At 67.6% G+C, this 51,068-nt stretch carries 66 protein-coding genes (2 of these 66 cut by a window edge); 20 read left to right on the top strand and 46 right to left on the bottom strand.

The features are described 5' to 3' along the window. The 5 genes in view from ACSQ3Y_RS14595 to ACSQ3Y_RS14575 are tightly spaced (at most 29 nt apart) and all read right to left on the bottom strand, a layout consistent with a single transcriptional unit that may run on beyond the window. Nucleotides 1–598, bottom strand: the 5' portion of a protein-coding gene (locus ACSQ3Y_RS14595) for an acyl-CoA dehydrogenase family protein (RefSeq protein WP_057200868.1). Its footprint begins 560 nt before the window's first position; the window shows 598 of its 1,158 coding nt (coding positions 1–598); its start codon is at nt 596–598; its stop codon lies beyond the left edge, outside the window. Next, the gene (locus ACSQ3Y_RS14590) at nt 598–1,755 is read right to left on the bottom strand and encodes an acyl-CoA dehydrogenase family protein (RefSeq protein WP_436177808.1); all 1,158 of its coding nucleotides are present in this window, start codon (nt 1,753–1,755) and stop codon (nt 598–600) included. Before ACSQ3Y_RS14590 ends, ACSQ3Y_RS14595 begins: the two co-directional genes overlap by 1 nt. Before the next feature lie 4 nt (nt 1,756–1,759). Beyond that, nucleotides 1,760–2,740: a tripartite tricarboxylate transporter substrate binding protein gene (locus ACSQ3Y_RS14585; RefSeq protein WP_057200870.1), complete on the bottom strand. Its 981-nt coding sequence runs from the start codon at nt 2,738–2,740 to the stop codon at nt 1,760–1,762. A gap of 29 nt (nt 2,741–2,769) precedes the next feature. Then, entirely contained in the window at nt 2,770–4,890 is a 2,121-nt protein-coding gene (locus tag ACSQ3Y_RS14580; RefSeq protein ID WP_436177807.1) for an acetate--CoA ligase family protein, read from the bottom strand. Continuing rightward, nucleotides 4,887–5,687 carry an enoyl-CoA hydratase gene (locus tag ACSQ3Y_RS14575; RefSeq protein WP_057200872.1) on the bottom strand — a complete coding sequence of 267 codons (801 nt, stop codon included), beginning with the start codon at nt 5,685–5,687 and terminating at the stop codon, nt 4,887–4,889. Before ACSQ3Y_RS14575 ends, ACSQ3Y_RS14580 begins: the two co-directional genes overlap by 4 nt. Before the next feature lie 55 nt (nt 5,688–5,742). Between ACSQ3Y_RS14575 and ACSQ3Y_RS14570 the strand changes: the two genes are divergently transcribed. The 3 genes from ACSQ3Y_RS14570 (at nt 5,743) to ACSQ3Y_RS14560 (ending at nt 7,985) form a co-directional block, all read left to right on the top strand. Then, nucleotides 5,743–6,552 (top strand): IclR family transcriptional regulator, encoded by an 810-nt coding sequence (locus ACSQ3Y_RS14570; protein WP_436177806.1) that lies wholly within the window; start codon nt 5,743–5,745, stop codon nt 6,550–6,552. 124 nt (nt 6,553–6,676) lie between these two features. Further along, complete coding sequence (locus tag ACSQ3Y_RS14565; protein WP_436177805.1) at nt 6,677–7,288, top strand: hypothetical protein; 612 nt, start codon at nt 6,677–6,679, stop codon at nt 7,286–7,288. A 43-nt stretch (nt 7,289–7,331) separates the two neighbouring features. Further along, nucleotides 7,332–7,985 carry a hypothetical protein gene (locus ACSQ3Y_RS14560; RefSeq protein WP_436177804.1) on the top strand — a complete coding sequence of 218 codons (654 nt, stop codon included), beginning with the start codon at nt 7,332–7,334 and terminating at the stop codon, nt 7,983–7,985. 25 nt (nt 7,986–8,010) lie between these two features. Here ACSQ3Y_RS14560 and ACSQ3Y_RS14555 read toward each other — a convergent pair whose 3' ends face one another. Next, complete coding sequence (locus tag ACSQ3Y_RS14555) at nt 8,011–8,451, bottom strand: hypothetical protein (protein WP_436177803.1); 441 nt, start codon at nt 8,449–8,451, stop codon at nt 8,011–8,013. 35 nt (nt 8,452–8,486) lie between these two features. Beyond that, nucleotides 8,487–8,879, bottom strand: a complete 393-nt coding sequence (locus ACSQ3Y_RS14550; protein WP_436177802.1) for an Imm10 family immunity protein — start codon at nt 8,877–8,879, stop codon at nt 8,487–8,489. Between the two features lie 381 nt (nt 8,880–9,260). Here ACSQ3Y_RS14550 and ACSQ3Y_RS14545 point away from each other — a divergent pair, with 381 nt between their 5' ends. Both ACSQ3Y_RS14545 and ACSQ3Y_RS14540 read left to right on the top strand, forming a co-directional pair. Continuing rightward, the gene (locus tag ACSQ3Y_RS14545) at nt 9,261–9,659 is read left to right on the top strand and encodes a hypothetical protein (protein WP_436177801.1); all 399 of its coding nucleotides are present in this window, start codon (nt 9,261–9,263) and stop codon (nt 9,657–9,659) included. Nucleotides 9,660–9,673: 14 nt separating this feature from the next. Continuing rightward, nucleotides 9,674–9,973 (top strand): hypothetical protein, encoded by a 300-nt coding sequence (locus tag ACSQ3Y_RS14540; protein ID WP_436177800.1) that lies wholly within the window; start codon nt 9,674–9,676, stop codon nt 9,971–9,973. A gap of 60 nt (nt 9,974–10,033) precedes the next feature. On the opposite strand, the gene ACSQ3Y_RS14535 is transcribed toward ACSQ3Y_RS14540, so the two are convergent. Further along, on the bottom strand, nt 10,034–10,498 hold the full coding sequence (locus tag ACSQ3Y_RS14535) for a hypothetical protein (protein ID WP_436177799.1): 465 nt from the start codon (nt 10,496–10,498) through the stop codon (nt 10,034–10,036). A 299-nt stretch (nt 10,499–10,797) separates the two neighbouring features. On the opposite strand from ACSQ3Y_RS14535, the gene ACSQ3Y_RS14530 reads away from it, so the two are divergent. Both ACSQ3Y_RS14530 and ACSQ3Y_RS14525 read left to right on the top strand, forming a co-directional pair. After that, nucleotides 10,798–11,007, top strand: a complete 210-nt coding sequence (locus ACSQ3Y_RS14530) for a DUF3606 domain-containing protein (protein ID WP_057200881.1) — start codon at nt 10,798–10,800, stop codon at nt 11,005–11,007. 101 nt (nt 11,008–11,108) lie between these two features. Beyond that, nucleotides 11,109–11,468, top strand: a complete 360-nt coding sequence (locus tag ACSQ3Y_RS14525) for a hypothetical protein (RefSeq protein ID WP_436177798.1) — start codon at nt 11,109–11,111, stop codon at nt 11,466–11,468. A gap of 157 nt (nt 11,469–11,625) precedes the next feature. On the opposite strand, the gene ACSQ3Y_RS14520 is transcribed toward ACSQ3Y_RS14525, so the two are convergent. After that, nucleotides 11,626–11,973 (bottom strand): hypothetical protein, encoded by a 348-nt coding sequence (locus tag ACSQ3Y_RS14520; RefSeq protein WP_436177797.1) that lies wholly within the window; start codon nt 11,971–11,973, stop codon nt 11,626–11,628. Between the two features lie 266 nt (nt 11,974–12,239). On the opposite strand from ACSQ3Y_RS14520, the gene ACSQ3Y_RS14515 reads away from it, so the two are divergent. Continuing rightward, nucleotides 12,240–12,650: a GFA family protein gene (locus ACSQ3Y_RS14515; protein WP_057200884.1), complete on the top strand. Its 411-nt coding sequence runs from the start codon at nt 12,240–12,242 to the stop codon at nt 12,648–12,650. Here the strand turns inward: ACSQ3Y_RS14515 and ACSQ3Y_RS14510 are convergent. The 5 genes from ACSQ3Y_RS14510 to ACSQ3Y_RS14490 all read right to left on the bottom strand — a co-directional run bounded on the left by ACSQ3Y_RS14510 (nt 12,647) and on the right by ACSQ3Y_RS14490 (nt 18,918). Then, entirely contained in the window at nt 12,647–14,065 is a 1,419-nt protein-coding gene (locus ACSQ3Y_RS14510) for an efflux transporter outer membrane subunit (RefSeq protein ID WP_436177796.1), read from the bottom strand. The two genes, ACSQ3Y_RS14515 and ACSQ3Y_RS14510, sit on opposite strands and share 4 nt — an antisense overlap. Nucleotides 14,066–14,088: 23 nt before the next feature. Continuing rightward, entirely contained in the window at nt 14,089–16,107 is a 2,019-nt protein-coding gene (locus ACSQ3Y_RS14505; protein WP_436180120.1) for a MacB family efflux pump subunit, read from the bottom strand. A 17-nt stretch (nt 16,108–16,124) separates the two neighbouring features. Beyond that, nucleotides 16,125–17,336: an efflux RND transporter periplasmic adaptor subunit gene (locus ACSQ3Y_RS14500; RefSeq protein ID WP_057200885.1), complete on the bottom strand. Its 1,212-nt coding sequence runs from the start codon at nt 17,334–17,336 to the stop codon at nt 16,125–16,127. 102 nt (nt 17,337–17,438) lie between these two features. After that, nucleotides 17,439–18,152 carry a TetR/AcrR family transcriptional regulator gene (locus tag ACSQ3Y_RS14495; protein ID WP_436177795.1) on the bottom strand — a complete coding sequence of 238 codons (714 nt, stop codon included), beginning with the start codon at nt 18,150–18,152 and terminating at the stop codon, nt 17,439–17,441. Nucleotides 18,153–18,306: 154 nt separating this feature from the next. Next, entirely contained in the window at nt 18,307–18,918 is a 612-nt protein-coding gene (locus ACSQ3Y_RS14490) for a DUF2939 domain-containing protein (protein WP_436177794.1), read from the bottom strand. Between the two features lie 1,038 nt (nt 18,919–19,956). Between ACSQ3Y_RS14490 and ACSQ3Y_RS14485 the strand changes: the two genes are divergently transcribed. Then, nucleotides 19,957–20,349, top strand: a complete 393-nt coding sequence (locus ACSQ3Y_RS14485) for a hypothetical protein (RefSeq protein WP_436177793.1) — start codon at nt 19,957–19,959, stop codon at nt 20,347–20,349. 58 nt (nt 20,350–20,407) lie between these two features. Here the strand turns inward: ACSQ3Y_RS14485 and ACSQ3Y_RS14480 are convergent, their stop codons facing one another. Next, entirely contained in the window at nt 20,408–21,484 is a 1,077-nt protein-coding gene (locus ACSQ3Y_RS14480) for a metallophosphoesterase (RefSeq protein WP_436177792.1), read from the bottom strand. A gap of 348 nt (nt 21,485–21,832) precedes the next feature. Between ACSQ3Y_RS14480 and ACSQ3Y_RS14475 the strand changes: the two genes are divergently transcribed. Then, nucleotides 21,833–23,221: a hypothetical protein gene (locus tag ACSQ3Y_RS14475; RefSeq protein ID WP_436177791.1), complete on the top strand. Its 1,389-nt coding sequence runs from the start codon at nt 21,833–21,835 to the stop codon at nt 23,219–23,221. A gap of 219 nt (nt 23,222–23,440) precedes the next feature. Here ACSQ3Y_RS14475 and ACSQ3Y_RS14470 read toward each other — a convergent pair whose 3' ends face one another. Then, the gene (locus ACSQ3Y_RS14470) at nt 23,441–23,686 is read right to left on the bottom strand and encodes a hypothetical protein (RefSeq protein WP_057200891.1); all 246 of its coding nucleotides are present in this window, start codon (nt 23,684–23,686) and stop codon (nt 23,441–23,443) included. Between the two features lie 198 nt (nt 23,687–23,884). After that, nucleotides 23,885–24,751, bottom strand: a complete 867-nt coding sequence (locus tag ACSQ3Y_RS14465) for an AraC family transcriptional regulator (RefSeq protein ID WP_436177790.1) — start codon at nt 24,749–24,751, stop codon at nt 23,885–23,887. A gap of 160 nt (nt 24,752–24,911) precedes the next feature. Here ACSQ3Y_RS14465 and ACSQ3Y_RS14460 point away from each other — a divergent pair, with 160 nt between their 5' ends. Both ACSQ3Y_RS14460 and ACSQ3Y_RS14455 read left to right on the top strand, forming a co-directional pair. After that, the gene (locus tag ACSQ3Y_RS14460; RefSeq protein ID WP_057269246.1) at nt 24,912–25,454 is read left to right on the top strand and encodes a carboxymuconolactone decarboxylase family protein; all 543 of its coding nucleotides are present in this window, start codon (nt 24,912–24,914) and stop codon (nt 25,452–25,454) included. A 10-nt stretch (nt 25,455–25,464) separates the two neighbouring features. Then, nucleotides 25,465–26,046, top strand: coding sequence for a peroxiredoxin family protein (locus tag ACSQ3Y_RS14455; protein WP_057269245.1), 582 nt, complete (start codon nt 25,465–25,467; stop codon nt 26,044–26,046). Between the two features lie 694 nt (nt 26,047–26,740). Here ACSQ3Y_RS14455 and ACSQ3Y_RS14450 read toward each other — a convergent pair. Further along, nucleotides 26,741–26,956, bottom strand: a complete 216-nt coding sequence (locus ACSQ3Y_RS14450) for a hypothetical protein (RefSeq protein ID WP_436177789.1) — start codon at nt 26,954–26,956, stop codon at nt 26,741–26,743. 68 nt (nt 26,957–27,024) lie between these two features. On the opposite strand from ACSQ3Y_RS14450, the gene ACSQ3Y_RS14445 reads away from it, so the two are divergent. Both ACSQ3Y_RS14445 and ACSQ3Y_RS14440 read left to right on the top strand, forming a co-directional pair. Continuing rightward, nucleotides 27,025–28,533, top strand: coding sequence for an MATE family efflux transporter (locus ACSQ3Y_RS14445; protein ID WP_057200896.1), 1,509 nt, complete (start codon nt 27,025–27,027; stop codon nt 28,531–28,533). A 286-nt stretch (nt 28,534–28,819) separates the two neighbouring features. Beyond that, entirely contained in the window at nt 28,820–29,746 is a 927-nt protein-coding gene (locus ACSQ3Y_RS14440; protein ID WP_436177788.1) for a hypothetical protein, read from the top strand. 51 nt (nt 29,747–29,797) lie between these two features. Here ACSQ3Y_RS14440 and ACSQ3Y_RS14435 read toward each other — a convergent pair whose 3' ends face one another. Both ACSQ3Y_RS14435 and ACSQ3Y_RS14430 read right to left on the bottom strand, forming a co-directional pair. Further along, entirely contained in the window at nt 29,798–30,379 is a 582-nt protein-coding gene (locus ACSQ3Y_RS14435; protein WP_436177787.1) for a YcxB family protein, read from the bottom strand. Between the two features lie 362 nt (nt 30,380–30,741). After that, complete coding sequence (locus tag ACSQ3Y_RS14430; protein WP_436177786.1) at nt 30,742–31,332, bottom strand: hypothetical protein; 591 nt, start codon at nt 31,330–31,332, stop codon at nt 30,742–30,744. A gap of 158 nt (nt 31,333–31,490) precedes the next feature. On the opposite strand from ACSQ3Y_RS14430, the gene ACSQ3Y_RS14425 reads away from it, so the two are divergent. Next, nucleotides 31,491–31,835 carry a hypothetical protein gene (locus ACSQ3Y_RS14425; RefSeq protein WP_436177785.1) on the top strand — a complete coding sequence of 115 codons (345 nt, stop codon included), beginning with the start codon at nt 31,491–31,493 and terminating at the stop codon, nt 31,833–31,835. Nucleotides 31,836–31,934: 99 nt separating this feature from the next. Here the strand turns inward: ACSQ3Y_RS14425 and ACSQ3Y_RS14420 are convergent, their stop codons facing one another. The 8 genes from ACSQ3Y_RS14420 to ACSQ3Y_RS14385 form a co-directional block, all read right to left on the bottom strand. Then, complete coding sequence (locus ACSQ3Y_RS14420; protein ID WP_436177784.1) at nt 31,935–32,696, bottom strand: hypothetical protein; 762 nt, start codon at nt 32,694–32,696, stop codon at nt 31,935–31,937. A 167-nt stretch (nt 32,697–32,863) separates the two neighbouring features. After that, nucleotides 32,864–33,460 (bottom strand): pentapeptide repeat-containing protein, encoded by a 597-nt coding sequence (locus ACSQ3Y_RS14415; protein WP_436177783.1) that lies wholly within the window; start codon nt 33,458–33,460, stop codon nt 32,864–32,866. 556 nt (nt 33,461–34,016) lie between these two features. Next, nucleotides 34,017–34,568: a hypothetical protein gene (locus ACSQ3Y_RS14410; RefSeq protein ID WP_436177782.1), complete on the bottom strand. Its 552-nt coding sequence runs from the start codon at nt 34,566–34,568 to the stop codon at nt 34,017–34,019. Nucleotides 34,569–34,572: 4 nt separating this feature from the next. Further along, complete coding sequence (locus tag ACSQ3Y_RS14405; RefSeq protein WP_436177781.1) at nt 34,573–35,568, bottom strand: aldo/keto reductase; 996 nt, start codon at nt 35,566–35,568, stop codon at nt 34,573–34,575. A 72-nt stretch (nt 35,569–35,640) separates the two neighbouring features. Continuing rightward, nucleotides 35,641–36,621, bottom strand: a complete 981-nt coding sequence (locus tag ACSQ3Y_RS14400; protein ID WP_057269240.1) for an aldo/keto reductase — start codon at nt 36,619–36,621, stop codon at nt 35,641–35,643. Nucleotides 36,622–36,752: 131 nt separating this feature from the next. Then, on the bottom strand, nt 36,753–37,727 hold the full coding sequence (locus ACSQ3Y_RS14395; protein WP_436177780.1) for a PDR/VanB family oxidoreductase: 975 nt from the start codon (nt 37,725–37,727) through the stop codon (nt 36,753–36,755). Further along, on the bottom strand, nt 37,724–38,932 hold the full coding sequence (locus ACSQ3Y_RS14390; RefSeq protein ID WP_428001421.1) for a Rieske 2Fe-2S domain-containing protein: 1,209 nt from the start codon (nt 38,930–38,932) through the stop codon (nt 37,724–37,726). The genes ACSQ3Y_RS14395 and ACSQ3Y_RS14390 overlap by 4 nt, the downstream gene beginning before the upstream one ends. A 41-nt stretch (nt 38,933–38,973) precedes the next feature. Then, nucleotides 38,974–39,996: a Bug family tripartite tricarboxylate transporter substrate binding protein gene (locus tag ACSQ3Y_RS14385; protein ID WP_057269238.1), complete on the bottom strand. Its 1,023-nt coding sequence runs from the start codon at nt 39,994–39,996 to the stop codon at nt 38,974–38,976. A gap of 84 nt (nt 39,997–40,080) precedes the next feature. On the opposite strand from ACSQ3Y_RS14385, the gene ACSQ3Y_RS14380 reads away from it, so the two are divergent. Beyond that, nucleotides 40,081–41,001, top strand: coding sequence for a LysR family transcriptional regulator (locus tag ACSQ3Y_RS14380; protein ID WP_436177779.1), 921 nt, complete (start codon nt 40,081–40,083; stop codon nt 40,999–41,001). A gap of 59 nt (nt 41,002–41,060) precedes the next feature. Here the strand turns inward: ACSQ3Y_RS14380 and ACSQ3Y_RS14375 are convergent, their stop codons facing one another. Together ACSQ3Y_RS14375 and ACSQ3Y_RS14370 are read right to left on the bottom strand one after the other, a co-directional pair. Next, nucleotides 41,061–41,687, bottom strand: a complete 627-nt coding sequence (locus ACSQ3Y_RS14375) for a TetR/AcrR family transcriptional regulator (RefSeq protein ID WP_436177778.1) — start codon at nt 41,685–41,687, stop codon at nt 41,061–41,063. A gap of 30 nt (nt 41,688–41,717) precedes the next feature. Beyond that, nucleotides 41,718–42,323, bottom strand: a complete 606-nt coding sequence (locus ACSQ3Y_RS14370; protein ID WP_436177777.1) for an NAD(P)H-dependent oxidoreductase — start codon at nt 42,321–42,323, stop codon at nt 41,718–41,720. A gap of 245 nt (nt 42,324–42,568) precedes the next feature. Between ACSQ3Y_RS14370 and ACSQ3Y_RS14365 the strand changes: the two genes are divergently transcribed. Next, entirely contained in the window at nt 42,569–42,913 is a 345-nt protein-coding gene (locus ACSQ3Y_RS14365) for a hypothetical protein (protein ID WP_057200906.1), read from the top strand. 73 nt (nt 42,914–42,986) lie between these two features. Then, nucleotides 42,987–43,301 (top strand): hypothetical protein, encoded by a 315-nt coding sequence (locus tag ACSQ3Y_RS14360; RefSeq protein WP_436177776.1) that lies wholly within the window; start codon nt 42,987–42,989, stop codon nt 43,299–43,301. Between the two features lie 43 nt (nt 43,302–43,344). Here the strand turns inward: ACSQ3Y_RS14360 and ACSQ3Y_RS14355 are convergent, their stop codons facing one another. The 3 genes from ACSQ3Y_RS14355 to ACSQ3Y_RS14345 form a co-directional block, all read right to left on the bottom strand. Further along, nucleotides 43,345–43,788, bottom strand: coding sequence for a DNA-binding protein (locus tag ACSQ3Y_RS14355; RefSeq protein ID WP_428001424.1), 444 nt, complete (start codon nt 43,786–43,788; stop codon nt 43,345–43,347). Further along, a complete protein-coding gene (locus ACSQ3Y_RS14350) occupies nt 43,736–44,365 on the bottom strand; it encodes a nucleotidyltransferase domain-containing protein (RefSeq protein ID WP_436177775.1) in 630 nt (209 codons plus the stop codon). The genes ACSQ3Y_RS14355 and ACSQ3Y_RS14350 overlap by 53 nt, the downstream gene beginning before the upstream one ends. A 344-nt stretch (nt 44,366–44,709) precedes the next feature. Beyond that, nucleotides 44,710–45,066 (bottom strand): hypothetical protein, encoded by a 357-nt coding sequence (locus ACSQ3Y_RS14345; protein ID WP_436177774.1) that lies wholly within the window; start codon nt 45,064–45,066, stop codon nt 44,710–44,712. Between the two features lie 334 nt (nt 45,067–45,400). Here ACSQ3Y_RS14345 and ACSQ3Y_RS14340 point away from each other — a divergent pair, with 334 nt between their 5' ends. Further along, nucleotides 45,401–45,670, top strand: a complete 270-nt coding sequence (locus tag ACSQ3Y_RS14340) for a hypothetical protein (RefSeq protein WP_436177773.1) — start codon at nt 45,401–45,403, stop codon at nt 45,668–45,670. On the opposite strand, the gene ACSQ3Y_RS14335 is transcribed toward ACSQ3Y_RS14340, so the two are convergent. The 6 genes from ACSQ3Y_RS14335 to ACSQ3Y_RS14310 all read right to left on the bottom strand — a co-directional run bounded on the left by ACSQ3Y_RS14335 (nt 45,660) and on the right by ACSQ3Y_RS14310 (nt 47,464). Further along, nucleotides 45,660–45,851, bottom strand: a complete 192-nt coding sequence (locus tag ACSQ3Y_RS14335; RefSeq protein ID WP_436177772.1) for a hypothetical protein — start codon at nt 45,849–45,851, stop codon at nt 45,660–45,662. The genes ACSQ3Y_RS14340 and ACSQ3Y_RS14335 overlap by 11 nt on opposite strands. Beyond that, nucleotides 45,841–46,080: a hypothetical protein gene (locus ACSQ3Y_RS14330; protein WP_436177771.1), complete on the bottom strand. Its 240-nt coding sequence runs from the start codon at nt 46,078–46,080 to the stop codon at nt 45,841–45,843. Before ACSQ3Y_RS14330 ends, ACSQ3Y_RS14335 begins: the two co-directional genes overlap by 11 nt. Further along, complete coding sequence (locus ACSQ3Y_RS14325; protein WP_436177770.1) at nt 46,077–46,376, bottom strand: hypothetical protein; 300 nt, start codon at nt 46,374–46,376, stop codon at nt 46,077–46,079. The genes ACSQ3Y_RS14330 and ACSQ3Y_RS14325 overlap by 4 nt, the downstream gene beginning before the upstream one ends. A 173-nt stretch (nt 46,377–46,549) precedes the next feature. Then, a complete protein-coding gene (locus ACSQ3Y_RS14320; protein ID WP_436177769.1) occupies nt 46,550–46,831 on the bottom strand; it encodes a hypothetical protein in 282 nt (93 codons plus the stop codon). Between the two features lie 69 nt (nt 46,832–46,900). Continuing rightward, complete coding sequence (locus ACSQ3Y_RS14315) at nt 46,901–47,293, bottom strand: Gp49 family protein (protein ID WP_436177768.1); 393 nt, start codon at nt 47,291–47,293, stop codon at nt 46,901–46,903. Between the two features lie 9 nt (nt 47,294–47,302). Then, nucleotides 47,303–47,464 (bottom strand): hypothetical protein, encoded by a 162-nt coding sequence (locus tag ACSQ3Y_RS14310; RefSeq protein WP_436177767.1) that lies wholly within the window; start codon nt 47,462–47,464, stop codon nt 47,303–47,305. A 71-nt stretch (nt 47,465–47,535) separates the two neighbouring features. Between ACSQ3Y_RS14310 and ACSQ3Y_RS14305 the strand changes: the two genes are divergently transcribed. Next, a complete protein-coding gene (locus ACSQ3Y_RS14305; protein WP_436177766.1) occupies nt 47,536–48,213 on the top strand; it encodes a hypothetical protein in 678 nt (225 codons plus the stop codon). Here ACSQ3Y_RS14305 and ACSQ3Y_RS14300 read toward each other — a convergent pair. The 7 genes in view from ACSQ3Y_RS14300 to ACSQ3Y_RS14270 are tightly spaced (at most 54 nt apart) and all read right to left on the bottom strand, a layout consistent with a single transcriptional unit that may run on beyond the window. Next, nucleotides 48,170–48,631 (bottom strand): hypothetical protein, encoded by a 462-nt coding sequence (locus ACSQ3Y_RS14300; protein ID WP_436177765.1) that lies wholly within the window; start codon nt 48,629–48,631, stop codon nt 48,170–48,172. The genes ACSQ3Y_RS14305 and ACSQ3Y_RS14300 overlap by 44 nt on opposite strands. A gap of 9 nt (nt 48,632–48,640) precedes the next feature. Further along, nucleotides 48,641–48,934 carry a hypothetical protein gene (locus ACSQ3Y_RS14295; protein ID WP_436177764.1) on the bottom strand — a complete coding sequence of 98 codons (294 nt, stop codon included), beginning with the start codon at nt 48,932–48,934 and terminating at the stop codon, nt 48,641–48,643. Further along, nucleotides 48,931–49,266, bottom strand: a complete 336-nt coding sequence (locus tag ACSQ3Y_RS14290) for a hypothetical protein (RefSeq protein WP_436177763.1) — start codon at nt 49,264–49,266, stop codon at nt 48,931–48,933. Before ACSQ3Y_RS14290 ends, ACSQ3Y_RS14295 begins: the two co-directional genes overlap by 4 nt. Next, nucleotides 49,263–49,829, bottom strand: coding sequence for a lysozyme (locus ACSQ3Y_RS14285; RefSeq protein WP_436177762.1), 567 nt, complete (start codon nt 49,827–49,829; stop codon nt 49,263–49,265). The genes ACSQ3Y_RS14290 and ACSQ3Y_RS14285 overlap by 4 nt, the downstream gene beginning before the upstream one ends. Continuing rightward, complete coding sequence (locus ACSQ3Y_RS14280) at nt 49,822–50,094, bottom strand: holin (RefSeq protein ID WP_436177761.1); 273 nt, start codon at nt 50,092–50,094, stop codon at nt 49,822–49,824. The genes ACSQ3Y_RS14285 and ACSQ3Y_RS14280 overlap by 8 nt, the downstream gene beginning before the upstream one ends. Nucleotides 50,095–50,148: 54 nt before the next feature. Continuing rightward, on the bottom strand, nt 50,149–50,988 hold the full coding sequence (locus tag ACSQ3Y_RS14275; RefSeq protein WP_436177760.1) for a hypothetical protein: 840 nt from the start codon (nt 50,986–50,988) through the stop codon (nt 50,149–50,151). Next, on the bottom strand, nt 50,985–51,068 hold the 3' end of the coding sequence (locus tag ACSQ3Y_RS14270) for a hypothetical protein (RefSeq protein ID WP_436177759.1). 495 nt of this gene lie beyond the right edge of the window; the window shows 84 of its 579 coding nt (coding positions 496–579); the start codon falls outside the window, past its right edge; its stop codon occupies nt 50,985–50,987. Before ACSQ3Y_RS14270 ends, ACSQ3Y_RS14275 begins: the two co-directional genes overlap by 4 nt.

Here is a 51,068-nt window from a genome sequence, read left to right as displayed (position 1 = left end):
TGATGCCCGCAGCGGCCATGTCGATCAGCAGGAATGAAATGCCTTCCTGCCGCCGCCCCTCACGGCTGGTGCGCACGAGCGCGAACATGCGGTTGGCATGGTGAGCGTGGGTGGTCCAAATCTTGGTGCCGTTAAGAACGTAGTCCTCGCCGTCGCGGTCCGCGCGCAGTTGCAGCGCGGCCAGGTCAGAGCCCGCGCCGGGCTCCGAGAAGCCCTGGCACCAGTAGTCCTGACCTGAGAGGATGCGCGGCAGGTGCTCGCGCTTTTGCGCCTCGGTGCCAAAGCGCAGCAGCACCGGACCCACCAGGCGCACGCCCATGGGGTGCACCAGCGGGGCGCCGGCCAGCGCGCACTCGGTCTCGAAGATGAAGCGCTGCAGCGCCGACCAACCCGTTCCGCCCCACTCCACCGGCCACAGGGGCACCAGCCAACCGCGCGCCTGCAGCAGCTTCTGCCAGGGGCCGGAGATGTGCGGCTCGGGGTACATGGCCGTGGTACGCGCCTGCCCCAGGCGCAGTTCGGGCGTGAGGTGTGTGGCCAGAAAGTCGCGCACCTCCTGGCGGAATGCCCGGTCCAGTGGGTCCAATGCCAAATCCATCAATGCTCTCCCAGTGTCTGGCTGTGGGTATGGCGCTGGGAATCAAGGGCGTGGCGCCCCAGCCAGCGGGCGTGGGTGTCGGCGCTGCCGTCCTCGGCCTCGAAGGCGAGCAGGCAGCGGAAGCTGGCCGCAATCGGCAACTCCTCGCACACGCCCATGGCGCCGTGCAGTTGCACGCACTCGCGCGCCACAAAGCCTGCCGCGCGCACCACCTTGCTGCGCACGGCGGCAGCCACTGCGTGCAGGACCTCACCGCGGGCCAACTCCAGGCGCATGGCGGCCAGCTCGCAGGCTGCCTGTGCCTCTGTGCAGAGCACCGCCATCTCGGCGATGCGGTGCTGCACCACCTGGAACTGCGCCAGCGCCTGGCCGAACTGCTGGCGATCGGCCGTGTAGCGCCGGGTCTGTGCCAGCGCCGCCTGCATGGTGCCCGTGGCCTGCCAGCAGGCTGCCACCATGCCGAACGCCAGCACCTCGTCGAGCGCGGCGCTGGCGCCCTGTTCACCGACCAAGGACTCTGTCGGCACCCATGCGGTATCGAAGTACAGGTCGGCCGCCAGCGCGCCGTCGCTGGTCTCATAGGCATCCACGCGCACACCGGGCAGACCGGCGGGCACCCGCAACAGCAGCGGCCCGCCATCACCGCCACTGGCGGACACGAGCCAGTGCGCGGCGCCACCGGCCCCGCGCACGGCCTGCTTCATGCCGCGCAGCATCCAGCCCTCGCCTTGGCGCATCGCAGTGCAGGCGCGCGGCGCAAACGGTGTGGCGTCGCCCGGCTCGGCATGGGCCCAGGCCAGGCGCTCGTGCCCGGCCACCAGGGCCGGCAGCCAGGCAGCACGCTGCGCCGGTGCAGCGCAGCGGTCCAGCGCCCGCAGTGCCAGCGCCACCTGGGCCACGTAGGGCTCCACCACGAGGTGTGCGCCCAGGGCCTGGGCCAGCAGGCCCACCGTGAGGGCTTCACCCTCCAGGCCGCCCACGTCCTCTGCCAGGGGCAGGGCCAGCCAGCCCAGCTCGGCAAAGGCCTGCCACGCCTGCGGGTGTCCCCCCTCGCGGTGCACGCCCGACGCGCGCTGGTGAAAGCCGTAGTTCTCGCGCAGCCAGTGCAGGGCACTGTCCTGCACCAGCTGCTGCTGTTCGGTGATCGCAAAGCGCATGGGATCAATCCGCCTTGATGCTGGCTTTCTTGATCACGCGCGCCCACTGGTCCACATCGCGGCGGATGAAGCTGGCGAACTCGGCCGGCGTGTTGCCGATGATGTCCAGCCCCCAGCCCTTGAAGCGCTCGCGGACATCAGGCTCCTTGAGGATGGCGGCGATCTCGCGGTGCAGCCGGTCCACTACGGGCGCGGGCGTTCCAGCCGGCGCCACCAGGCCGAGCCAGGGCATGGCCTCGTAGCCCGGCACGCCGGATTCGGCCACCGTGGGCAGCTCGGGGATGGATTCGGAGCGCTTGGCGGTGGTCACGGCCAGCACGCGCAGCTTGTCGGCCTTGATGAAGGGGCCGGAGGAACCCAGCGCGTCGAACATCACGTTCACCTCCCCGGCCACCAGGTCGGTCAGCGCCGGCCCGCTGCCTTTGTACGGGATGTGCACCATGTAGACATTGGCCATGCTCTTGAACAGCTCGCCCTCCAGGTGGGTGGAGGTGCCGGCCCCGGTGGAGCTGTAGTTGAGCTTGCCCGGGTGGGCGCGTGCGTACTCGACCAGGTCCTTGACCGACTTCACGGGCAGGGACGGGTTGACCACCAGCACATGCACCACCGATGCGACCTGGGTCACGGGCGTGAAGCTTTTGATCGCGTCGTAGTTGACCTTGCTGAAGATCAGCGGCGCTGTGCCCAGCGAGGACGCGGCCAGCAGCACGGTGTAGCCGTCGGCCGGCGCCTTGGCCACCAGATCGGACGCCAGCACCGTGCCCGCGCCCGGCTTGTTGTCCACGATCACCGGCTGCCCCAGGCGCGGCCCGAGCTTGTCGGCCAGCGCCCGCGCCAGCAGGTCGGTGACGCCTCCCGGCGGGAACGGCAGCACCATGCGGATGGGCTTGTTCGGGTAGCCGTCCTGCGCCAGGGCCGGGGCGGTCGCCGCAAGCGCGGCGGTTGCTGCCAGCGCGCAAGCGATCTTGGTGAAGAGGGATGCCATGCTTGTCTCCTTGTGAAATGCCTGTCCGGTCAGTCCTGGACGACGACCAGCGCGTCCAGCGCGAAAGCGCCCTGTCCCTGCGCGCGCACCTGCAGGGGGTTGATCTCGATCTCCCGCACCTGTGGGCCCAGGGCGGCCTGTGCGCGCGACAGCGCCGCAATGCCTTCGCATGCACCGGCCACATCGGCCAGGGGACGGCCACGAAAGCCGTCCAGCAGCGGCCAGGCGCGCAGCTCGCGCAGCATGGTTTGCACCATGGCAGCGTCCACGGGCAGCAGCCGATGGCTGGCGTCGCGGTACAGCTCGGTCAGCACGCCGCCCAGGCCGACAGTGAGCGCGGGGCCGAACACCGGGTCGTGCGTGATGCCTGCGATCAGCTCGGCCACGCCGCCGCTGGCCATGGGCTGCACGAGGAAGCCGTCGATGCGCGCTGCGGGGCTGTGTCGCTGCACATTGGCGAGCATGTCCTCGCAGTGCCTGCGCAACGCCTGCGCGTCGGCCACGTTCAGGCGCACGCCGCCGACCTCGGTCTTGTGGGCGATGTCGGCGCTCAGGATCTTCAGGGCCACGGGGTAGCCCAGTTGCCCTGCCGCGTGCACCGCCTCGTCGGCATCCCGGGCCGGCAGGCCCTGCAGCGACGGCACACCGTAGCCCGCCAGCAGCAGCTTGGTGGCATGCTCGTTGAGCGCCGCGGGCAGCACCGGTGGCGTGCCCGACTCCACCGCCTGCGCCTGGCGCAGCGCCGCCCAGCGGGCCACCGCCTCATGGCGCGCCAGCCATTGGCAAAATGGTGCCAGCGCCTGCGTGGCGCGGCCGATGTCGTCGAAAACCGGCACGCCCGCCTGTGCGAGCTGGTCCCGGCACGTGGCGGCACCGGTGTCAATGGCCACGACGAGCTTGTTCCACTGGCCACAGACCTCCACCAGCGGCTCGGCCATGCGGTCGAGCAGGTAGCCCGGCGCATAGACCACGACGGTATCGACCTGATCCGACTGCGCCAGCGCCCCCAGGATGGTGCGCACGAACTGCGGCGAGTTGACCACGTTGCCCGTCACGTCCACCGGGTTGGAGACCATGCCGTAGTCCGGGATGCCCTCGCGCAGGGTACGCTGCAGGTCGTCGCTGAGCGTAGGCACCTCCAGCCCCGCACCGATGAACTTGTCGGCCAGGATGGCCCCGAGCGCCCCCGACATGGTGACGATGGCCACGCGCGGCCCGCCCTGGCGTGCACGAAAGCCGCTGAGGTAGGCCAGGTCGGCCATCTGGGCGAAGTCCGTGCCGCGAATCACGTTGAGCTGCTCGAAGGCCGCCTTGTACAGCGCCAGATCGCCGGCCAGCGCGCTGGTGTGCGAGCGCACGGCCTCGGAGCCCTTGTCCGTCTCGCCCGCCTTGTACAGGATGAGCGGCTTGCGCTTGCGCGCGAAGGCCAGCGCGGCGTCGATGAAGCGAGGCCCGTTGCGCAGCTGTTCCACATAGCCGACCACGCACTCGGTGGTCTCGTCCTGCGCCAGGTACTCCAGGTATTCGGAAAACTCCACGCAGGCCTCGTTGCCGGTGTTGATGAAGTGGCTGACCGGAACCCCCAGGCGGCGCGCCAGCGCGAAAACGGCCGAGCAGACATTGCCGCTTTGCGTGACGATGCTGGCCCGCCCGGGCCCCGTCTGCAGCGGCACGTTCTTGAACACCGAGGCGAAGGCCGTGTAGGCATGCAGGTTCAGGTTGGCAAAGCCCATGCAGTTGGGGCCGGCCACCACCATGCCGCTGCGCTGCGCAAACGCCTCCAGCGTGCGCTGCAGGGTTAGGCCCTCGCCCGCCGCCTCGGCAAAGCCGGCGGCGTAGACGATGGCAGCGGGTATGCCCCGGGCGTGGCAGCGCTCCAGCATGGCCGTGACCTCGGGGGCGGCGATGGCCAGCACCACCAGGTCGCAGGCCTCGGGCAGGGATTCGATGTCCGGGTGGCAGCGATAGCCGAAAACCTCTTCATACTTGGGGTTGACCGGGTAGACCGCACCCGCAAAGGCGAAGTGGCGCAGCAGATCGAGCGGCATGCCGCCTATGCGGCCCGGGTTGTCGCTGGCGCCGACCAGGGCGATGGAGCGCGGGGCCAGCAGGGGTTGCAGGCGATGTGGTAGGTGCGGGCCCGTCGTCATGCGCGGGCCCCCTTGGCGATGGCGCTGGCCAGGCCCGCCTCCTTGGTCTGGCGGTACTCTTCGCTCACATGGCTGAGCTGGTGCAGGTCAAAGTGGGCTGACAACGCCTCGCGCATGCCGCGCACGTCGACCGAGCGGTTGAGCGATTTCTTGAGCACGCGCAGCGCAAATGGCGGCGCCTGGGCGATACGCTGCGCCAGCGCCAGGGTCTGCGCCTCCAGCTCTGCCGTGGGCACCACGCGGTTCACAAAGCCCGCTTCGCGTGCCTGCTGCGCGCTCCAGCGCGCGCCGGTAAACAGAAATTCCTTGGCCTGGCGCAAGCCCATCACCCAAGGGTGGATCAGCACCTCGGTGGCCGCAGCGCCCATGGTGTGCGTGACGGGGTCGGAGAAGAAGGCGTCTTCGGCCGCAACCACCAGGTCGCACATGTTGGCAAGCATGAAGCCCGCCGCCACGCAAGCACCCTGCACCTGCACCACCGTGGGCTTGGGAAAGTCCCAGATGCGCATGCAGTAGCCGTAGTAGTGCTTTTCCTCGTAGGCCCAGCGCTGCTCCACGGTGAACTCGGCGCGTTCGGCCTGGGCCTGCTTGAGGTCATGACCGGCGGAGAAATGCCCGCCCCGGGCGGCCAGCACCACCACGCGGACGTCTGGGTCGTTCTCGGCCTGGGTGAAGGCCTGGTCCAGGGCCTCCAGCATCTGCTGGCTCTGCGCGTTTCGCGCCTCGGGCCGATTCAGCCAGATGCGGCGCACGGCGCCCAGGGTTTCGGTGGTGATGGGCTCGGGCGATGGGTTCATGGTGTGTGCGGGTGGGTGCTTGGCAATGAAGCAATGGTCCGGCAACAATGTCCACATGACAAACAGCAACATAGAAAAATCCCACATCGTGAGCAAACCTGTGGAAACCCCGGGGGCGCAGAACATGCGCCGCGCCCTGCAGATCCTGCGTGTGCTGGGCGAGCACCACGAGCACGGAATGGCCGTGAGCGAGGTGGTGGCGGCCACGGGGCTTGAGCGCTCCACCGCGCACCGCCTCATGACCTGCCTGGTAGAGGAGCACTTCGCCGACCGCAACCCACTCACGCGCCGCTACAGCCTGGGCCTGGAGGTGATGCGCCTGGGTTTTGCCTCGCTGAGCCGGGCGCCGCTGGTGGCCACCTACGGCGGCCTGATGCGCCGGCTGGCCCGCATTTCGGAAGACACCGTGTTCCTGCTGGTGCGCCAGGGCGACTACACGGTCTGCCTGCAGCGTGAGGATGGGGCTTTTCCGGTCAAGATCTTCAGCACGCGCGTGGGCGACATCCGGCCCCTGGGCATTGGCGTGGGCGGCATGGCCTTGTTGGCCAGCGCGGGTGCGCAAGACATCGCGCGCATCCGCAGCCAGCACGCTCCTGCCTTCGATGCGGCGGGTCTCACCTCGGAGCGCTTTGGCAAGGTGGTGGCCAAGACCCAGAAACAGGGCTATGCCGAGATGGTGGACACCGTGACGCAGGGAGTGGCAGGCGTGGGCGCCACCATCCCAGACCCGGGCGGCGTGCCGTTTGCGGCCATTTCCATCGCGGCCATCAAGCCGCGGATGACGCCTTCTCGTCGTAACGAACTGGGGCAGATGCTTGTCCAGATGTTGAACGAGACGGCCCAAATGGGTAACAAGGGACCATAAAAGCGATCTTGCCGGTTGCGACTGCCGCAGCGCTGGCATGCATCGCCCCCGACTACAGCCCCCACGAATGCGAGAATCCACCAGCCCCAACCAAGCCCCCGCCCCCGGCAAACCCCACACCCCCATGCACTCCCCCACCCTGCACCCGCCCACCAACAACCTGCTGCGCGCCCTGACCCTGCTCCTGGCCGCCACCCTGGCCTGGCTGGCCCTGCCCGCCCAGGCCGCACCACCCAAGGCCTACAGCAAAAACGGTGTCAGCTTCCAGCACCCCGCCACCTGGAAGGTGATGACCGACGAGATCGAGAAAGACGGCGCCGGCATGCGCAGCATCGACCTCGAAGGCCCCGGCGACGCGATCATCAGCCTGATGTTCATCCCCTTCCTGTCGGGCCAGAACATCGAGACCCTGGCCACGCGCGCCGCTGAGCACCGCGCGCAGATGGACAAGGGCGCTGCGGCCAAGGAGGGCCCGGACAAGATCACCCCCACGGGCCTGGCCTCCAGCGCCATCACCCGGCGCGTGGGCGGCAAGGAAATCAAGGGCGTGCTGCAGCGCTTCGGCTACACCTCCGGGGGCGAAACCGTGCAGCTCGAGGCACGCTTTTTCTCCATGGACTTCGGCGATGCCAGCAGCGCCAACCTCATGACCCAATCCATGGCCGAAGATACCAAGCAGGTGGACTCCGCCCTGGGCCTGGTGATGGACACGCTGCGCTACCGCGCCAAGCGGTAGGCAGGTCCTGCCCCTTCCCGACCTCCCCTCTTCTCCCTCACCCATGCACCGCACCATGCACCTCTGCGCAACCCCGCTCCCCACCATCCGCGCAGCCACACGCCGCAGCGTCACCACCGCAGCCCTAGGCCTCATGATGATGATGATGATGACGCTGCTGCTGGCCGGCCTGGCCCAGCCCGCCCTGGCCGCGCCCAACACCACCTACAGCAAGGACGGCGTGAGCTTCGAGCACCCCGCCGGCTGGAAGGTGACCGAGGACTCGGTCGCCCAGGACGAAACCCGCCTGCGCAGCATTGACCTCGAAGGGCCCGACGAGGCCGTCGTCACCTTCATGTTCAGCCCCTTCCTGAAGGACCAGAACATCGAGGCCTTCGCAGCCAACACGGCGAAGAACCGCGCCGAATCCGCAAAAAATGCCAGCGCAGTCGCGCAGCAACTGCGCTTTGGCCCCGTGACCACGGCACCCCTCACCCGCAAAGTGGCAGGCCAGGAGAGCAAGGGCGTCTCGCAGCGCTTCGAGATCAGCCTGCAGGGCCTGAAGCTGCCGCACGAGGCGCGCTTCTTCAAGGCCAACCTGGGCGAGACCACCGCCATCATCATGACCCAGGTGGCCGACGAATCCGCCAAGGCCGTGGAGCCCGGCTTTGCGCTGGCGATCGATACGCTGCGCTACCGCGGCACCGGCAAGCGCTGACTGTTGACCGCGGCGCAGCCGCCCGTCACAGTGGGCGCGGCTCCACAAGCGTGAATCCATTCTCGGCCGCCCATTCGCGCAAGGCCTGCTCGGTGGCAGCGGCCTCGAAGTCGTACCAGGCCTGCAGCAGGCCATGGTCCTCCAGCAGACCCTTGAACCGGCCATAGGCGCCCGCCCGCTCGAAAAAGCGGTACACCCGCTCGGCCAGTTGCGGCGCCTGCTCCTCGGCGAAGCGCAAGGCCAGGCGCCGTCCCAGCCCCAACCCCGCTGGGTCCGGCACGGCAAGGTACAGCGACCCATCCTCCAGGTCGTCGGGCACCGGGTCGTCCTCGTCCTCCCAGTCGCCGCCGACGCACCAGATCCTTCCGGTCTTGCGGTCGACAAAGGCAGCGTTCTCGAGCGGCCCCGTGGCGCTGGTCCACTGGAAGGCGTCGATGAGTTCAGAGAGCTGCACCAGGGTGGTCATGGCAATCTCCAAGGTGGCTACAGGTCAGGCGACGGTCAGGCCCTGTCGTGGAAGCACGTGCGCCCGGCAAAGGTCCGCTGCAGCGCCAGGCGCAGCGCGTGGAATTGGGCATCGGCCAAGTCAAAGCGCACTTCGAGCAGGCCTTCATTGTCCATCTCCTGGGCGGCCTGCGCATCCATCTGCACCCTCACATGGTCGCGGTGCAGGGCGAACGACAGGATGTGGCCGTACCAGGACCAGCCCTGGCCGCAGTACTCGGTACAGGGCAGGTCCATGCACAGCTCGACGTCCTGTTCGTCGTATTCGTCCTGGTGCTGCAGCATCAGGTAGGCATCCTCGTCCTCGGTGGACGGCGCCCCGAGCGTGACGATGAGCAGCCCATCGTCCTCCACGGCAGCAAAAGCATCTGCGGCAAAGCCTGCGGGCATTAACACCCCTCCCATTGTTCAGCCGGACACCCCGGCAGCCACAGGGCCCACAGGTACCAGGCTTTTGCAGGCGCCCACTACATACGCCACAGCCGAGCCCAGGCAGGCCAGCGCTGGGGCTTTCTGCGGCCTGCGCACGGATAGTCGCGAAATCCCTAAACTCCAGTTTAAGCTTATCTTGACAGAGTTTAGATAAAACTAAACAATAGACCCCATGGCAGCCCCTGCGCACTGCGGCGTCAACCGATCTGATCCATTCATCCGTTCATTCATCCATCCACCGTCCGCACGCGCCAAGGGCTGCCGCCTTCTCCTCTCCCCCCGTCCCATGCCATCCGGTCACAGACCGGATGGGTTGCCCCCCGCCAGGAGCACCGCACCATGCAAACCGCCTTGTACCCTGCTACCGCCGCCGCACCGTATCGCCCACCTTTCGCCGCCCCGCCGACCACCGGGATGGACAAGGGCACGGACAGGGACAGGGCCCTGTTCTGCCGCAGCGCCAACGACCCGGTGCGCGACGCGGTCCACCACCACGAAGCGCGCGCTGCAGCGTCCGACGCGCAGTACGCCGCCGAAGACGCCGCCCACCGCGAAACCCTGGCCTTTGCGCGTGGCGGCGACTACGCGCGCCTGCTGTCTGCGATGGACTACCGCGACAACGACACCCGCGCCATGCACGCCCTCGTCACTTGCGCCCAGCAGGGCCATGCACTCGCGCGCGAGGCCATCGAGGTGCTGGCCCGCACCTGGGCCGAAACGCATACCGAGGCCGTGTGATGGAAGGGCCGAAAATGCAGGGCCCCAGGCGCGCCGTCACGCCTGCCAACGCCATTCTCGTGCTCGGCGCACTGGCGATCGGGTGCACGCTGCTGTGGGCGATGCACGAGGACGCACAGCACACAGTGCGGCGCGAGCGCCTGGAGCAGCAGGCCGCAGCGCAGGAGCAGTTGCCACGGCAGCCCAGCACGGAGCAGCGCCGGCACATGGCCGCGCAATTCGTGTGCGGGCATGGGGTGGCTTACGAGTGGGTGAATGCGAACACGGTGGAGTGCCATCGCGAGCCTGGACCGAATTTGGCGCTGGGGCGATGAGCCCCCTGCCCTGCCCCTGGCTGTGGTCGTTCCCATGCCCGGCTGAGGGCGCCAACCACGTCAGCCGTCGGGCCCCCTGGCCCGGATGCGCACGAAGCGCACGCGCTTGGAACTCTGCGGCAGCAGGTACCACCGCACGAGGAGGACGCTCGTGGCAAAACAGGCGTTGGTGCTGGCCCTGTCCATCATCTGCTGCTCCACTTCATCGAGCTCTTCCCGCGGCGGCCACAGGTGCACGAACCGCACCTCGATCTCGCCCGGCCGCTCGACGACATCACGGATATCCAGGTAGGTGCACTGGACACCGTAGCCGCGCGAGACGCCGATCACCATGTGGCGGCTGAAATCCACCATGGGCCGGCCGTCGCGCGGGCGCCTGTCGTTGCGCGGGTCGGTACTGCGCCCCTGGCTCCACGCCTGCTCCCACTGGGCCTCGGTGCGCGCCACGTACTCGGCATGGGGCCATACCTTTTCGCCGTGGAACTCCATCGGCAGGCGCACGGCCTCCAGGGGACCTTCGTGCACCGGGTGCACGCCGCGCCCGGGCAAGGCACCTCAGCCTGCCAGCAGGCCGCATCCAACCGCCAGAGCGGCCAGCGCTACCAGCCGCCGGATGGGCATGGTGGGTGGCGGCGCTTCTTGCCCTTTGTCGTACTTGGCCATCGGTTGATCAAAGCACGCGGGCGCGCACCGAACAAGCCAGAAATTGCCCGCTGCCGTAACCCGAACGGGTGCTTTTCCTACGAGGCCAGGCCGCGTCGTTCGCGACCATTCACCACCAGCCCCCGAGATGCGTACCCCCTTCCCCCCATGAAGGAGCCGCCATGCCACGCCGCCAGACAATCGCCCTCGCTGATCCCCACCCCATCATCGCCACGCGGGAGAGCGGCTTGGCCGAATGGATGCAATCGCTTGATTGCTCGGAAGCCGACCTCCTGGAAGCCATGTCCGCCGTCGGCAACTCGGCGCAGGCCGTGCGCAACTACCTGTACGGCGGCAAGGGGCCGTGGCAATGGGTGGCAGCCGCCACCTGACGCCAGCCGCCGCTTCCGCTCCCTGCGCTGCCCGGCGGGCCTGCTGGCATGGCCATCGGCCAGAATCGGCCCATGGCACAGCAACGCAAGGAGAACGCCCAGTGGCATACGAGCACCAATCGACTTCGGCAGACGGACGGTTCGCGCTCCAGGTCGACCCTTGGGAGGCGCGCAACTCCCACTGGGTGTTGACCCCGCAGGTGCGCGACCTGAACAGCGGCCGGGTGCTCTTCAAACCTGTGGCCTCTTCCTGGTCTGCTGATGGCTCCACTTGGACAGGCAGCCAGGTGCGCATCGCCCTGCGCAAGTACCCGGGAGACCAGCCACGCCCCTGCCTGGCGGCCTGGGTGGATTGCGAACGTGAAGTGGCCTGGATCGAAGGCAGCGAGACGCGCTTGGCGCTGGACCAGTTGGAGGCAGAACTGGAGCGCTCGTTGCTGGCCGGCAAGCCCGAACGCTAGTGTCCCGAGTTGGAAGTTCGTTGACGAGAGAATTCTGCCGAAATCGCTGCCAGGTTAGGCGCAAAGCACAGCCATGCTGGGAGCATGGCGAGCATTTGCAACGACGCATGGCGGGGATTGTCGGTAGATTTATTCAACGAATTTCTAACTCGGGACACTAGGCCTTCACATGCCGCCGGGGGTGAATGCGCGCCGCGAAAATGGCGTACTCGGCCACGCCGATCGCCATCCACGCACCCCAGCGCGGCGCCCCCAGGCCCAGCAGCGCATACGCCGCGCACAGGCCGATGATGCCGCCCTGGATGACGTAGGCCAGGATCTGGCCCAGGTCGGGCCCATCCGTGCGGCGGCCCCAGAAGTAGGCAAAGATGATGGGCAGCGGCATGAGGATCAGCACCGCCAGCCCTGCGCCCTGGCAGTCTCCCCGGCACCGGTCGCCAGCGTGGGCAACAGCGCCCAGGGCATTCCAGACGATGAAGGCGAGGGTCAGGGCAGAGCGGCGCACGGGCATGTTTCCAGCAGATGGTGTGATCGGGTGCCCGCAGCTTGCATCGTTCACAAAGGTCGGCGTACGGTGGTTGGCGGGCTGGCAAGGGTCTGGTACGCAGAATGGCCCCGGTATTTTCAGCCACGCCGGCCAGCCCCAGTGGCGGGTGCAAGGCGGTGGAAACGGGCTTTTTCGCCTGAACCAGCGGGGAACTATCGGGCGGCGCAGGTGGCCATGCAAGCGCGCGGCCGGGGCAAAATGGCCAGCCCACCAGGAGAACCCCCGTGAAAGTTCAAGGCCAATGCCATTGCGGCGCCATCGCGTACGAAGCCGAGGTTCAGCCGGGCAGCATGACCATCTGCCACTGCACGGACTGCCAGATCCACTCGGGCTCTGCCTTCCGCGCCAACATTTCCGCGCCTGCGGCCAGCTTTCGGCTGCTGCAGGGCACGCCCCGCACCTATGTGAAGACGGCAGACAGCGGCGCCCGGCGGCTGCTGGCCTTCTGCGAACACTGCGGCACGCCCCTGTATGCCTGCGCGGAGCAAGCGCCGACGGCCTATTCGCTGCGCACCGGGGTACTCAAACAGCGGGACGAGCTGGGCACGCCCCAGCGGCAGATATGGACGCAGCGGCGGCGCGCGTGGGTGGCGTTCTCGGAAAAGGTGGAAAGCTTTCCGGGGCAGCCAGGCTAGGGCACCGCCGGCCCCACCCCGCCCCCCAACACCCGGTACACCACCGCCAGCGCATTGAGCTGCGCCAGACGGTTCTCCTCTACCGCCAGCTCCGCGGTGCGGCGCCGCTGCTGCGCGTCCAGCCAGGTGCGCAGGCCCGTGGAGCCGGCGCGGTAGCGCACCTCGTACAGGCGCTCGGCCTCGCGGGCGGCGGTCAGTTGCAGGGCCAGTTGTTCGCCCTGGCGCAGCAGCTGGGTGCGGGCCGAGAGGGCGTTCTCCACGTCGGCGAAGGCGGTGTACAAGGCCTGGCGGAAGTTGGTGACCGCCTCCTCGTACTGTGCAGTGGCCAGTTGGCCCGAAAGCTTCATCTCCTGTGCACGCAAAAAGGGCAGGCTCAGGCCCGCGCCCAGGCTGGCCACGGGGTTGGAGAGCAGGCGCAGCAGCGAGGTGCTCGACGTGCCCAGCTCGCCCGTGAGGCTGAGCGCGGGGTAGTAGCTGGCGCGGGTGGCGTCGCCGCTGGCCAGCACATTGCGCAGGCGGGCCTCGGCGGCGCGCAGGTCGGGGCGGCGGGCCAGCAGCTCGGCGGGGGCGCCTGCGGCCACGGCGGGCAAGGCGGCTTCGGGCAGGCGCTGGGGCTCGGCGGGCAGCACCTCGGCCAGCGTGGTGGCGCCGGGGGGCGCGTTCATCAGCACGGCGATGGCGTTGCGCGTTTCCACGCGCTGCTGCTCCAGCTGGGCCAGGGCGGCGCGCTGGCTGGCCACCGTCTGCTCGGCCTCGCGCAGCTCCAGCGCCGACACCGCGCCCGCGTCGTACTGCGCGCGCACCAGTTCCTGCGTGCGCAGGGCATAGGCCAGGCTGTCGCCGCCGCTGCCCACGCGCTGGTTCAGGTAGGCCAGTTGCCAGTACAGCCCTGCGGCCGTGCCGGCCAGGGCCTGGGCGGCGGCCTCGCGGTCCTCGGCACTGGCGCGGGCGGCCCACTCGGCCGCGTCGCGCGTGCTGGCCACGCGGCCCCACAGGTCCACCTCGTAGCTGGCCGACAGCGATGCGCCGCTGCTGCGCGCCGTGGCGTTGCTGCCGCCTTCGAGCCGGCGCGATGCACTGCTGGACAGGCGCCCCGCCACCGTGGGGGCCAGCGCCGTGGCGGCAATGCCGGCCTGCAGCTGCGCCTGGCGTACGCGCAGCGCGGCGGCGGCCAGGTCGTTGTTGCGGGCCAGGGCCAATTCGACCACCTGGCTCAGCGCGGGGTCGCCGAACTGGCGCCACCACTGGTCGGGCAGTTGGGCAGTGGCTGACGCCGAAGGCTGTTGCTGCTGCCAGGCGGCAGGCACGGTGGCACCGGGCGCCTGGTAGGCCGTGCGCGTGCCGGCGCAGCCAGCCAGCAGCAGGGCCAGCGCCAGGGGAACCAGGGCGAAGGAGTAGTTTTTGATGGTCGTCACGTGCAGTCGGTCCTTCATGTTCATCAGTCGCGTGCAAGCGCATCGATGGGGTTGAGCCGCGCCGCGCTGCGCGCCGGCAGGAAGCCGAAGACCACGCCGATCAGCGTGGAACAGGCGAACGCCCACACCATGGAGCTCACCGAGAACGCCAGCGGCACAACCGGCGCCACGCTGGTGATCAACGCGCCCAGGCCCAGCGCGATGGCGATGCCCAGGCCACCGCCCAGCAGGCACACCAGCACCGCCTCGATGAGGAACTGCTGCTGGATGTCGCCCTGGCGCGCGCCCACGGCCATGCGCACGCCGATCTCGCGGGTGCGCTCGGTCACCGACACGAGCATGATGTTCATCACCCCGATGCCGCCCACCATGAGCGAGATGACGGCGATGGACGCGACCAGCAGGGTCAGCGTCTGCGTGGTGGTCTCGATGGTCTGGCGGATGCTGTCGGTGTTCAGCACATAGAAGTCCTCGCGGCCGTGGCGTGTCTTGAGCAGTTGGTTGATGCCCTGCTCCGCCGCGGCCATGGGGGCGGTGTCGGCCACGCGCACGGTGATGCTGCGCAGGTAGTTCTGCCCCACGATGCGGCCCATGGCCGTGGTGTAGGGCACCCACACGTTCAGCGCCTCGCTGTTGCCGAAGGCGTTGTCGCTCTTGGCGGCCACGCCGATCACGCGCACCGGCACGCTGCCCAGCAGCACCACCTCGCCCACCGGATTGGGCAGGTTGGGGAACAGCTTGGCGCGGGTGTTGTCGTCGATCACCGCGACCTGCTGGCGCTCCTGCACGGCGCTGGCGTCGAACACCGTGCCCTGCGCCAGCTTCACCGCCTTCACGCGAAAGTACTGCTCGCCCACGCCGTTGACCGTGCCGGTCAGCTCCACATTGCGCCAGCGCAGCCGCGCCGCGGCGTTGAGGTTGGGCGTGACGCTGTCCACATACGGCTGGGCGGCCAGGGCGTCGGCATCGGCCGGCACCAGGGTGCGCACGGCGGCAGAGCGCACGTCGCCGAAGCCCGAGCCCGAGAACACCTCGATGGTGTTGGTGCCGATGGCGCTGATGTCGGCCAACACCTTCTTTTGCGTGCCCGCGCCCAGCGCCACCACCGACACCACCGAGGCGATGCCGATGACGATGCCCAGCATGGTCAGGAAGGTGCGCAGCCGGTGCGCGTTCATGGCCAAGAGCGCCATGTGGAAGGCCTCGCGAAAGCGGTCGCCAAAGGCCGACAGCCGCGCAACAAGCCCTGTGGGTGCGCGGCTGGCGGGCCGGCCGGCACCGCTGCCGGGTACGGGCGCACCCTCGCGCCGCGTGTCGCCCACGATGGCACCGTCGCGGATTTCGATCACGCGCTGCGCGTGCGCAGCCACGCCCATGTCGTGCGTGACAATGATGATGGTGTGGCCCTCGGCGTGCAGCTCTTCGAGGATCTTCATCACCTCGGCGCCTGAGTGCGTGTCCAGCGCGCCGGTGGGCTCATCGGCCAGGATCACGCGGCCGCCGTTCATCAGCGCGCGGGCGATGGAGACGCGCTGCTGCTGCCCACCCGAGAGCTTGCCCGGTGTGTGGTGCATGCGGTCGGCCATGCCCAGGCGCGCCAGCAGCGCCGCCGAGCGATCATGCCGCTGCGCGCGTGTGCGGCCCGCGTACACGGCCGGCACCTCCACATTGCCCTGTGCCGTGAGGTCCGACAGCAGGTGGTAGCGCTGAAAGATGAAGCCGAAGTGCTCGCGCCGCAGCTCGGCCAGCTCGTCGGGCGCCAGTTGCCCGGTCTCGCGCCCGTCCACGCGGTAACTGCCGCGCGTGGGCGTGTCCAGGCAGCCCAAAATGTTCATCAGCGTGGACTTGCCCGAGCCCGACTGCCCGACGATGGCCACCATCTCGCCGGCGTGGATGGTCAGATTCACGTCCTTGAGCACGGCCAACACCTGATCGCCGGCCGGGAACTCGCGCGTCACGCCGCGCAGGTCGAGCAGGGGCTGCGGTGCTGCTGTTGCTGTTGTTTCTGCCACCGCGCTGGTGTCGTGTGCCTTGCCTTGCATGGCCTGCATGGCCCCGCTCACTGCCGTGGCGGGCCGCCGCGCATGCGGCCCGGGTTGGTGGCCGATGGGGCGCTGGCGCCATCGCCCAGCACCACCTTTTCGCCAGCGGCCAGGCCCTCGGTGACCTGGGCGTTGACGTTGTTGTTCAGGCCGATCTTCACCTGCCTCGGCGCGGCGTTGCCCTCGGCGTCGACCACGCGCACGGTGGTGGTGCCATCGGCGTTGCGCGCACCCAGCGCGGCCGACGGGATGGTGACCACGCCCTTGGCCTCGGCCCGCACGATGTAGACCTGCGCCGTCATGGAGATGCGCAGCTTGCCGTCGGGGTTGGGCGCGTCGAACAGCCCGTTGTAGTAGATGGCGGTGGCCGTGGCGTTGCTGGTGGCAGCGGCGCTGGACTGGGACGACTCGTTGGCGATGGAATCGGGCGCGGGCTCCACCGCGCGCAGCGTGGCCTGGTAGCGCTGGTCAGGCTCGCCCAGGATGGTGAAGTACACCTTCTGCCCGGGCTTGACGCGGGTCACGTCGGCCTCGGAGATTTGGGCCTTGACAGTCATGGTGTCCACCTTGGCCAGCTTGATGATGGTGGGCGCGGCCTGGTTGGCGTTCACGGTCTGCCCCTCCTGCGCGACCAGGGCCACCACCTGGCCGTCGATGGGCGCGACGATGCGCGTGTAGCCCAGGTTCACCTTGGCCGTGTCGGCGGCAATGGCCGCCTGCTGCATCTGCGCCTTCAGGGCGTCGATATCGGCCAGCGTGGTGCGCCAGGTGGCCTCGGCCGCCTCCAGGTCGGCCTGGGGGCCGGCATCGGCCGCGCGCAGTTGCTGCTGGCGCTTGTAGGCCAGCTCCACCTGCGACAGCGAGGCCTGGCGCGCACGCAGGTTGGCCTGCGCCGTGGCCAGCGCCGCCTCGGAATTGCGCACCGTGTTCTGCTGCGTCAGGGAGTCGATCTCGGCGACCAACTGGCCGGCCTTCACGTTGTCGCCCAGCGCCACCTTCAGCGACTTGATCTGCCCCGACACCTGCGCGCCCACGCTCACCTGCTTGAAGGCCTGCAAGGTGCCGCTGGCCAGCACCGTGTCCTCCAGGTCGCCGGTGGCGGCTGTGGCGGTGATGAAGCTGTTGGCCGGCTTGGCAGGGAAGAACTGCCACTTCACAACAGCGCCGGCAGCGGCCAGCGCCAGCACGGCGAGGCCGATGCGCAAGGGTGTTTTCTTGGAAATGGGCATGGGAGAAAGTTGAAGGCTGTTCGGAAAAATGAGGGGTGACAGGGAAGCCGGTCAGCCGTTGATCGGCTGGCCAGGCGCCTGTTCAGCGGGTTGTCTGCGCACTCACCTCGGTGTGCGCCTGGCAGCTGCAGCGGGGGCTTTTTCTTTTGCCTTGGGGGGCGCTGCCTTGCGTGGCATCGGTGCCGGGGGTTTCTTGTGGGGCGACGGCATGGCAGCATCTCCGAACGGCCTTGCCGCCACCGGGTCGCAGAACGGCAGGTTGCTCACCGCGCGGATGGCCCGCGCCATCTGCGCGACCACCTGCTCCGTGGTGAAGGCCTGGCCATCGCGCACCGCGGCGCGGCTGATGGCCTCGTCCACCGTGCGCACGGCGCCCATCACCGCGGCAGCGCACAGGCGCACCTCGAAATCATGGTGCGAACGGCCCAGCCGGTCGCCGATGAGGGCCGCCATCTCCCCTTCGCCATCGTGGTACGAATGCAGCCAGATGGAGCGCAGGTCGGGCTCATCAGGCAGCGCGGCAATCAGCCGCACCACCAGCACCATGTCCGCAATCTCCTCGGGCGTGTGCCGGTCCAGCGCGAACTGGTCGGCCAGGTGGGGCTCCAGTGCCAGGTGGCGCGGCCAGCAGCGCAGCTCGCGCGCAAAGCGCTGCCAGGTCTGCGCGAACAGGGGCTCGACACAGCTCTCTTTGTTACGAAAGTACCGCCACACCGTGCGCTCCGAGATACCGGCCGCTGCAGCAATGTCGCCGCCGCTGGTGGCAGCCACGCCCTGGCCGGCGAACAGCCGGGCGGCTGTGCGGGCGACCATCATGCGGGAAGCTTCGGATCTGGAGAATGTCATTTACCGCCATTCTATTGGCAGTAAATGACAGCTCGGCCAGCAAGACCTCTCAAGGCACGGGGTTGAGGGGTGCGCGGGGACATGGCGACCAGGCGGGGCGGCACCCCACCCCGCCCCGTGGCCGTCAGTCCGCCCCGGGCTTGTCCAGCAGTGTCCCGTTGATGGCCACCATCTTCCACGACAGCAGGCCATAGCGGTGGAAGACGAAGCCCACCTCGCGCCCCTCGGAGCTCACGTGCACGGTCGAGTAGTCGCGGTAGTCCACATGAAAGCGCGGCCTGGTGCTGCCGTTGGTGCGCTCAGCGCCACCACCGCCCGTGGAGGATGGCGGTGCGGCCACCGGCGCCCCACCCGCAGGACTGCCCCGCAGCAGCCTTACCACGCCCGATGGGGAGACCATGGCGTCGATGGCCTGCGTGAGCATGCTCTTCACGAAGGTCTGCGCCAGGTTGCCGAAGACGTTGTCGGCGGGCACGCCACGGGTCTTCATCTCCGCATCCATGCGCGCGGCCAGCAGCTCCTTGACCGAGTCGCGCAGCAGCACGAAGTCCACGTACTCGGACACCTTGGCAGCGTCTTTGTCGCGTACGGCGTTGGACAGAGAGTGCAGGGCCCAGTAGGGGGAGGCGTAGATGGCCGCGCCGGCTGCCACGGCGATGGCCGCTGCGAAGGCCAGGGCTTTTTTCTTGCTGCTGCTGGTGGTGCTGGTGCTCGTCGCGTTCGCCGTTGCGGTCATGTGGGTTGGTCCCTCGGTTTGGTTGTTGGTTGGCCCCTGGCTTCAACGCGCGGTGCGGGGTGAGGGTTTACGCATTTCTTCGGCTTGTCCACTCTGGCTGCTTCATGCCTTTGTTGACGGCGGGGGCCGGGGTGTGCGCCCGGCGGCGCAGTAACTTTCTCTTGCGTCGCCAAGAGAAAGTCACCAAAGAGAAGGCGACCCCGCTGCCCGTGTCCCCCTCGCACTGCGTACGAGGGGGCAGCCTGCGATGCTCGAAGCTGGGGTGCGCCTCGCAACTCGCTGCGTTCTTCGAACTCCGCTCAGACATCTGCGGCGAGTCAGATGACGAAGCGCGTGTGTCCTGCGGCACACGCGCCACCCCAGCTTCTGCGCTTCTCGGCACGGTCAGAAGGGGGTGGGAGCGGGCTCCACTCGGGCCATTGCTTCGCTCGGCCCGGTGCGCCGTCGCTGCGCTCGGCTCGCCAGAGCGCTCGCGCCACTCGCGTCGGCAGCGCGCAGCGCGAACCGACCCCAGGCGCAGCTGCGCAGCAGCAGCCGTGTGGACCCCGCTCCCCACCCCTGCTGGCTGCGCCGAGAAGCGCAGGAGCTGGGGTGGGTGCGTGTGCCGAAGGACACATGCACTTCGTTGTCTAGCTTGCCGATGCTGTCTGAGCGGAGTTCACCCGCAGGGGGAACGCAGCGAGTTCATCGGCACCACCCCAGCTCCGAGCATCGCAGGTTGCCCCCATCGCCCGCCAGGGCGATGGGGGACGCAGACTGGGGGTCGCCTTTTCTTTGCCTACTTTCTTTTGGCGACGCAAAAGAAAGTAGGTGCGCCGCCGGGCGCACATCCCGGCCTCCGCCCATCGACCAACCACCAAAGCCACCAAAACACACGCCGCCGCTCCTGCACTGGATCAGCAAACGACCGTGCCTCCGCCCAAAATCACAACCCCCACAAACCCACGTGGTAACGTCGCCCCGCGTCCAATAGCGACGAACAGAACAGAACAGAACAGAGCAAAGCTGAACAGCGCAAAAAGATAAGCAGGAACAACCATGGCGACCTACCTCATCCTTGGATTGCTCATCGTCTTCGTGCTGATTTCCATGGTGCTGGTCCCCGCCATGGCCATCCGGGACGCCAGGCGCGCAGCCAAAACACCCCGCCTCCAACCGGCTGGCAGCACCAAGAGCACCCAGCCACCCGAAGAACAACCGCCCCACCCGCTTGCCTGGCTGGGGTACCTGCTCCTTGCAGCCATGTTCGCGGGCATCGGTGCCTGGCACCTCGCGCACCCCGATGAGGTGATGTCGGGCGGCAAATGGCTGAGCGCGATTCTGGGCCTGACCTACCTCGCGTTGGGCAAGTACGGCCCCGGCCTGGCCTGCATGCTCGCAGCCGCCGGGTTTCTGGTGGCCTGCATCCGGCGACTTCGCGGCGATGCATGAATGATGGCGCTCTGCGCGCGCGATGGCCAGCAACCGCTGGCCGTTCGGCAGGCACCGGCTACGGGCTGCCCGGTATCCCGAAGCCCTGCGTTGCCTGCACCGCCCCATCATCGAACTGCAGCACCCGCTCGGGCCAGCGCAAGGCCGCCAGCTTGAAGTCATGCCCCACCACCTTGCCCGCCTTGCGCTCGGCCCAGCGCCCACCGGCCGAAAAATCCACGCAGAACACGTTGCCGCGCTGGCCATGCCAGGCCAGCGGATGGGTGTCGGCAAACAGGTCCGCATCGCCCTTGCCCACCACGCTGCGGTCGATGGGGCGCAGGCGGCGCCAGTAGTGGCCCACCACCACGGGCACGTCGTCGGTGTAGGCGTCCCACCAGGCCTGGCGCTCTGTAAAGCGCCAGCGCCCGCCCGCGAAGAAGGGCGAGCGCCCCGTGCTCTCCACGCCCGAGGTCAGCACCTTGAGCGGGTTGAGCATCTGCTTGTTGGCCTCGTTCTCGGCATGCGCGTGCAGAAACGGCGGCTGGTGCAGGTTGTTCTCCAGCCCGTGCAGCCAGTGCTCCATCTCCTGCGCCATGCGCTGCTCCAGCGCGGTCTCGCGCGCCTGGCGGCTGGCGGCATGCTCCCAGTGGTCGTACTCGCTGCGCGCCGACCCCAGGGGCAGCAGGCGCGCCGCATCGATCTGCACCTCCTGCCAGGCGGCATGCACCACGCGCAGGTCCTCGCGCTCCAGCCCGACAGGCAGCACCGACAGAAACTCCACGATGGAGTGGCGCTGCGCGGGCGTGGGCCGAGCCGAGGGGGCGTACTTGTCGTGGTCGCGCACCATGCGCGCATCGAAGAACCAGCCCGACCCATCCTTGGCATCTTCGCGCAGCAGGTTGATCTCGTGGTTGCCCAGCACCGCCACCGCGCGGCTCGCCTGCACCAGGCGCTGCGCCAGCGCCAGCACGGCCGGGCTGTCCGGGCCCCGGTCGCAGAAGTCGCCCACGAAGACCAGCGTGCGCCCATCGGCATGCCGGCCCTCGCCGTCGTAGCCCAGGTGGCCGAGCAACTGCACCAGCGCCTGGTACTCGCCGTGGATGTCGCCCACGATGTCGAGCGGGCCGGGGGGCAGGGGTTGGATCAGGCTCATGAAAAAGGAACAGACAACAAAAGAAAACCACAATGATGGCGATGGCGGCGAAAGGACCTATCCGTCTGCCACCCAGGCAGCGCCCGGCAGACCACTTTAGCAGTTGCCCGCCCGGGCCCCGGCAGCAGGCCGGCATCCATACGGGCTGCCACGGCCCGCTGCAACGCCTTGCAGCGCGCCACCCCGCTTGACAACTTGTCAAGCCACGCCTGGGGGCCGCTGATTAAAATTCCTGGGCGCTCTGCCAAAGAGCCCAACGCACACCACCTCTCAAACGGCCCCCACCCAGCAGATGCGGGGCGGCTCTCCTCAGGCAACACACAGGCTGACAGACAGCGCACCCAGTTCATGGCGCAGGACTTCATTCAAATCTATCCCCCGGACGCCGCACTTTGCACCGAAGCGCGCCAGCAGCTGTACACCGACCTGCTTGAAAACGTGGAGCTAGGCGAGTTCAAGAAAAAAACCTTCGCCCCTGCGCTCAAGCGCCTGTGCCTCGAAGGGCAGATCGAATCGCGCGACGAGCGCATAGGAGCGCTGCGCGACCCCGCCGGGCGCATCAACCCGCTGGGTACCTACGTCCACGCCTACCTGTGCCTGGCCTCGCCCGTGGTCAGCGAGGAGGCCTTCGCCGCCATCCTCCGGCACTACCGGCCACAGTCGCTCACCGATATGGCCATCGAGCTGGTGCGCTATTTCGACGGCACCCGGCTGCGGCACCCCGGCCCGCAGGTATTCCTGCGCATGCGGTGCCTGGTGCGCACGCTGGCGCAGGTGATCCCTGCCACCTCGTTCCAGTACCTGTGCGGCGACATGTTCTCCCGCTTTCTCTCGCGCGCCTGCCACGACGAGAGCCTGGACAACTGCATGGTGAGCGACTGCTGGGAGGGCGTGGACCAGTTCGTCGGCATGGGGCGGGACATGGAAAGCATTCACACCCTGGCCACCGACCTGTTCAGTGGCAAGGTCCGACAACCCGCCATCTACCAGGACAGCCACGTCGTGCTCTTTTGCACCCGCTACTTCCAGCGCCAGCTGGGGCCCCACCTGCTGGCGCTGCTGGACGCCGTCTACCAGGCCATCCTGGCGGGCCAGCGCCTGCGGCTGGAGCAAGGTGTGCTCGTCGTGAAGCACATACCACGGCGCGAAGAATGGGATGACGACGCAGACGAAGCGGCGGGCGATGACAGCGCAGGCCCCGGCAATTCCGATTCAGCACAGGCGCCAGCGCTGGCAGACGCATCATCCGGCCCCATCGGCACCGGCTTCTTTTGCCTGGCCCGCAGCGCCACACCCGCGCATTCGCGCGCCGTGGAGAACACCCTTCGGGGCACCGTGGCCCAGCCTGAAAGCACCGCCCCTCATATCCTGGCGCTCGCGCCCTTCGCCGGGCCCGAAGCCCTGCAACGAGTGGACGCCACCACCTTGCTGCTGGGCTGGGAGGCAGAGTTCGCCCCCGAGGCCGGGCGCGACGCGGCAGCCGCCTGCACCGCCGCCGGCTGCCAGGTGCTGGCCCCGGCACTGTGGCTGGAATCCGGTGAGGTGCTGCATCTGCATGGCCTGGGGCCTGGCGAGCCGTGGCGCTTCTCCCGGGCCCACGGCGCCAACAGTGCGAACAGTGCTACTGACAAGGAGGACGACGACGCAGAAGTGCGCGAGCTGCCAGACCTTCTTGCCGTGCTGCTGGCAAGGGCGGATGGCGAATCCCCCGGCCAGCAAGGCGCCCCGCCGCGGTAGACATCCCCCTCGGCATGGAGGCCAGCAGGTGAACACAGGGATAATCTCCGCCCATGCCCCTGGACCACTGGATCGAACAAACGCTGTTTCTGGCCTACCGCTGGGCCGACTACGCCCTGCTGAACCTCATGGACGACCCCGCCCTGCTGGCGCTGGTGTTCTGCTGAGGGCGGGGCCCAGCCACCGCGGGCCAGCGCCAGCCGGCATTTCCAAGCGAAGTCACTCCCACTGCAGGTAGACCCAGGCGCACAGGGCCAGGCCCAAGCCCCACAGCAGCCATGCGCGGGTGACGAAGTACGGGTAGAACATCAGCACCGCCCCACTCCAGGTCAGCACCGGCCGCGTTTGCCGGCGCCCGCGGCGCCACACGATCCAGCCGATGAGGCTGAAGACGAGCGAGCCGATGAGATAGGCCGGGCTGGGCATCTGCAGGCCCAGGCCCTCAAGGAGCGCAAGTTCGTTCATGGCGTGACCACCCCGCCAGCCACCATGGCCAGCCCGTGAAGATGGGAGTAGCGCCAGGCCGATAAGTTGCGCCCGCAATACCCTGGCTTGCGATGTCGCTCCCAAAGTGACCGAGACCAGGCGCCGATCGGGCAGAGCTGCGGCAAGTCTAGCAGTGGCAGCTTTGCTCCTGCTGGCCTTTGGCACCAGCGCCGCGGCTTACCCCTGCAGCCCCTGCACCCAACTGCGCGGCGCCTGCCCCACCACCTGCGTGAACGCGCGTGAGAACGATGAGGCGCTGGCATAGCCCAGCTGGTCGGCCGCGGCCTTGACCGAGGTGCCCTGGCGCAGCAAGGTCTGCGCGATGGCCATGCGCCACTGGGCCAGGTAGTCTGCGGGCGGCTGGCCCACGTGGGTGCGAAAGGCGGCGGCGAACGCGCTGCGCGACATGCCGGCCTGCGCGGCCATGGTGTCCAGCGTCCAGTCGGCCTCGGGGCGCTCGTGCAGGGCCACCAGGGTGCGCGCCAGGCGCGGCTCGGCCAGGCCGGTGAGCAGACCCGCGGGCAACTCGGTCTCGCCCGTGTGGTCCAGCAGCCAGCGCAAAAGCTGTATCACCAGCACCTCGAACAGGCGGTCGGCCAGCAGGCGCTGGCCGCAGCGCAGGCGTTCGGTCTCGGCAAACAGCAGTGCCAACGTGTGCTCGAGCCCATCCACCTCGCGCAGCGGCAGCACCAGCAGCGGCGGCAGCGCGCGCACCAGCGGGTGGCTGTCGCCGCCGTCGAAGTCGAGCGTGGCGCAGACGAAATCGGCCCCGTCCACCGGCGCGTTGTGGAAGTCGTGCGCCAGCGGGCGTGGGTAGAACAGCAGCGTGGGCTCGGTCACCTGCAGCCGGCGCTTGACGCCGCGCGCACGGTGCGTCACCTCCATCTCGCCGCTGCGCAGCACATGCAGAAAGCCCCGCCCCGGCTGCGCCGCGAAGTGCGTGACGCCGCACAGCGGCCCGGCATGGAACAGGTGGGCGCGAAGGCGAAAGCGCTCGAGCAAGGCAGACAGCCGGTCGACGGGTTGCGGCAGCGGGACATTCATGGCGGAGCGGTCAATTCAGGACGAAAAGGCATGTTTTATGGACTCATCGCACCATATTTTACTGCGTTGCGATGGAAACTTCATTCCACGGTGTTGCAGCTGCACCTCCCTTCTCTCCCTTTTTTCTCACCACCTCAACCCTGACACAGGAGCCATCACCATGAACCGCATCCCCCTGATCGACCGCGCATCCGCCCCCGCCAGCGTCGCCGGCACGCTCGACGCCATCCACGGCGCCTTTGGTGCCACGCCCAACATGTTCCGCACGGTGGCCCAGTCGCCCGCTGCGCTCAACGCCCTGTGGGGCTTCTTCGGCGCGCTGGGCAATGGCGGCAGCATCGACACGCAGCTCGGCGAGAAGATCGCCGTGGCCGTGGCCAACCGCAACGACTGCCACTACTGCCTGGCCGCCCACACCGCCCTGGGCCGCAAGGCCGGCGCCAGCGCCGCCGAGATGGGCGCCGCGCAGACCGGCCAGTCCGACGACCCGCGCACCGCCGCCGCCCTGGCCTTTGCCCTGAAGCTCGTGGAAGCCCGCGGCCAGGTGTCCGAGGCCGATGTGCAGGCCCTGCGCAGCGCCGGCTTCAGCGACGGCCAGGTGGTGGAAATCGTGGCACATGTGGCGCTCAATCTGTTCACCAACTACGTGAACGTGGCGTTTGCGGTGCCGGTGGATTTCCCATCCGTCGCGCTGCGCCGATAAGGAGACCGCCATGGACGACCACGCAACCGGGCTGGCGCCCGAACTGGAGATCGCGCAGTGGCTGAACGCCGATGCGCCGATCACGCTGCAGGAATTGCGCGGCAAGGTAGTGGTCATCCACGCCTTCCAGATGCTCTGCCCCGGCTGCGTGGCCCATGGCCTGCCCCAGGCCGCAGCCCTGCGCGCGACCTTCGACGAGCGCGACGTGGCGGTGCTGGGGCTGCACTCGGTGTTCGAGCACCATACGGTGATGACGCCCCAGGCATTGAAAGCGTTTGCGCACGAGTACCGGCTCCCCTTCCCGATCGGCATCGACATGCCGGGCACCAGCGGGCCCATTCCGCGCACCATGCAGGCCTATGGCCTGCGCGGCACGCCCAGCTTGCTGCTGATCGACCGGATGGGACGGCTGCGGCTGAACCACTTCGGGCGCATCGACGATATGCGCGTGGGGGCGCTGGTGGCGCAGTTGGTGGCCGAGCCAGGTGCCGAGGCTCGGGCTGGGACGGCTTCACCCAGCGCCGCGCCTGTCGGAGGTTCTCGTCCAGGAGACGCGGTCTGCGATGCCGATGGCTGTGCGGTGGCTGGTTGAGCATTCCTTTCATGTGGCGGCGATGGATTGGCGCAGGTGTGCGGCATTTGAATGCTTGATGCTTGAGCTTGCTGTCGCCGCTCGTGGTCGATGGGGGCTGGTGTTTTTGTGTCGAGGGCGGGGGCCGGGATGTGCGCCCGGCGGCGCAGTAACTTTCTCTTGAGTCGTCAAGAGAAAGTCACCAAAGAGAAGACGACCCCCAGTCTGCGTCCAGCAGGGGTGGGGAGCGGGGACAAAGACGGCTGCTGCTTCGCAGCTGCGCCGGGTGTCGGTTACGCGCTGCGCGCTGCCGACATGTTGGGCGCGATCACTCTGCCCAGGCCGAGCGCAGCGATGGCGCCTCGGGCCGAGCGAAGCAATGGCCCGAGTGGAGCCCGTTCCCACCCCCTTCTGACCGTGCCGAGAAGCGCAGGGCCTGGGGTGAGCGCGTGCCGAAGGACACGCGCATCGTGAACTGACTCACCGCGGTTGTTCGAGCGGAGTTTGGCCGAAGGCCGAACGCAGCGAGTTCCGCGGTGCACCCCAGGCCCGAGCATCGCAGGCTGCCCCCTCGCCCCTCGGGCGAGGGGGACACGGGCAGCGGGGTCGCCTTTCTTTTGGGCACTTTTCTTTGGCGACGCAAAGAACAAGTGCCTCGGCCGCCGGGCCGAGACCCGGCCTCCGCCCTTGATACAAGCACGTCGTCACAGCGCCATCAGCCATCGAACGCCCCTCGGTCTCCGCCCATCGTCAACGAGGCGCGTAACGCTTCCGTGTCCTCCAGCAGACCCAGTTGATTGACCTTGCGCACCAGTACCACGGCTGCAAGGACCGCGGGGTTCAACAGGCTCCCTGGGAAGGTCCGGCCCTTGCCCCAAAAGGCCGCCAAGCCTGCGCCGGCCTCCGTGCGCTCGTGCTGGAATAAGATCATCCTGGCGGCGACGTCCTACGCGCACGGGCACGCCAGCACGTAGACTGCCTGCACCCCACGCCCCGCCAATGAATACCCCACCTCCCCGCCGAGCCCCCAACCGCGACCTCACCCAGGGCCCCATCGCCCGCACGCTGATCGCCTTTGCGCTGCCGGTGCTGGGCGCCAACGTGCTGCAGTCGCTCAACGGCTCGGTCAACGCGATCTGGATCGGCAACCTGCTGGGCGAAGAGGCGCTGACGGCCACCTCCAACGCCAACCTGGTGCTCTTTTTGCTGCTGGGCGCGGTGTTCGGCGTGTCCATGGCAGCCACCATCCTCATCGGGCAGGCCTACGGCGCGCGCGACATCGAGCGCGCCAAGTGCGTGGTGGGTACGGGCGCCACCTTCTTCCTGGCCGTATCGGCGCTGATAGCGGCCGCCGGCTGGGTGTGGACTCCCGAGATCCTGGGCCTGCTCAAGACGCCCGAGGCCGCCCTGCCCTCGGCCGTAGCCTACCTGCGCGTGATCTTCGTGGCGGTGCCGATCATGAATTCGTTTGCCTTCGCCATGGCCGTGCTGCGCGGCTCGGGCGATTCGCGCACGCCGTTTTATTTCATGGCCCTGTCGGTCGCCATCGACGTGGCCTTGAACCCGCTCTTGATCCGCGGCGCCGGGCCGCTGCCGGCCCTGGGCATCGCCGGCTCGGCCCTGGCCACGCTGCTGGCGCAGGGCATCAGCTTCACCGGCCTGCTGGTGCTGCTGGCGCGGCGCCGCCACCCGCTGCTGCCGGGGCGCCATGAGCTCTCGCACTTTCGCCCCAGGCCGCAGCTGTTGCGCACCATCGTGGTCAAGGGCGTGCCCATGGGGCTGCAGATGATCGTCATCTCGTCCGCCGCGCTGGTGATGATGGGCCTGGTCAACGGCTACGGCGTGCAGACGGCGGCGGCCTATGGCGTGGCCGCGCAGCTGTGGACCTATGTGCAGATGCCGGCCCTGGCCACGGGTGCGGCGGTTTCGTCCATGGCCGCGCAGAACGTGGGCGCCGGCCGCTGGGACCGCGTGGAGCAGATCGCGCGCGCGGGCGTGCTGTTCAACCTGCTGCTCACCGGCGCGCTGGTGTTGCTGCTGTATGGGGCCGACCGCTATGCGCTGGGCCTGTTCCTGCCCGGTGACAGCGGCGCCATCGGCGTGGCGGTGCACATCAACAACGTGGCCAGCTGGTCGTTCGTGCTGTTCGGGGTGACCATCGTGATCTTCGGCGTGGTGCGCGCCACGGGTGCGGTGCTGCCGCCGCTCATCATCCTGTTCATCTCCATGCTGCTGGTGCGCGTGCCCTTTGCCTGGGGCCTGCAGGATGCGTGGGGCGCCGAGGCGGTGTGGTGGAGCTTTCCGCTGGGCTCGGTCACCTCGGTGGTGCTGGCGGGGCTGTACTACCGCTATGGCGGCTGGCGCAGAAACTCGCTGGCGGCCCGGCCCCTGAAGGAAGAAGACCCGCCCGCCACCGGCACCGCAGCCGATACCGGTGTGGCCATGCCGGCGATGGACCGGGAGGCGAATTACGACGGCGCGGCCGCTACCGCAGGCACCAAACCTTAAAGCCCTGCTTCGGGCCCGACCCCTGGGCCGGGGGCGCTTTTGCGCCCGCCTTCGGAAGTGCATGGGCCATGCGATTCATGCGGTGGGTGACCCTGCGAATTGAAGGGAATAGCCCCCTTGATAACGCCCCCTCCCCTCTCAACCTCGGGTACGCTGCGCCGCTTCAACGCCCCGACGTCGCTTTAGCAATGAGCAGAGGCCCCCACCAAGAATGGCAGTTCATGCCCAGGGTGGGGCCGGCCAGGGGCGGCCAGCGTTTGCCGAGCGTAATTTTTGGAGTGTTTCAATGAGGTCCCTGTTTCTGGTATTTTTGGCGGCGTTCAGCACGATTGCACAGGCTGCAAACTTTCTGTCGATTCACCAGCTCCCGCACAAAACGCCACTCCCCCCCGCAGCCGGCAGCTTCACCTACCCCTTTGACACCAAAGTCGGGTTCAAGGAGCAATACGCCCCGACCGGCGTGACGGGCTGCGCGATCGGTTTCGGCACCGGCGGCTGCGCCTTCCCGGGCGGAGGCTCCCTGCCGCTGACCGAATTCACCGGCACCCAACTGCAACACCACAAGGAGTTCAAGATCTTCATCCCCGCAGGCACGCGCTCGCTCCTGCTCTCGGGGTATGCCCCCCTCGCCACCCAATCGGCCTTTGTGCTGAGGTACGGCAAGGAACCTGTCCGTCTGGCCCCACTGAGCGATGCCGAATACCAGGCCGCCCGAACTGGCAAGCATGTCGAGGCCTTGTTCTCTCGCCTGGTCAAGGAAGATGCCGAGCAGTTCGTCGTGCACGATGGCAGCGGCAGCCTGCGCTTCATGGGCGGCCAGCTCGATGCCCATCGCGGCAGCACCGACCAGGGCCAGTGGCTCTATGTGCGCCAGCTGAGCGGCGCCCCGCTCATGACCTACCAGGGCGCCATCGACGTCGACATGCCCAAGTACGCCGCCGGCTATGCTGCGATCACCTGGAACACCCGCAGCGCTCCAGATCCCATCGACCCCGTCAGCGGTGACGGCCCTGCCGCCCCGCCGCCGGTGGCAACGACCACAGCGACAACCACCACAACGCCCACCGCCACCCGGGCCCCCACAGCCATCATGTCCGCTGCCGGCTTGCCCGTGCTGCTGGGCCACTACGATGCAGCGGCCTGCAGTGCGAGCCCGCAGGCGGGTGGCGGCGCGAACTCCTGCCAGGCGGCTGTTCTTCAGGCGGGCAACTAACTGGCCCGGGCCAAGAACCTGTTTGCGATTTCGAAGGGGATCGTCACCGGCCTAAGGCGCTGCAGGAGGGCTGGTTTCGCTGTTCTCTGGCGCCGCTTGTCCCGCGGCAGGCTTTGCGGGCACATGCCGGCGGATGAGCGCATGCGCCTCTGGCCGCAAGGCGGCCTTCGGCAGAAGCACGCACTGCCCCGGCTCGATGAACAGGTAGTGCATGGTGCTGCTCTCCTCCCGTGCCATGAACGCCGACCATTCCCACTGCATGCACCCTCCCTTGACCTGCTGCAGCACGCCGACCTCCGACAACTCCACGCTCTGGGGAGAAAGAAACCAGCCACCATCGGCAATCGCACGCTGTGCCAGCAAAGGCGCACAAGCTGCCGCGAGCACAAAGGCCAGCACGGCGCCGAAGGCGCCACAGGCAATGTAACGCGGCGCCAACGAGGGCGAGTCGAACACCTTGAACATGCTGAACAGCACGGTGGCAATCACCAGCCACACCAGCAGCCTGGCAGCCATCAGACGCAGGCCCCCGAGCTTGCGCCCCCCTCGGATTGGCCTCTTTCCAAGGGCAGCGGCGCGCTGCTGCAACGCGGCAAAATCGGCGCGGGTCAGGGTGAAGGGTACAGGTGCCATGGGAATTCAACGAAAGGGCGATGCTGCAGAAATGTAGCGTGCCCCAGCCCATCCAAAAGCCCCACGTTAGTGCCAGGCGATCCCACACGCGATGGGGGCGGCGCTGGAAAAATTGGACAGCCCGCCAGGCGGGCTCCAGTGTCTCGGCGATGCGCGACGCCGGCGGACCCGCTGCGGGGACTGTTGCCTTTGACAAGTACCTGCGCAGCGCGATGGACGAGGGGTATCCGGTACCCAGACCCACCCTCTGCTTGCGCTTGCCATCGCGCTCCTCCCCCACCGCACCGGGCCTGGTGCCATCCATCACATGGCCTCGGCATTGGTTTGAGGGCATTCCAGGTAGCTGCCCATGCCCGCATGGGTCAGAACGCCCTGGCCAATTCCAGGCCGCTGAACTTCTGCGACGACATCGCCTTGGCCACCGGCGCTGCACAGAGAAACATGGGGCGCACTCCCAGGATCGACTCGGACCAGACTGCGGGCGAAAAAATGGCCCGTTCATCCGGCGGCTTCTCGATGCTCTCGCACAGTGGTCCGACCGTGGTCTCCCGCCACCTTGCGCACAGAACACAGCGCTCGCCATGGGTCACCATGCCCGCCGTCGGCTCGTCCACGCTTGCACGAGCGGTTGGCAACACGACGAAGTAGCCCTGTGGCGCATCCAGGGGAAGAAACACAAGACCGCTGATGCCGGCAGCCCCGAGCCCATCGATGAACCGCTGGTCGCACAGCTTGAAGTCGTCGCAAGTGGAGACCACACTTCTGCCCGACCTGAACGTCATCTGCGGCACCCCGGCCTGCGCCAGGGCACGAAGCTCATCGACTTTTCCACACCGCGGACAAACGAACGGCTTGTACTGCGGGCGCACCACGCGCCTGCCGCGAGGGTCGTCCTCGGAGAACAGGTAGCAGCTCAACTGAGGATCTCTGGCGATGAGTTCGTAATAGACCATTTGCGATTGTCTTCACAGGGAACATACGGGGATTGTGCGGCGACCCCATCGGATTGCTGCATCGATCAACAAGGCTGTAGGCGCCAGGCGCCAGCAGCAGAGCGCCCCGCCGGAATGGCGGGAAGCTGTGGATTGCCTCACGTGGATGGAGGAGCCTCTTGAGCCCACTTGCTTCCTTCGAGCCGATGGCTTGCACCATCCGCGATGACGAACCGGGCCAGGCAGGATTTGCAGCGATGGATGCTGAAGGCTTCCTCTGCATGCAGACGGCCGTAGCGAAGGAACTGCGACCTTCGGCTGTGACAGACAGGGCAGCGCTTGAACTGGAAGCCGGACCAGAAAGTGATCGCGATGGTGGCACAGAAGCCCAGCGCGAGCAGCGCGGCTGCAGCCAGTGTCCAGAGGAGCCATTGCATGGAAAGCATCGCAAGCCACTGCGCACTAGTGTCCTGAGTTGGAAGTTCGTTGAAGAAAGAAATCTGCCGAAATCGCTGCCAGGCTAGGCGCAAAGCGCAGACATGCCGGGCGCATGACGAGCATTTGCAACGACGCATGGCGGGGATTGTCGGTAGATTTATTCAACGAGTTTCCAACTCGGGACACTAGGTGCGGCGTACCTGGACATCAACGGCCCCGGCCCTGGCGCGGGCGATCGCGTCTCGTCTGGCTTCGCCCAGCATGCGCCGGATCGCCTTGGCTGCTTCGGCTGCCGGCCGTGCGACCTGGCCATGGCCGTCCTCGGCCAGGCGACTGGCCAGGGCTTCGTATGCAGGACAGGCGTGGCGCTTGAGGAACAGGGCCACGTACTCGCGGATGTAGAAATCGGTGTCCGAGGCGAGCGCCTGCAGCACAGGCAGGTTGTCAGGATTGAGCTGGGGCAGCAGCAGCTCCACCGTGGCGGCTGCGTCGGCGTACGCCTCCTGGTCCGCGCGGGGCGCCATTGCGCCCAGCAGGCGCGCCACGACTTCGGCCTGCCGCGCCGAAGGCGCAATGGTGACCGGCGCCAGGTCTTCGATGTGCGTGCCGTCTGCCAATGCCGCCCGCAGGGCCGATGCAAAGGCGGCAAGGCTCGGGTAGCGCAGTGCCTGCCCGTCCACGCGATTGAACTGCAGCACCATGCCGGCCGCAGGCCCGCGCACCACGTAGCAGTGCGGCATGGAGTTGTTGGCGTCGTCCAACGCGACCAGGCCCAGGGCTTCGCCCCACGCCGTGCCGCGCACGGCCCGCGAGTATTCACGGCAGGCGTCGCGGCCCAGCACCGCAATGCCCAGCGGTTTGGACTGCAGGCTGGCCGCCTGGTCCAAAAACGCCAACAGCTCCGCTGGCGCATCGGCCAGTGGATCTTCCAGGTTTGTTGGTTTCATTGAATTTTTCTCCTCCGGTTCCCAATCTACCCGAGCCCGGCTGCATCGCCAAGGTGATGCCTGCGCAAGACTGGCGGGCAGCATCGCCGTCCAACAGATTGCTGCACCCGGGGCCGCCCTTCGCCTCGCGCCGGAACGGGCTGCCGGATGATCGGGGCGGGTCGGCCCTAGACCACGCACTGCTCCAACTGCGGCGACTCGCCCAGAAACCTGGTGCCACGCAAGTCACATTGGTCAAAGACACAGTCATCGAAAATGCAGTTCTCGAAAGTGCTGGCACGGAACTCCTGCCGCCGAAAGCGGGCGCCCGAGAAGTCGCACCGGGTGAAGAAAGCGCGGCGCCCGCCCCACTCCTTGAGAGAGGCCGTCGCGATGAAACTTGCATCACGGAAACTGCACGATTCAAAACGCGCGTCATCCACATTCAGGCGGAGCGTTGCGCCGACAAACGTGCAGGAACGAAAGACCGTCTTCGCCGCCCGCACATGGCTCAGCTTTGACCCATCCAAGTGGAGCTGGTCAAAAACGGCCTCTGACATCGAACCCTCGATCTGGGAGCATGACAGATCGACCTCGGACACATGGGTGCGGAACAGGTTGAACACCGGCAAGCCAGCGATGGGCTTGTCCGTCTCGATGGCCATGCTTCTCAGGTCCAGGGGACCTCGCAGTTCTCCAGAGACAAGCAGTTTCGCGATGGCTTCGGCAGCGCTGTTGGCAAAATCCGGGTCGCCCCGGCGTTGGCGGAGTTTGGCGGCTTGCATGGGCGAGACCTGGAGCGTGGATTCGGTGGACACCAAAAGTGGTGCGAGGCACATTGTGAGGCCGATTGCGGGCTCTTGCGGCAGTGCCTGGCGACAGGCTGAAACGCCAAAATCCTGGCTCCATTGCCAAAGCCCCTGCACTCTCTCTCATGAAATCCTCTTTGACGCTGGAGCAGCGTGTGTTCATGCTGGCGCGTGCCGCAGACCTGGATCTGGTGGAAGGGGCGCGCCTGTTCTCCAAGGCCGAGAAACCCGCGGCCAGGGCCCTGGCGCAACTGCTGCGCGACTTCAACTACCTGGCCTCGGTGGAATTCGACGCGGCATGCGCCGGAAAGAGCGAGGCTTCAGGCATGCGTACGCGCGACGGATGTCGTCAGCCGAAGCGAAAGCAAGGCAGCTACAGGAGTTCCATGCTGCCGTGGAAAACATCCGCGACTCGGACCGTGTTCTCGCCCTGCTCCCGAATTCGGCAGAGGCCACGGTGCGGTCCATCCGGCACGTCCTGTCTCTTGTCGCGGGCCAGGGGGGCACTCCACAGCGGACCTGAGGCCGGCGCTCAGCTCCCCAGCCTGCAGGCCTTGACCGCCGCCGCATGCTCGGCCCGGCTCTCTGCGGGAGTCATGTCCACCACCGGCAGATCGAGCCTGTCGTGTCTGCCGGTAAACAGGGCCACCGTGGTCCCGCGAAAAATCCAGCGCCGGTCCTGCCAGGCAAAGTTCACGGTCTCGACGATGCGCGTGCCGAACTCGGCCTCCTCGGCCTGGGCCTGCGCGTCCGCGGGTGGGTCCTTGAGCACCAGGGCGTAGCGCAGCATCACCCGGCCCAGGTAGGGCCGTACGGGGTGCGAGGTCATCACCAGCTCGTGCGACATGCCCGCCAGCGCGTAGGTGGCGGGCGCATCGTCGCCCTTGAGCAGCATCACCCGTTGCAGCGGCCGCAAGGGCTGTGTGTAGATGAACCGACAGCGCGCCACGATGCGCTCGAACCCGGCGCTCACCACGGGGTCGATCCTGGGCCGAATCGGCTCGGCCAGCACGCCCCCATCGGCAGCGTGCGCGCCGCCGGTCACCATGGCCAGGGCTAGCAACAGCGCGGCATGGCGGGACACCACATCACCCCTCAATGCCGACAAAGCCGGCATCGGGGTAGCGCGCCCCGGCCACCTTGGCAGGGTCGAACAGGGCATCCAGCTCGGCGACTTCAGGGGAGTCGAGGCGTACTTCGGCAGCATGGGCATTGCTCTCCAGCCACTGGATGCGCCGCGTGCCCGGTATGGGCAGCACATGCGGCTGCCTGGCAAGCAACCACGCCAACGCCACCTGCGAACTGGCCAGACCGCGCGCCGTAGCAAACGCAGCCAGCGCCTGCACCAGTTGCCGGTTGGCGGCCTCGGCATCGCCCACGAAGCGCGGGTTGTGCTTGCGAAAATCATTGTCGGCCAGCGCCGTCACGTCCACCGTGCCGGTGAGAAAGGCGCGCCCCAACGGGCTGTACGCGACGAAGGCCGTTCCCAGCTCAGCGCAAAGGTCCAGCATGCCATCCTCCGGCCCCCGGCTCCACAGCGAATACTCGCTCTGCAGCGCCGCGATGGGGTGCACGGCATGGGCGCGGCGCAGGCTGTCGCCCGACACTTCGGACAGGCCGATGGCACCCACCTTGCCAGCCGCGACCAGCCCGGCCATGGCACCCACCACGTCTTCGATGGGCACCTCGGGGTTGCGCCGGTGGCAGTAGTAGAGGTCGATGCGTTCAACCCCCAAGCGCTTCAGTGACGCCTCGCACGCCTCGCGGATGTAGGCCGGCGAGTTGTCGATGCGCCGCTCGTACTGCCCGGCCTGGCGCACGATGCCGAACTTGGTGGCCACCACCATGCGCTCGCGCGCAGCCGGCCCGGCAGCGGCGATAAAGCGGCCCAGCAACGATTCGTTGTGGCCCAGGCCGTAAGTGTCGGCCGTGTCGAAATGGGTCACGCCGATGTCGAGCGCACGCGCCAGGGTGCGCAGCGAGCTGTCGTCATCGCTCGCCCCATAGAACTCACTCATGCCCATGCAGCCCAGGCCGATGGCGGAGGTCAGGGGCCCGTGGGCTCCCAGGTGGCGTTGCTGCATCGACAATCTCCTGGTGTGCTGGGGCACAGGCCCCTGCGGCATGCGCATGGTAGCGGGGTCATGCGCGCCCCTTCAGCTGAACCCGACCACCTGGTGGGGAATGTAAGGCGCCTGCAGTTGCTCGATTTCCTCGGCGGTGAGCTCGATGGCCAACGCCGCCAGCGCATCGTCGAGGTGCCCAGGCCTGGACACGCCGACGATGGGCGCCGTCACCCCGGGTTTGGCGAGCACCCAGGCCAGCGCGACCTGGGCCCGCGGCACGCCGCGCGCCGCCGCCACGCGGGCCACGGCCTCAACCACCTGGCGGTCGGCATCGGCCGTGCGCGCGAACAGGCCCTTGCCGAACTGGTCGCTCTCCATGCGCTCGCTGCTCTCGTTCCAGTCGCGCGTCAGGCGCCCGCGTGCCAGGGGGCTCCAGGGGATGACGGCGATGCCCTGGTCGGCGCACAGCGGCAGCATCTCGCGCTCTTCTTCGCGGTACAGCAGGTTCAGGTAATTCTGCATGGACACGAACTGCGTCCACCCGTTGGACTTGGAAGCGTGCAACATGCTCGAGAACTGCCAGGCGAACATGGACGACGCGCCGATGTAGCGCACCTTGCCCGCCTTCACCACGTCGTGCAGCGCCTGCAGCGTCTCCTCGATGGGCACACCGTAGTCGAAGCGGTGGATCTGGTACAGGTCCACATAGTCCGTGCCCAGCCGCTTGAGCGACGCATCGATCTCGTGCAGGATGGCCTTGCGGCTGAGGCCCGCGCCGTTGGGGCCAGGCCGCATGCGGCCGTGCACCTTGGTGGCGATCACGATCTCCTCGCGCCGCGCAAACTCCTTGAGTGCCCGGCCCAGGATCTCCTCGCCCGTGCCGTCCGAATAGACGTTGGCCGTATCAAAGAAGTTGATGCCCGCCTCCACGGCCTGGCGGATCAGGGGGCGGCTTTGGTCCTCGTCCAGCGTCCAGGGGTGGTTGCCCCGGTCGGGCACACCATAGGTCATGCCGCCCAGGCACAGCCGTGACACCTCCAGGCCCGTGCGGCCCAGCTTGCGATACTGCATGCGGTACTCCAGAAAGTCGTCCAGAACATCGAACGGAAGGCAGCAAGGTTACGCCCATCCGCCCAGGCTGGAAGGCCGCCAGGAGAAAGCCCTTCAAGACACGGCCTGCAACGCGGCAGGCCGCGGGCACCTCACCAATCCACCGTCAGCCGCGGCGTGAGCGAGCGCGAACAGCACGGCAGGAACTGGTCGTTGGCCTGCTGCTCCCCGGGCGAGAGGTACAGGTCGCGGTGGTCGGGCCGGCCGGCCGTCACGCGCAGCAGGCAGGTGCCGCACACGCCCTGCTCGCACGAGGTGGGCACGGCCACGCCGGCATCGGCCAGCGCCTCGGCCGCCGTGCGGCCGGCAGGCACGGGCACCACGCGGCCCGAGCGGGCCAGCACCAGCTCGAAAGCGGCATCGCCGTCGTGGTGCACTGCCTCGGCAGCAAACCGCTCCACATGCACCCGCTCGCCGGCCCAGCCCTGGGCAGCCGCCGCCTCTTGCACCGCCTGCACGAAGCGCGCGGGCCCGCAGGCATACACATGGGTGCCGGCCGGCGCACCGGCCACCAGGGCGGCAATGTCCATGCGCGTGCCTGCGCGGGCACCGCTGCAGTACAGCGTGGTGTGCGGCGCCAGGCCCGCCTCGTCGATATCTGCCAGCAGCGCTGCGCGCTCGCGCGCCTGCACCGCGTAGTGCAAGGCGAAGCTGGCCCCCTCGTGCGCCAGCGCATGCGCCATGCTCAAGAGCGGCGTGATGCCGATGCCCCCGGCCAGCAGCAGGTGGTGGCTGGCCCCCTCGGCCAGCGCGAACAGGTTGCGCGGGCGGCCGATGCGCAGCATGTCCCCCTCGGCCACGGCATCGTGCAGCGTGCTCGATCCGCCGCGCGAGGCGGGCTCGCGCAGCACGCACAGCCGGTAGCGCGAGCGCTCGTGAGGCGGGCTGCAGATCGAATACGGCCGCACGGTGGCGCCGGGCAGGTGCACGTCCACATGCGCCCCGGCGCAAAAGGGCGGCAGCGCCTGCCCCTCGGGGTGCACCAACTCGAAGCTGGCGATGCCCTGCGCCTCCTGCCGCTTGCGGGCGACCCGCACGGGAAAGGTCTCGTCGCTGGCAATGCTCATGCTTCTTCGAGATAGTTGCCTGCATCGAACACCACGGGCGGCGCATCGGGGTCAAAACTCACACCGGCAGGGTCTTCACCGCGCTGCACCTTGTCCACCTGCTGCTGCAGCAGCCGGCGCAGCATGACGATGCCGCGGTCCGTCGTGGCCAGGTGCTCTTCGGAGTGGTGGGCGATGGCGCCCTGGCTCACCATGGCCTCGTAGTCACCGGGCATGGCACGGTGTTCGGCCTCGGTCAGCTCCTCCCACAGCTTGCCATTCATGCGCGAGCGCATGCGCGCCAGCTCGCCCACCTCCTGCACGCGGCCCACCACGTAGATGCGAAAGTGGTGGTCGTCGATGGGCAGTATCCAGCCCAGCGATTCCACACGCCCATAGCGCCCCAGCCGGGGGCTCGGTATCACCCGCAGCGTGGGCAGCCCGGCCTGGCTGATGCGCCGGAACACCTTGCCGTCGGGCATGGCGCGGATGGACGTGGTGCGCACGCCCAGGGGCACGGTGTCCCAGGTCACCAGGGGCATCTGCGCCATCTGCTCGACGAACTGCGTGCCGCTGAAGGTGGAGTGCAACACGACGACGTGGAACGGGTCCACCAGGTTCTCGTAATGCTGCAGCCAATTGCAGGGCACGATGGCCGGCCCGCCGCCGCCGATGCTGGCGTCGTTGGCCTCCAGCAGCTCGCCTTCGTCCAGCCGCTCCAGCGCCTCGTAGCGCGGCAGCACGGGCTTCTTGTCAGCAGGGCCCAGGTAGGCCCAGACCAGGCCGTACTGCTCCTGCACAGGGTACCAGGGCTGGCGCACCTTGCCGCGTGCGCGGCCCAGCTCGGGCTCGCAGGGTTGCTCCACGCAGTGGCCCTGCACGTCGAACAGCCAGCCGTGGTAGCAGCAGCGTATGCCGCGCTCTTCCACCTTGCCGTAATACAGCGAGGTGCCCCGGTGCGCGCAGTGCGGGTACACCAGGCCGGGCCGGCCGCCCTTGTCGCGAAACAGGATCAGGTCCTCCCCCAGCACGCGCACCTTGCTCGGCGTGTCGGTGGCATCGGCCGCCAGGCCGATGGGGTGCCAGTAGCGGCGCAGCAGCTCGCCCATGGGCGTGCCCGCGCCCACCTGCGCCAGGGTCGTGTTGGAGCTGGGCGCGGGCAGGCCGTAGGCAGTGCCGGTGTCGACAGCTATAGGGATCACCCTGGGTGCGGTGCTGGGGTTCATGGTTCGGTCTTTCGGGAAATCCATCGAGGGATAGCGGTCCATCAATCAGCGGTCACGCCGGCGGCCTTGATCAGCTCAGCCACACGCGGGTAGTCGGCCGCATAGCTGGCCTTGAACTGCGCGGCGGTGTTGCCCAGCGGCTCGAAGCCGAAGCTCGCCAGCTTGTCGCGCACGTCGGGCATCTTGGTGATCTCGCGCAGCGCGTCGTTCCACTTGCCCAGCACGGCGGGCGGCGTCTTGGCGGGGGCGTACACCCCGATCCAGCTGTCCAGATCGAAGCCGGCGAAGCCCTGCTCGGCAAAGGTCTTCACATCCGGCAGCGACGACACGCGCCCGCTGGCCGCGATGCCCAGCACCTTCATGCGCCCGCCCTGCACCTGGGCGCGCGCCGTGGCCGGGTTGGCCCAGGCAAAGTCCAGCTGGCCGCCGAACAGGTCGTTGTGCGCGGCCGACTCGGACTTGTAGGGCACGTGGATCAGCGCCAGCCCGGTCTGGCGCTTGAGCAGCTCGGCCATCAGGTGCGCGGCCGAGCCATTGCCCCAGGTGCCGTAGGTGAGGTTTTTCTGCTGCTTGCCGAAGGCCACGAACTCCTTGACGTTGCTGTACGGCGCATCGGCCCGTGCCACCAGCATGGGCCCGCCCAGCGCCAGCTGCGAGATGGGCTCGAAGTCCTTCACCGGGTCGTACGGCAGTTTGGGCTGCAGGATCGCGTTGTTGATGTGCGTGAGCGGCAGGGTCAGCATCACCGTGTGCCCGTCGGGCGCGGCCTTGGCCACCGCATCGGCGGCAATGATGCCGCTGGCCCCCGGCTTGGCATCCACGATCACGCTCTGGCCCCAGCGCTGCTGCAGCTTGTCGGCATACACGCGGGCAATGGCATCGATGGGGCCGCCCGCCGTGCCGAAGGGCACGATGCGGATCACCCGCGCAGGGAAGGCGGCCGCAGCGGCCTGCTGCGCCCATGCAGCCGCTCCGGGCAGTGTCAGGGCCGCGCCCATGGCCGCCACCATGGTTCTTCTGCGCACGCGCAGTCCATCCGGGCTGTTGCCAGCATTCTTCTTCATGTCTTGTCTCCGTTGTTTTCGTTGGGTGCCGGTACGATAGGAGACAACCCGATATGGATCAATTCAAACGTTTGGATAGCTGATATGGCCCAGTCTGATATCCGGGGCCTGGACCTGCCCATGCTGCGCACCTTCGATGCGCTGCTGCGCGAGGGCAGCGTGTCGCGCGCGGCTGCGCGCCTGTTCCTGAGCCAGCCGGCGGTGAGCGCATCGCTCAAGCGCTTGCGCGAGGTCTTCGACGACCCGCTGTTCACGCGCACCGGCCACGGCATCGTGCCCACGCCGCGCGCACTGGCCCTGGCGCCACGCGTGGAGGCGGTGCTCAACGAGATGCACAAGCTGATGAACCTGGAGCAGGCGTTCGACCCCGCCACCTCCGACCGCATCCTGCGCATCACCGGCAGCGACCACACCTGCCGCGTGATGCTGCCGCTGCTGTGCACCGAGCTCTCGCAGCGCGGCTCGCGCATGCGCCTGTCGTGGGAGCTGGCCGACTACGGCCGCCTCACCGAGCGCCTGCGCAAGGGCGATGTGGACGTGGGCCTGCACCCGCGGCTGTCGCCGGCCACCGGTGTCGAATCCACGCTGCTGTACGAAGACAGCTACGTGGTCGTGGCGCGCCACGGCCACCCTGCCCTGGCCTCGTCGCCCATGCCGCTCGATGCCTTCTGCACCACACCGCACCTGGTGCTGGGCCAGACCCGCTCGGTGCTGGACGACACCGTCGAGCAGGCCCTCTCGCGCAAGGGCCGCGAGCGGCACGTGCAGGCCGCCGTGGCCACCTTCAGCCAGATGGTGGACCTGATGTGCGCCAGCGAGCTGATCGCCGTGTTCCCGCGCCGCGTGGCCCAGCACTACGCCAGCCAGCTCGGCAGCGCACCCCTTCCCGTGGAGCTGCCCGACTACCGCCTGTACGTGTGCTGGGCCGAGCGCTCCAACGCCGACCCGGCCGTGCTCTGGCTCAAGGACGAGATCCTGCGGCACGCCTGCGCATTGGCGGATTGACGCCCTTCCAAAGCCTCACGCCTCGGATCAGCCGCCGGGCTCAGAGTTTTGTTAGCCGCTCAGCGCTGCGTAGCGCTGCGCCGCACCATGGCCATGATGGTCTGCTGCAATTCATCGCGCGCCTGTGCATCGGTGATATCCCCACCCGCCGCCGCATCCGACAGCGCATCAGCCGCACCCAGCATGGCCCACATCCCGGCGCGCGCCAGGCCGTGCTCGCCGGCAAACGGCGCCAGAATGGCCTGGCACTTGGCGATGAAGGCCTCCTGGTACTGGCGCTTGACGGCGGCCATCTCGGGCGAGCCCTGCAGCGCCGCCAGCACCTGGGGTATCTCGCTGCCCTGCGTGAGCACGCACTGCACATAGGCCGCGGCGATGGCTCCGGCCTTGTCCCTCAGGCTGGGGCGCGCGGCGGCGATGGCAGCGTCCATGACCGCCGTCTGGCGCCCGTCGAAGTCCTGGTAGAGCGCGGCCAGCAGCCCCTCGCGCGTGCCGAAATGGTCGTACACCACGGGCTTGGTCACGCCGGCCTCTTCGGCCAGGCGCCCGAGCGTGAGGGCGTCGGCGCCCTCGGTGCGCAGCAGCGTCCACGCCACATCGAGCAACTGCCGCGCACGCTCTCTCCGCGCCATGCGGCGGCGGGGTGCGTGCTCTGGCGGCGGCACAGCGATGGGTTTGCGGGGCATGCGGACGAGATGAGGGGAAAAGGGGAATGCTCAGGACGAGGGTGGAAACAGGCAACTGCCCAGCTCCCGCGCTGCCGCCAGATGCGCTGCCGCCATGTCCTGCTGCGACGACTGTAGCAGCAGCCTGGAGCTGGCCACCGGCGCGCCGCAGTAGCCAAAAATGCCATGGTCGATCTGCGTCTTCATGGCTTCGGAATAGCCGTGCCGTTCATAGGTGCCCATGTCGGCGCCGCCAATGCCCAGCAAGTGCACCTGAAGGTGCCCGAGCTTCTTCGCCAGCTTGCCGTCCGTCCCCTCTTCATAGGCGTAGCCCTGGGTGAACACCCGGTCGATCCAGCCCTTGAGCAGGGCCGGAAACGACCACCAGTACACCGGGAACACCAGCACCAGCGCATCGGCCCGCGCAAGCCGAGCATGCTCGGCCGCCACGTCCGCCGGGGGTGGCGCCTGCTTCAGGTGCAGGGCCACGTCGGCCTCGCTGAAACGGGGATCGAACCCCTCTGCGGCCAGGTCGGCGAGCTCGGCCGTGTGTCTGCCTGGTGCGGTTGCGGATTGAACGCCATGGCATACCCGCTCGGCCACAGCGTGGGTGAGGGAGCCCGGGTCGGGATGCGAGACGACGATGAGTGCGTGCATGGCGAAAGCCCTGTAGGTTGCTATATACCCATGGTAACTTACCAATGGTACATAACGCATTTCAAGGGGCTTCGCACCGCCATCGCCAAGGGTCGCGCAGAGGTGATCAGCCGCAGCTCCCCAATCGTCCGCGACAGCGATCCCTGGCCTTGTGTAACCAACGTGTCCGTTCGCCACAAACGCCGCCCAAACGGGTATCAGAGCCCGCACCGCTGCTACATTGCGGCGAGGAGATCCCCCCACCCATGCGCAGCAAGCCCGCAGTCACTTCAGCCGCCATCGCCAGCCCCAACGCCCCCGCCGCCTACCTGCTGCGGCAACCCGCCTTGCAGATCGCCTGCCTCATGGTCTTCGCCCTCGCCCACCCGGCCATCTTTGCCGACCGGCAGCCCGTGCTGGCCTGGGTGTCGGCCTGGGCCATCCCCATGGCGTTTGCGCTGTCCGCCTGCGCGCTGCATGGGGCCCTGCGGCAGGGGCGCTCGCCCGCCGCCTGGCCCGGGCGCTTTGCCGCCGTGGCCTGGGTGATGATGGTGCTGTCGATGGCCGGGCCGTGGGTGGAGCAATGGGGCCAGCGCCTGCAGGGTGCGTAGCCATCCATTGAGGCCGCCCCACTGCCATAAAATCGGCCAGAACCGCCCCGTCGGGCGGCACAGACATGCACCGATGACGACGAGCCCCAAGCACACCATTGTGGACCGCGAACTGTTCACGCAGGCCCTGCGCCACATGGGCGAAGAAGACCTGCTCTACCTCAACCGCATGGTGATCGAACGCCTGAACCTGCTGGCCCAGGCCAAGAGCACGGTAGCGCTGGCCCAGTTCACCGAAGGCGACCGGGTGCAGTTCACCGCCACCGATGGCAGCGTCAAGCAGGGCATCGTGCAGCGCCTGAACAAGAAGACAGCCAGCGTGCGCACCGACGAAGGCCAGGGCTGGAAGGTCTCGCCGGGGTTGCTGCGCAAGGTGGGTGCGGGGTAGGCGCAGATGTCGCGCTCGAAGCGGCCTGCCTGGCGCTGCGGCTTCAGTGGACTAGATGGGCATGGTGGGCGCGGAGCCAGCTTTCGACGCGGGACAGAAGCTGTGCGGCCTGGTCGATGCAGGCCTGCAGCGTGGCTGTCGAAACGGGGTCCCCCTCATAGTCGCTCACATTGCGCTGCCTGCGCAGCGCGTCGAGCACGATGATGTCTGGCTGCGCCAGGCCTATCGTCAGGCCCAGGCTCTGAATGGCCGTCTGGTGGTGACCTGGTTGACTGGTCGATGTGCGGTAGCCGTTGGCCCACAAACCCAGCATCGCGCACTGCATGATGCATTTGTAGGCCGCATCGAAGCGGTTGTCGGGGCTGACCTGCGCAATGCCCGCATCGGCGAGGTTGCGCCGCGCTGCCTGCAGCAGCTTGGCAATGCCCGCCGCATCAGGCTGGTGGGCCTGCAAGCGCCCTATCGCCAGCAAGTTCTGCAAGCTCATCAGCCCCTCCCTTCACAAACAGCTTTGGCTTGGCCAGTATGTCACGCGCAAACGCATCACCATCGCGCACGCGCTGCGCAAACTCTTCGGGGGTGTACAGCACCGAGTTCACTTCGCGGCCCAGCGCTGCATGCAGCGGATACACCGCCTGCGCTAGCGCAACGAAACCCACGTGGCCAAGTACCAGCAGGTCCACATCGCTGCCTGGCGAGGGCGTGCCACGCGCCACCGAGCCGAACACCAGCGCTAACTGGATTTGTGCGTCCAGCGGCGCCAGCACCTCGCGCACGGCAGGCACCACGCCATGCGTCTTGCGAAACAGTGCCGCCAGGTCGTCAAACAGCGGATGGACCCTGTTCGCCTGGTAGCGCACCTGGTTGCCCTGCTCACTGCGCAGCAACAGGCCGGCATGGGCCAGCTTGTCCACCTCGCGCGCCAACGTGCCCGCATGGCTGCCGGTCAGGCGCGCCAGCTCCCGCAGGTGCCAGGCCGACTGCGGTTGCAGCAACAGCACTGCCAGCACGCGCTGGCGCGTGCCAGGGAACAGCAGGTCCATCAAGGAAGAATTGTTGCTCATTGAGCGACGATTGTTGCCCATAAGGCGACACTCGGCAAGACCTGGAGGGCCCGTGGTTCTGCTGGCGAATAGCGAATAGCGAACAGCCGGTTCCATTGGCGCTACCGCGCAGCACGGCATAAGGACAGATCATGCAGCCGTATTCAGACTGCCTGTAGTCGACCCCGCAGAAGACCGGCGAGGGGCCCGGCGAGTCACGGTAGCGCTTGGGGGCCCTTGAAGCGACAGCGGGCTTTTTTGGAGGGGTCGGCAAGACCCATCAGCGTACCTGCTGCGCTCGACAGGCATGCGCCATTGCATGCAACCTGCAGCACCTGGCCTTGGTGGGCTTGGTGGGCAGCCGCCTACAAGCCAATCTTCGCCTCATTGAAGCACTGCACCTCGCCGCGCTCATGCTGGCGGCCCACGGCGCTGGCCATGTCCTGCGGCAGCTCGCAGCCTGCGCCCTGCCCCAGCTTCTGGCAGTGCTCGGCCTGCGTGGCCCTGGAGCCCGAGCCGACGGCGCCCAGGCAGCGCGCGTAGTTGACAGTGCGGTCCACTTCGCGGGCGTAGACCTCGGTGCGCTGGTGGGCTTCCAGGGCCTGCTGGTCGGCCTGCTCGCCGGGGAGGACCACGGCGTGGCGGTAGAGCGCACCGCCCCCGGCCACCAACAACAGGCAGCCCAGCGCCAGTGCCGTGCCGACGATGATCATCCGGTTCACGTACATCACCTCCTGGGGAGGTTCACCCTCCCCTTGTGAAATGAACTCTAGCACCCGGCCCGCACCAGCGCCATGACCCGAAAAGGTGGCTGCAGGGGCCTGCAAAAGACAAAACCCGCCAGCGCTTCACAGCACTGGCGGGTTTGTTTTTTATCTGGGGTGGCTGATGGGGCTCGAACCCACGACAACAGGAATCACAATCTGATGCCGCATTTGAGGATTGGCGCGGGTTTGCGGTGGATTGACGGGAATACTTGCTTAATTTATAAGCACGGCGGCAAGCATTTTTCCGGATTTTCGTCCCCACGGATTTCGCGCTGCGACAATCCCCGCCATGCCCATCTACACCGACATCATCCAGGCGTTCAGGGCGCACTGGACAGCACACAACAACCAGTACCCAAAGCAGCTGACGCTGAGCCCGGCGCAGGCCACCGAATTCGAGTACCAGCGCGCGACTGGAGGCGTGGGCATCGCTGGGCACGAGAAGCCCGAGCGCAACAGGTTCTGGGGCACGCCCATCGTGGAAGACCCGGCAAGCCCTGGCGTCCTCGTGAGCGTGGATGGGGTGGAGATACCCCTGCAGCAGCCGGCTACGGCTTGACTGGCGCCCAGGGCTCCAGGCCAGCCGCCAGCGCAGCACAGGCCAGCGCCGTGCGCCGGTCGATCTTGGACCCGGCCAGCATGTTGGCATAAGTAGAACTGCTGACGCCAAGGGCTGCGTGGGCCTGGGCATAGGCGTAGCCCATGGCGGCCTGCCAGGCGCGGAGATCGTCAGGCGTCATGGGATGGGGCCTGCGCTGCGGCAATTGCGGCTTCCGCCTTGCGCTGGTCGATGGATCGCACAGACCCGCTGTTGATTTGCGCGAGCTGCCCAGTCGGACTGCGCGCCAGGGCTCCAATCTCCAACCCACGCTGCACGGTTCCCAGCATCTTCCAGCCCGGCAATGCTGCGCGCTGGTACAGCGCCCAGGGCCCGCCGATCGTCACGACAAGGCGGTCTCTGTTGCTCATCGGGCGGCCGAGTACCAGTTCAAACGCACGACTTCCTCGACCTCGACCGGCGCACCCTCATTGGCAGGGGTGTCCAGCTCAATGAACGAGCCGTAATCGTTGCTGTAGCACGCGCCCTTGGCCGTGCCGATGAGTTGCCAATCGCCGAACAGGCTTTCGGCGTGCACCAGTCCGGCATGAGCCTGCACAGGCGCGATGGCCGCCGGCCGTGCGCTTGTGTTGGTTGCCGTATAGCGAATGCCGTTGGCGCCGGGTTCGGATTGTTCAGCGGCCCAGATGTAGCTGATTGCGGTCATTTTTCTTCCTTGCCCCTCATTGCCGGGAGGCGCCGGGGTGATCACTGCGACCACCTTGGATGCAACTTTACTCCAGTTATTGGAGTTGCGCAAGCACTATGTGGCCGAACACTGCACATAAAAAAGCCCCTGGCATTGCGCGAGGGGCTTTTGCTTTTCAGGGGTTCAGGAGGTCACGCGGATGGGCACATGCGCCAGCGCGCAGTGAACAGCGGTCGGGTGCGCTGCATCTGCTTGAGCACGAAGGCCCGGGCGGCTACCAGAACCACGCGCGGTTTCGTCTCGGCCTGGCCCTTGAGCGGTGCCGCGAGCACCAGGTCGACGGCGAAGCGAAAGGACCGGGCGGCAAAGGCCACGGTGGCCGACACGATGCGCTCGGTGTGGTGCACGAAGGCGGAAGCGGCTGCCATGGCTGCGACTGCGACGATGGCGAACAGGCGGGAGGTGGTACGCATGGGAACTCCAGTTGGTGAAGGTGGTGCCGCGGCTCGCGGCGGAAGGCCCTGGCCGTAGCGGGCAATCGGTCAGAGGTGGAAGTTCGTGGGCGGGATCTGGTCCGGCTGCAGCAGGCGGGTCTTGAGCTCGTAGCCCAGCAGCGGCCAGATCTTCTGCTCGGCGGCTTGGCGCGCGATCTTGCGGCCCATCTCGGCGTCGAAGTTCTCGGGACTTGCGCAAGCGCTCTCACCCGTGACGGTGAAGCCGTTTTGCAGCTGCAGCACGCAGATGGTCAGCAGCTGCGTGGAGCCCAGTCGCCAGCCTCCTTCCCCGTACTCGTGCACCGCGTTCGGGTGCTGTATGGCATCGCTCACCACGAAGTAGTGCGCGCTGGCGACTGCGTCCTTGATATCGGCCGGCGTGACGCGCGGTGCAGTCAGGCCCTTGGCCAGGATCTCGAGTTCAGTGGTCTTGTCGGTCATTGCGATCTTTCAGAGTGGCGCGCCGGCCGGGGTAGCGGGCCGCACCTGGGGCACCGTTGCCATGCGGCACTCACCGGCCACGCCGTGCGGCAGGTAGCAGATGGCGCCCAGCTTGAAACTGGAGCAGCCGGCCAGCACCAGGGCGGCGGCTGTGATGAGGATGGTTTTCATGGGGAATCCTTCACTTGTCAAACGTTGTAAATAGGGCGGACATCAGGAGCGCAAAAATCTAAAATTTCGCCATGACCATCAGAGACCTTTCCGGCATTCGATTCGGCAAACTGGTTGCCCGTACGCGGTTGCCATCGTTGAAGCCCGGAGATGGATTTCGTTGGGAGTGCGACTGCGATTGCGGAAAGCAAGCGGTCGTGAAAGCTCGACTGCTGACCTACAAGAAGGGAACCCGGAGCTGCGGCTGCTTGATCGCCGAGAAGAACAGGCTCCGCCCGGTGCGGCATCCCATGAACGTGAAGCACGGGCATCACCCTTTGACAGGGCCCAGCCCGGAGTACATCTGCTGGTCCAGCATGATCCAGCGCTGCACAAACCCTCGGAACGAGTCTTTCAAACACTATGGCGGGCGAGGCATCACCGTGTGCGCAGAGTGGCGCTCCTCGTTCGAGCAGTTCCTGTCGGACATGGGGCCCCGGTTGGATAAGGACTCCATCGAGCGGAAGGACGTCGAAGGCCACTACACGAGGGCGAATTGCCATTGGGCGACCGACGCTGAGCAGGCCGCCAATCGACGGAACAAGCGCCGTGTCGTGGTGTTCGGCGAAGTCTGCACCTGCGCAGAAGCGGCCTCGCGGCATGGCATCCCTGAGCGCACCATCTACCGATGGGCGAAAGACACCAGCGGTGATGTGACTGCGAAGGTCAGCGCGCATGGTTTGAAGGCCAAGCGTCGAGCATCAATCTGACAGAATCAGCGTGGCGGTCAGCCGCTTCCGCCATGCCTTGATAACTTCGGCTGCACTCGCCGAATAGCTCAGAGACGGTATTGGCGTACTCAGCGACGGCGGCGGGGGCAGCTGTGGCGATGCGACGGGCTGCGTCGGCGGCTTGGTCGCGCAGGCCGTCAGACTCAGCGCGAGCGCGGCCAACATCACGCTGCAGGGCAGCTTCACGGGTGCGTGCTTCATTCAGGGCTCCTTGGTACTTGGCGGCGTTGGTGCGCTCGGTGGCCAGGGCCGCCTCCTTGGCCTGGGCGAGTTCGGTGGCGTGGGTGGCCTTGAGGGATGCGATCTGGCCGCCGAGGCGCCAGTCTTGGACCTGCCATGCGGTGGTGGCGGCAATGGCCCCGCCGAGGATCAGGGCGGCGACGTGGGTGTAGAGCATCGTTGCGGCCTATTCGCAGTCGATGGTGTTGTCGTTCTTGCGGCGCGCGAAGCAGGCCTTGCGCTCGGCCTCGACGGGCGCCTCCTTGATGCCGCAGTGCCCGCCCAGCACCTTTCCAGCTTCGAGGTACCAGCCTTCAGCCATGTCGGCTTCCTGCATGGCTACGTCCAACAGGCGGCAGGCCTTCACCTCGTCCGGCAGTTTCGGGCCGTCCCAAGCGCTCACTACCACTGCGGCCAGCAAGCTCAAACCTCCGAACCACAGCGCGATATCTGGCGCATGGCGCCCAACCCAGCGTTTCATGGCGCGCCCCACTTTCCGCACCAGGGTCCGGTGAAGAAGTTCGCGCAGTGCATCACCTGCACCCAGCGGTCGCCAGCCAGGCGCCACACGGTCAGCTGCACGTCCGCCGCGTCCTGCAGGCTCAGCCCGCCGGCCAGCAGCACGTTGTCCTGGCCGGCCACAGTGCCGCAGCGCTCGAAGCAATAGGCCGGGTTCACCCAGCCATCCCAGCCGCGCCACGCGAGTTCCTGGCCCGGCAGCGCAAAGGCGGTCGCGCGGTACTGTTCGGGGGCGGGCGTGGCCGGCGCTGTGATGTGCAGCAGGCCGGCGACGATCAAGACGTTGAGGCTCATTTAGGCAGGCCCTCCAAGCATTGGCGCGTCTCGTCGGCGCGGCGGTTGGCCAGGCCCTGGACGAAGCGCATTTCAGGTTTCCCGTTGGGCAGCAGGCGGCCTGTGCGCACGTAGGACCACACGGGCTTGCCGTCATCGGACAGGCTCAGCCGCCGGCAGCCGCGCTCCCAGTCGCCCTCGTTCCAGCTGCCCATGGCGAAGCTGCTGCAGGTGGCCGCGACGCCGTTGTTCCAGGCATGGGAGGTGGCCATGTCGAAGACGGCCTGAGGCGGATGGATGCGGAAGCACGGCGCCAGGGCGCGCTGCACCTTCTCGATGGCAGCGGCCTCTTCTTGGGCGCAGCGCTCGGGCGTCCACCGCTGGCCCACGATCACCGGCGTGGTGGTCACGTGCTTTGTGATCCCCTTGCAGACGGTGGGCAGGCCGTTGGCAAGCTTGTCGGCGTAGACGAGGCCCGGGTCGCGCTGGTCGGGCTCCCAGGTATTCAGGATGCCGAAGACGGCGGCCGATGCGGCGATCAGGGCGCCGCCGGCAACCTTTATGACGCGGGCGCGATCAGTCATCGTCGGCGCCCAGTTGGCCCCAGTCGGTGCCGGAATTCATCCCGCGCCGCAGCCGCGCCATCCGCAGCTCATGCTCGGCAGCATGGCGCCGGTTGGACTCGCGCTTGTAGTACCAGGTGATACACAGGCCGGCGATGGCGACGAAGGCGCCCACCAGGCCCAGGAACTCATTGGAAGTAAGCCACCCGAAGCTGGTCAGCCCGGCACCGGTGGCAATGGCTTTGCTGCCAGTAGCTCCGAGTTGGTCGATGGTTTCGTTCTTCATGCCCCGCAGTGTTCCGGGGCCAGGCAGCGCCCGCGAACCCTACCGGGGGGGCGCTCACCACCACGGCGTCAAGCCCATCTCGTTGGCAATCCACTGCTCGCAAAACGCCAGCGTCGCATCGGTCTGGGTGGTGTTCATGACCATCATCTGCACGATTTCCATGTCCACCAAGGTAACAAAGCCGTTGGCCCCGATTTGCAGGGGCTGGGCAAGGGAATCGGTCGTGCCGCTGGCAATCGTCGCCCAGGTGCCGCCATTGAGGCGCACGCGCACGTTGCCTGCCTGGTGTGAGAAGGTCAGCACGACCCAAGTTGACTTCGGGAAGGTCAGCGTGGCTTCCTGGATGCCACCCGAATAATTGAAGGCGTGGGCCGTGAGGTTCACCCCGCCACCCGGATCGCTGACATGCAGCCCGAAGTACCCGGCACCCTCTCCGACGATCATGCGGTTGGTGTAGGCCGTGCCAGTGTCTGCATCGGCAGAATCCACCTTGACAGCCACCACGATGTTTTTGATGGTGGTGGTCACGAAGGACGAGGCGGCCACGCTCGCGGCGGCGGTCGTGGTCGTGATGAACATTGGCGTGCCGCCCGAGCCGATGTTGTCCAAGACAGCTACGCTGTAGCCGTTGAGCGCCCCTGTCGTATAGACCGGGCGTGGGCTGGATGCGGCGAACATGCCGTTGCCGGAATTCACCTTGTTGACGGCTGCCCCGATTTCCTGACCGCTCGAAGACACCAGCGAACCGCCACCAGCAGGCCACGCGGGGGTATATAGCGTTGCCGGGTCTGAGGCGTCGAACCAAAGCGTTCCGCCAGCCACGACAGACGGCGGCAGTCCTGGATTGAGCACGTTGCGGGTGAGGCCGAACTGCCCGGCCTGCAGCAGCATCATGCGTCGTTCTCCGCGTTCGTGGTGATGAACAGGTCCAGTCCATGAAGTCGGCCGGCGACTGCCATGGTGTCGGACGCATC

This window comes from Acidovorax sp. LjRoot66 (genome assembly GCF_964253305.1).
Taxonomy (GTDB): Bacteria; Pseudomonadota; Gammaproteobacteria; order Burkholderiales; family Burkholderiaceae_C; genus Acidovorax.
Note: the sequence above shows the minus strand (reverse complement) of the source record. Positions and strands in the feature narration are given on the sequence as shown.

Excerpts from the sequence above, each read along its gene's own strand:
- ACSQ3Y_RS14590 (WP_436177808.1), bottom strand. The coding sequence starts at position 1,755 with ATGCGCTTTGCGATCACCGAACAGCAGCAGCTGGTGCAGGACAGTGCC.
- ACSQ3Y_RS14585 (WP_057200870.1), bottom strand. The coding sequence starts at position 2,740 with ATGGCATCCCTCTTCACCAAGATCGCTTGCGCGCTGGCAGCAACCGCC.
- ACSQ3Y_RS14580 (WP_436177807.1), bottom strand. The coding sequence starts at position 4,890 with ATGACGACGGGCCCGCACCTACCACATCGCCTGCAACCCCTGCTGGCC.
- ACSQ3Y_RS14575 (WP_057200872.1), bottom strand. The coding sequence starts at position 5,687 with ATGAACCCATCGCCCGAGCCCATCACCACCGAAACCCTGGGCGCCGTG.
- ACSQ3Y_RS14570 (WP_436177806.1), top strand. The coding sequence starts at position 5,743 with ATGACAAACAGCAACATAGAAAAATCCCACATCGTGAGCAAACCTGTG.
- ACSQ3Y_RS14565 (WP_436177805.1), top strand. The coding sequence starts at position 6,677 with ATGCACTCCCCCACCCTGCACCCGCCCACCAACAACCTGCTGCGCGCC.
- ACSQ3Y_RS14560 (WP_436177804.1), top strand. The coding sequence starts at position 7,332 with ATGCACCGCACCATGCACCTCTGCGCAACCCCGCTCCCCACCATCCGC.
- ACSQ3Y_RS14555 (WP_436177803.1), bottom strand. The coding sequence starts at position 8,451 with ATGACCACCCTGGTGCAGCTCTCTGAACTCATCGACGCCTTCCAGTGG.
- ACSQ3Y_RS14550 (WP_436177802.1), bottom strand. The coding sequence starts at position 8,879 with ATGCCCGCAGGCTTTGCCGCAGATGCTTTTGCTGCCGTGGAGGACGAT.
- ACSQ3Y_RS14545 (WP_436177801.1), top strand. The coding sequence starts at position 9,261 with ATGCAAACCGCCTTGTACCCTGCTACCGCCGCCGCACCGTATCGCCCA.
- ACSQ3Y_RS14540 (WP_436177800.1), top strand. The coding sequence starts at position 9,674 with ATGCAGGGCCCCAGGCGCGCCGTCACGCCTGCCAACGCCATTCTCGTG.
- ACSQ3Y_RS14530 (WP_057200881.1), top strand. The coding sequence starts at position 10,798 with ATGCCACGCCGCCAGACAATCGCCCTCGCTGATCCCCACCCCATCATC.
- ACSQ3Y_RS14505 (WP_436180120.1), bottom strand. The coding sequence starts at position 16,107 with ATGCAAGGCAAGGCACACGACACCAGCGCGGTGGCAGAAACAACAGCA.
- ACSQ3Y_RS14500 (WP_057200885.1), bottom strand. The coding sequence starts at position 17,336 with ATGCCCATTTCCAAGAAAACACCCTTGCGCATCGGCCTCGCCGTGCTG.
- ACSQ3Y_RS14495 (WP_436177795.1), bottom strand. The coding sequence starts at position 18,152 with ATGATGGTCGCCCGCACAGCCGCCCGGCTGTTCGCCGGCCAGGGCGTG.
- ACSQ3Y_RS14490 (WP_436177794.1), bottom strand. The coding sequence starts at position 18,918 with ATGACCGCAACGGCGAACGCGACGAGCACCAGCACCACCAGCAGCAGC.
- ACSQ3Y_RS14485 (WP_436177793.1), top strand. The coding sequence starts at position 19,957 with ATGGCGACCTACCTCATCCTTGGATTGCTCATCGTCTTCGTGCTGATT.
- ACSQ3Y_RS14480 (WP_436177792.1), bottom strand. The coding sequence starts at position 21,484 with ATGAGCCTGATCCAACCCCTGCCCCCCGGCCCGCTCGACATCGTGGGC.
- ACSQ3Y_RS14475 (WP_436177791.1), top strand. The coding sequence starts at position 21,833 with ATGGCGCAGGACTTCATTCAAATCTATCCCCCGGACGCCGCACTTTGC.
- ACSQ3Y_RS14470 (WP_057200891.1), bottom strand. The coding sequence starts at position 23,686 with ATGAACGAACTTGCGCTCCTTGAGGGCCTGGGCCTGCAGATGCCCAGC.
- ACSQ3Y_RS14465 (WP_436177790.1), bottom strand. The coding sequence starts at position 24,751 with ATGAATGTCCCGCTGCCGCAACCCGTCGACCGGCTGTCTGCCTTGCTC.
- ACSQ3Y_RS14460 (WP_057269246.1), top strand. The coding sequence starts at position 24,912 with ATGAACCGCATCCCCCTGATCGACCGCGCATCCGCCCCCGCCAGCGTC.
- ACSQ3Y_RS14455 (WP_057269245.1), top strand. The coding sequence starts at position 25,465 with ATGGACGACCACGCAACCGGGCTGGCGCCCGAACTGGAGATCGCGCAG.
- ACSQ3Y_RS14450 (WP_436177789.1), bottom strand. The coding sequence starts at position 26,956 with ATGATCTTATTCCAGCACGAGCGCACGGAGGCCGGCGCAGGCTTGGCG.
- ACSQ3Y_RS14445 (WP_057200896.1), top strand. The coding sequence starts at position 27,025 with ATGAATACCCCACCTCCCCGCCGAGCCCCCAACCGCGACCTCACCCAG.
- ACSQ3Y_RS14440 (WP_436177788.1), top strand. The coding sequence starts at position 28,820 with ATGAGGTCCCTGTTTCTGGTATTTTTGGCGGCGTTCAGCACGATTGCA.
- ACSQ3Y_RS14435 (WP_436177787.1), bottom strand. The coding sequence starts at position 30,379 with ATGGCACCTGTACCCTTCACCCTGACCCGCGCCGATTTTGCCGCGTTG.
- ACSQ3Y_RS14430 (WP_436177786.1), bottom strand. The coding sequence starts at position 31,332 with ATGGTCTATTACGAACTCATCGCCAGAGATCCTCAGTTGAGCTGCTAC.
- ACSQ3Y_RS14420 (WP_436177784.1), bottom strand. The coding sequence starts at position 32,696 with ATGAAACCAACAAACCTGGAAGATCCACTGGCCGATGCGCCAGCGGAG.
- ACSQ3Y_RS14415 (WP_436177783.1), bottom strand. The coding sequence starts at position 33,460 with ATGCAAGCCGCCAAACTCCGCCAACGCCGGGGCGACCCGGATTTTGCC.
- ACSQ3Y_RS14405 (WP_436177781.1), bottom strand. The coding sequence starts at position 35,568 with ATGCAGCAACGCCACCTGGGAGCCCACGGGCCCCTGACCTCCGCCATC.
- ACSQ3Y_RS14400 (WP_057269240.1), bottom strand. The coding sequence starts at position 36,621 with ATGCAGTATCGCAAGCTGGGCCGCACGGGCCTGGAGGTGTCACGGCTG.
- ACSQ3Y_RS14395 (WP_436177780.1), bottom strand. The coding sequence starts at position 37,727 with ATGAGCATTGCCAGCGACGAGACCTTTCCCGTGCGGGTCGCCCGCAAG.
- ACSQ3Y_RS14390 (WP_428001421.1), bottom strand. The coding sequence starts at position 38,932 with ATGAACCCCAGCACCGCACCCAGGGTGATCCCTATAGCTGTCGACACC.
- ACSQ3Y_RS14385 (WP_057269238.1), bottom strand. The coding sequence starts at position 39,996 with ATGAAGAAGAATGCTGGCAACAGCCCGGATGGACTGCGCGTGCGCAGA.
- ACSQ3Y_RS14380 (WP_436177779.1), top strand. The coding sequence starts at position 40,081 with ATGGCCCAGTCTGATATCCGGGGCCTGGACCTGCCCATGCTGCGCACC.
- ACSQ3Y_RS14375 (WP_436177778.1), bottom strand. The coding sequence starts at position 41,687 with ATGCCCCGCAAACCCATCGCTGTGCCGCCGCCAGAGCACGCACCCCGC.
- ACSQ3Y_RS14370 (WP_436177777.1), bottom strand. The coding sequence starts at position 42,323 with ATGCACGCACTCATCGTCGTCTCGCATCCCGACCCGGGCTCCCTCACC.
- ACSQ3Y_RS14365 (WP_057200906.1), top strand. The coding sequence starts at position 42,569 with ATGCGCAGCAAGCCCGCAGTCACTTCAGCCGCCATCGCCAGCCCCAAC.
- ACSQ3Y_RS14360 (WP_436177776.1), top strand. The coding sequence starts at position 42,987 with ATGACGACGAGCCCCAAGCACACCATTGTGGACCGCGAACTGTTCACG.
- ACSQ3Y_RS14355 (WP_428001424.1), bottom strand. The coding sequence starts at position 43,788 with ATGAGCTTGCAGAACTTGCTGGCGATAGGGCGCTTGCAGGCCCACCAG.
- ACSQ3Y_RS14350 (WP_436177775.1), bottom strand. The coding sequence starts at position 44,365 with ATGAGCAACAATTCTTCCTTGATGGACCTGCTGTTCCCTGGCACGCGC.
- ACSQ3Y_RS14340 (WP_436177773.1), top strand. The coding sequence starts at position 45,401 with ATGCCCATCTACACCGACATCATCCAGGCGTTCAGGGCGCACTGGACA.
- ACSQ3Y_RS14335 (WP_436177772.1), bottom strand. The coding sequence starts at position 45,851 with ATGACGCCTGACGATCTCCGCGCCTGGCAGGCCGCCATGGGCTACGCC.
- ACSQ3Y_RS14330 (WP_436177771.1), bottom strand. The coding sequence starts at position 46,080 with ATGAGCAACAGAGACCGCCTTGTCGTGACGATCGGCGGGCCCTGGGCG.
- ACSQ3Y_RS14325 (WP_436177770.1), bottom strand. The coding sequence starts at position 46,376 with ATGACCGCAATCAGCTACATCTGGGCCGCTGAACAATCCGAACCCGGC.
- ACSQ3Y_RS14320 (WP_436177769.1), bottom strand. The coding sequence starts at position 46,831 with ATGCGTACCACCTCCCGCCTGTTCGCCATCGTCGCAGTCGCAGCCATG.
- ACSQ3Y_RS14315 (WP_436177768.1), bottom strand. The coding sequence starts at position 47,293 with ATGACCGACAAGACCACTGAACTCGAGATCCTGGCCAAGGGCCTGACT.
- ACSQ3Y_RS14310 (WP_436177767.1), bottom strand. The coding sequence starts at position 47,464 with ATGAAAACCATCCTCATCACAGCCGCCGCCCTGGTGCTGGCCGGCTGC.
- ACSQ3Y_RS14305 (WP_436177766.1), top strand. The coding sequence starts at position 47,536 with ATGACCATCAGAGACCTTTCCGGCATTCGATTCGGCAAACTGGTTGCC.
- ACSQ3Y_RS14300 (WP_436177765.1), bottom strand. The coding sequence starts at position 48,631 with ATGCTCTACACCCACGTCGCCGCCCTGATCCTCGGCGGGGCCATTGCC.
- ACSQ3Y_RS14295 (WP_436177764.1), bottom strand. The coding sequence starts at position 48,934 with ATGAAACGCTGGGTTGGGCGCCATGCGCCAGATATCGCGCTGTGGTTC.
- ACSQ3Y_RS14290 (WP_436177763.1), bottom strand. The coding sequence starts at position 49,266 with ATGAGCCTCAACGTCTTGATCGTCGCCGGCCTGCTGCACATCACAGCG.
- ACSQ3Y_RS14285 (WP_436177762.1), bottom strand. The coding sequence starts at position 49,829 with ATGACTGATCGCGCCCGCGTCATAAAGGTTGCCGGCGGCGCCCTGATC.
- ACSQ3Y_RS14280 (WP_436177761.1), bottom strand. The coding sequence starts at position 50,094 with ATGAAGAACGAAACCATCGACCAACTCGGAGCTACTGGCAGCAAAGCC.
- ACSQ3Y_RS14275 (WP_436177760.1), bottom strand. The coding sequence starts at position 50,988 with ATGATGCTGCTGCAGGCCGGGCAGTTCGGCCTCACCCGCAACGTGCTC.